This is a genomic window from Phyllobacterium sp. P30BS-XVII (genome assembly GCF_014138335.1).
GTDB lineage: Bacteria > Pseudomonadota > Alphaproteobacteria > Rhizobiales > Rhizobiaceae > Phyllobacterium > Phyllobacterium meliloti.
On record NZ_JACGXO010000002.1, the window covers coordinates 171,914 to 228,042 of the forward strand.

At 55.1% G+C, this 56,129-nt stretch carries 58 protein-coding genes and 1 tRNA gene (2 of these 59 running past the window's edge); 29 read left to right on the forward strand and 30 right to left on the reverse strand.

Annotated features, from left to right (window positions below; translation table 11 throughout):
* The 7 genes from eutB to FHW17_RS06790 all read right to left on the reverse strand — a co-directional run.
* Positions 1 to 9, reverse strand: partial view of a hydroxyectoine utilization dehydratase EutB gene (gene eutB, locus FHW17_RS06760; protein ID WP_182509486.1) — the 5' portion only. It extends 993 nt beyond the left edge of the window; only the first 9 of its 1,002 coding nucleotides appear in the window; the start codon lies at positions 7 to 9; its stop codon lies off the left edge, out of view.
* A 6-nt stretch (positions 10 to 15) separates the two neighbouring features.
* A complete protein-coding gene (eutA, locus tag FHW17_RS06765; protein ID WP_112525967.1) occupies positions 16 to 795 on the reverse strand; it encodes an ectoine utilization protein EutA in 780 nt (259 codons plus the stop codon).
* A gap of 1 nt (position 796) precedes the next feature.
* Complete coding sequence (gene ehuD, locus FHW17_RS06770; protein WP_112525965.1) at positions 797 to 1,459, reverse strand: ectoine/hydroxyectoine ABC transporter permease subunit EhuD; 663 nt, start codon at positions 1,457 to 1,459, stop codon at positions 797 to 799.
* A 1-nt stretch (position 1,460) separates the two neighbouring features.
* Positions 1,461 to 2,120, reverse strand: coding sequence for an ectoine/hydroxyectoine ABC transporter permease subunit EhuC (ehuC, locus tag FHW17_RS06775; RefSeq protein WP_112525963.1), 660 nt, complete (start codon positions 2,118 to 2,120; stop codon positions 1,461 to 1,463).
* A 78-nt stretch (positions 2,121 to 2,198) separates the two neighbouring features.
* Complete coding sequence (gene ehuB, locus FHW17_RS06780) at positions 2,199 to 3,044, reverse strand: ectoine/hydroxyectoine ABC transporter substrate-binding protein EhuB (RefSeq protein WP_112525961.1); 846 nt, start codon at positions 3,042 to 3,044, stop codon at positions 2,199 to 2,201.
* 50 nt (positions 3,045 to 3,094) lie between these two features.
* Entirely contained in the window at positions 3,095 to 3,916 is an 822-nt protein-coding gene (ehuA, locus tag FHW17_RS06785; RefSeq protein WP_112525959.1) for an ectoine/hydroxyectoine ABC transporter ATP-binding protein EhuA, read from the reverse strand.
* A gap of 124 nt (positions 3,917 to 4,040) precedes the next feature.
* On the reverse strand, positions 4,041 to 5,426 hold the full coding sequence (locus tag FHW17_RS06790; RefSeq protein WP_112525957.1) for a PLP-dependent aminotransferase family protein: 1,386 nt from the start codon (positions 5,424 to 5,426) through the stop codon (positions 4,041 to 4,043).
* A gap of 85 nt (positions 5,427 to 5,511) precedes the next feature.
* On the opposite strand from FHW17_RS06790, the gene FHW17_RS06795 reads away from it, so the two are divergent.
* The 4 genes from FHW17_RS06795 (at position 5,512) to FHW17_RS06810 (ending at position 10,123) form a co-directional block, all read left to right on the forward strand.
* Complete coding sequence (locus FHW17_RS06795; protein ID WP_113096899.1) at positions 5,512 to 6,003, forward strand: Lrp/AsnC family transcriptional regulator; 492 nt, start codon at positions 5,512 to 5,514, stop codon at positions 6,001 to 6,003.
* 127 nt (positions 6,004 to 6,130) lie between these two features.
* A complete protein-coding gene (locus tag FHW17_RS06800) occupies positions 6,131 to 7,624 on the forward strand; it encodes an NAD-dependent succinate-semialdehyde dehydrogenase (RefSeq protein WP_182509487.1) in 1,494 nt (497 codons plus the stop codon).
* A 23-nt stretch (positions 7,625 to 7,647) separates the two neighbouring features.
* On the forward strand, positions 7,648 to 9,027 hold the full coding sequence (locus FHW17_RS06805; RefSeq protein WP_182509488.1) for an aspartate aminotransferase family protein: 1,380 nt from the start codon (positions 7,648 to 7,650) through the stop codon (positions 9,025 to 9,027).
* 10 nt (positions 9,028 to 9,037) lie between these two features.
* Positions 9,038 to 10,123, forward strand: coding sequence for an alcohol dehydrogenase family protein (locus tag FHW17_RS06810; protein ID WP_182509489.1), 1,086 nt, complete (start codon positions 9,038 to 9,040; stop codon positions 10,121 to 10,123).
* A 51-nt stretch (positions 10,124 to 10,174) separates the two neighbouring features.
* Here FHW17_RS06810 and FHW17_RS25165 read toward each other — a convergent pair whose 3' ends face one another.
* Both FHW17_RS25165 and FHW17_RS06820 read right to left on the reverse strand, forming a co-directional pair.
* Positions 10,175 to 10,939: a hypothetical protein gene (locus FHW17_RS25165; protein WP_113096902.1), complete on the reverse strand. Its 765-nt coding sequence runs from the start codon at positions 10,937 to 10,939 to the stop codon at positions 10,175 to 10,177.
* A gap of 225 nt (positions 10,940 to 11,164) precedes the next feature.
* Entirely contained in the window at positions 11,165 to 11,929 is a 765-nt protein-coding gene (locus tag FHW17_RS06820) for a glycosyltransferase family 25 protein (protein WP_281410737.1), read from the reverse strand.
* 215 nt (positions 11,930 to 12,144) lie between these two features.
* Between FHW17_RS06820 and FHW17_RS06825 the strand changes: the two genes are divergently transcribed.
* Positions 12,145 to 12,636 (forward strand): GNAT family protein, encoded by a 492-nt coding sequence (locus FHW17_RS06825; protein ID WP_113096904.1) that lies wholly within the window; start codon positions 12,145 to 12,147, stop codon positions 12,634 to 12,636.
* Between the two features lie 92 nt (positions 12,637 to 12,728).
* Here the strand turns inward: FHW17_RS06825 and FHW17_RS06830 are convergent.
* Positions 12,729 to 12,805, reverse strand: a tRNA-Met gene (locus FHW17_RS06830).
* A gap of 187 nt (positions 12,806 to 12,992) precedes the next feature.
* Between FHW17_RS06830 and FHW17_RS06835 the strand changes: the two genes are divergently transcribed.
* The gene (locus tag FHW17_RS06835; RefSeq protein ID WP_091878530.1) at positions 12,993 to 13,955 is read left to right on the forward strand and encodes a Gfo/Idh/MocA family oxidoreductase; all 963 of its coding nucleotides are present in this window, start codon (positions 12,993 to 12,995) and stop codon (positions 13,953 to 13,955) included.
* Between the two features lie 358 nt (positions 13,956 to 14,313).
* Positions 14,314 to 15,441, forward strand: coding sequence for a DegT/DnrJ/EryC1/StrS aminotransferase family protein (locus FHW17_RS06840; RefSeq protein ID WP_182509664.1), 1,128 nt, complete (start codon positions 14,314 to 14,316; stop codon positions 15,439 to 15,441).
* A gap of 268 nt (positions 15,442 to 15,709) precedes the next feature.
* On the opposite strand, the gene mnmA is transcribed toward FHW17_RS06840, so the two are convergent.
* Positions 15,710 to 16,900, reverse strand: coding sequence for a tRNA 2-thiouridine(34) synthase MnmA (gene mnmA / locus FHW17_RS06845; protein WP_182509490.1), 1,191 nt, complete (start codon positions 16,898 to 16,900; stop codon positions 15,710 to 15,712).
* Positions 16,901 to 17,203: 303 nt separating this feature from the next.
* Between mnmA and FHW17_RS06850 the strand changes: the two genes are divergently transcribed.
* Positions 17,204 to 17,479: a DUF1153 domain-containing protein gene (locus FHW17_RS06850; RefSeq protein ID WP_091878079.1), complete on the forward strand. Its 276-nt coding sequence runs from the start codon at positions 17,204 to 17,206 to the stop codon at positions 17,477 to 17,479.
* Between the two features lie 64 nt (positions 17,480 to 17,543).
* Here the strand turns inward: FHW17_RS06850 and FHW17_RS06855 are convergent, their stop codons facing one another.
* Positions 17,544 to 18,014: a paraquat-inducible protein A gene (locus tag FHW17_RS06855; RefSeq protein WP_112525942.1), complete on the reverse strand. Its 471-nt coding sequence runs from the start codon at positions 18,012 to 18,014 to the stop codon at positions 17,544 to 17,546.
* Positions 18,015 to 18,094: 80 nt separating this feature from the next.
* Here FHW17_RS06855 and FHW17_RS06860 point away from each other — a divergent pair, with 80 nt between their 5' ends.
* Complete coding sequence (locus tag FHW17_RS06860; RefSeq protein WP_091878077.1) at positions 18,095 to 18,391, forward strand: GNAT family N-acetyltransferase; 297 nt, start codon at positions 18,095 to 18,097, stop codon at positions 18,389 to 18,391.
* A gap of 24 nt (positions 18,392 to 18,415) precedes the next feature.
* On the opposite strand, the gene FHW17_RS06865 is transcribed toward FHW17_RS06860, so the two are convergent.
* A complete protein-coding gene (locus FHW17_RS06865; RefSeq protein ID WP_091878076.1) occupies positions 18,416 to 18,802 on the reverse strand; it encodes a flagellar export protein FliJ in 387 nt (128 codons plus the stop codon).
* Between the two features lie 470 nt (positions 18,803 to 19,272).
* Here FHW17_RS06865 and ctrA point away from each other — a divergent pair, with 470 nt between their 5' ends.
* Positions 19,273 to 19,974, forward strand: coding sequence for a cell cycle two-component system response regulator CtrA (ctrA, locus tag FHW17_RS06870; protein ID WP_091878075.1), 702 nt, complete (start codon positions 19,273 to 19,275; stop codon positions 19,972 to 19,974).
* Between the two features lie 78 nt (positions 19,975 to 20,052).
* On the opposite strand, the gene FHW17_RS06875 is transcribed toward ctrA, so the two are convergent.
* The 3 genes from FHW17_RS06875 to FHW17_RS06885 form a co-directional block, all read right to left on the reverse strand.
* Entirely contained in the window at positions 20,053 to 20,631 is a 579-nt protein-coding gene (locus FHW17_RS06875) for a protein-tyrosine phosphatase family protein (RefSeq protein ID WP_112525940.1), read from the reverse strand.
* A 132-nt stretch (positions 20,632 to 20,763) separates the two neighbouring features.
* Positions 20,764 to 21,126: a VOC family protein gene (locus tag FHW17_RS06880; RefSeq protein WP_112525938.1), complete on the reverse strand. Its 363-nt coding sequence runs from the start codon at positions 21,124 to 21,126 to the stop codon at positions 20,764 to 20,766.
* A gap of 68 nt (positions 21,127 to 21,194) precedes the next feature.
* Entirely contained in the window at positions 21,195 to 22,160 is a 966-nt protein-coding gene (locus FHW17_RS06885) for a quinone oxidoreductase (protein ID WP_112526032.1), read from the reverse strand.
* Between the two features lie 92 nt (positions 22,161 to 22,252).
* Here FHW17_RS06885 and FHW17_RS06890 point away from each other — a divergent pair, with 92 nt between their 5' ends.
* Complete coding sequence (locus FHW17_RS06890) at positions 22,253 to 23,119, forward strand: LysR family transcriptional regulator (protein WP_112525936.1); 867 nt, start codon at positions 22,253 to 22,255, stop codon at positions 23,117 to 23,119.
* Here the strand turns inward: FHW17_RS06890 and FHW17_RS06895 are convergent.
* A complete protein-coding gene (locus FHW17_RS06895; protein WP_112525934.1) occupies positions 23,106 to 23,471 on the reverse strand; it encodes a response regulator in 366 nt (121 codons plus the stop codon). The two genes, FHW17_RS06890 and FHW17_RS06895, sit on opposite strands and share 14 nt — an antisense overlap.
* A 96-nt stretch (positions 23,472 to 23,567) precedes the next feature.
* Positions 23,568 to 24,197: a histidine phosphotransferase family protein gene (locus tag FHW17_RS06900; protein WP_105731971.1), complete on the reverse strand. Its 630-nt coding sequence runs from the start codon at positions 24,195 to 24,197 to the stop codon at positions 23,568 to 23,570.
* 372 nt (positions 24,198 to 24,569) lie between these two features.
* Between FHW17_RS06900 and FHW17_RS06905 the strand changes: the two genes are divergently transcribed.
* Positions 24,570 to 25,100 (forward strand): EipA family protein, encoded by a 531-nt coding sequence (locus FHW17_RS06905; protein ID WP_227988253.1) that lies wholly within the window; start codon positions 24,570 to 24,572, stop codon positions 25,098 to 25,100.
* 111 nt (positions 25,101 to 25,211) lie between these two features.
* Entirely contained in the window at positions 25,212 to 26,273 is a 1,062-nt protein-coding gene (locus tag FHW17_RS06910) for a hypothetical protein (RefSeq protein WP_112525930.1), read from the forward strand.
* On the opposite strand, the gene FHW17_RS06915 is transcribed toward FHW17_RS06910, so the two are convergent.
* From FHW17_RS06915 to FHW17_RS06925, 3 genes are all read right to left on the reverse strand, one after another.
* Positions 26,244 to 27,080, reverse strand: coding sequence for an RNA methyltransferase (locus FHW17_RS06915; protein WP_112525928.1), 837 nt, complete (start codon positions 27,078 to 27,080; stop codon positions 26,244 to 26,246). The two genes, FHW17_RS06910 and FHW17_RS06915, sit on opposite strands and share 30 nt — an antisense overlap.
* Before the next feature lie 3 nt (positions 27,081 to 27,083).
* Positions 27,084 to 27,863 (reverse strand): HugZ family protein, encoded by a 780-nt coding sequence (locus FHW17_RS06920; RefSeq protein ID WP_112525926.1) that lies wholly within the window; start codon positions 27,861 to 27,863, stop codon positions 27,084 to 27,086.
* A gap of 83 nt (positions 27,864 to 27,946) precedes the next feature.
* On the reverse strand, positions 27,947 to 28,138 hold the full coding sequence (locus tag FHW17_RS06925; RefSeq protein WP_112525924.1) for a hypothetical protein: 192 nt from the start codon (positions 28,136 to 28,138) through the stop codon (positions 27,947 to 27,949).
* 240 nt (positions 28,139 to 28,378) lie between these two features.
* Between FHW17_RS06925 and FHW17_RS06930 the strand changes: the two genes are divergently transcribed.
* Entirely contained in the window at positions 28,379 to 29,317 is a 939-nt protein-coding gene (locus FHW17_RS06930) for a cell wall hydrolase (protein WP_112525922.1), read from the forward strand.
* A 48-nt stretch (positions 29,318 to 29,365) separates the two neighbouring features.
* Here FHW17_RS06930 and FHW17_RS06935 read toward each other — a convergent pair whose 3' ends face one another.
* From FHW17_RS06935 to FHW17_RS06955, 5 genes are all read right to left on the reverse strand, one after another.
* Positions 29,366 to 29,755: a DUF930 domain-containing protein gene (locus FHW17_RS06935; protein WP_112525920.1), complete on the reverse strand. Its 390-nt coding sequence runs from the start codon at positions 29,753 to 29,755 to the stop codon at positions 29,366 to 29,368.
* 187 nt (positions 29,756 to 29,942) lie between these two features.
* Complete coding sequence (locus FHW17_RS06940; RefSeq protein ID WP_162700383.1) at positions 29,943 to 30,623, reverse strand: hypothetical protein; 681 nt, start codon at positions 30,621 to 30,623, stop codon at positions 29,943 to 29,945.
* Positions 30,624 to 30,679: 56 nt separating this feature from the next.
* Positions 30,680 to 31,270, reverse strand: coding sequence for a protein-S-isoprenylcysteine O-methyltransferase (locus tag FHW17_RS06945; RefSeq protein ID WP_112525916.1), 591 nt, complete (start codon positions 31,268 to 31,270; stop codon positions 30,680 to 30,682).
* Positions 31,267 to 32,460, reverse strand: coding sequence for a hypothetical protein (locus tag FHW17_RS06950; RefSeq protein WP_112525914.1), 1,194 nt, complete (start codon positions 32,458 to 32,460; stop codon positions 31,267 to 31,269). The genes FHW17_RS06945 and FHW17_RS06950 overlap by 4 nt, the downstream gene beginning before the upstream one ends.
* Positions 32,461 to 32,641: 181 nt before the next feature.
* On the reverse strand, positions 32,642 to 33,403 hold the full coding sequence (locus FHW17_RS06955) for a 3-hydroxyacyl-CoA dehydrogenase (RefSeq protein WP_112525912.1): 762 nt from the start codon (positions 33,401 to 33,403) through the stop codon (positions 32,642 to 32,644).
* Between the two features lie 333 nt (positions 33,404 to 33,736).
* On the opposite strand from FHW17_RS06955, the gene FHW17_RS06960 reads away from it, so the two are divergent.
* From FHW17_RS06960 to FHW17_RS06985, 6 genes are all read left to right on the forward strand, one after another.
* Positions 33,737 to 35,341, forward strand: a complete 1,605-nt coding sequence (locus FHW17_RS06960; RefSeq protein ID WP_112525909.1) for an ABC transporter substrate-binding protein — start codon at positions 33,737 to 33,739, stop codon at positions 35,339 to 35,341.
* 52 nt (positions 35,342 to 35,393) lie between these two features.
* Positions 35,394 to 36,401, forward strand: a complete 1,008-nt coding sequence (locus FHW17_RS06965) for an ABC transporter permease subunit (RefSeq protein ID WP_112525908.1) — start codon at positions 35,394 to 35,396, stop codon at positions 36,399 to 36,401.
* Between the two features lie 63 nt (positions 36,402 to 36,464).
* Positions 36,465 to 37,325 (forward strand): ABC transporter permease subunit, encoded by an 861-nt coding sequence (locus FHW17_RS06970; protein WP_112525907.1) that lies wholly within the window; start codon positions 36,465 to 36,467, stop codon positions 37,323 to 37,325.
* Positions 37,326 to 37,329: 4 nt separating this feature from the next.
* A complete protein-coding gene (locus tag FHW17_RS06975) occupies positions 37,330 to 38,184 on the forward strand; it encodes an ABC transporter ATP-binding protein (RefSeq protein WP_112525906.1) in 855 nt (284 codons plus the stop codon).
* Positions 38,181 to 39,014, forward strand: a complete 834-nt coding sequence (locus tag FHW17_RS06980; RefSeq protein ID WP_112525905.1) for a dipeptide ABC transporter ATP-binding protein — start codon at positions 38,181 to 38,183, stop codon at positions 39,012 to 39,014. Before FHW17_RS06975 ends, FHW17_RS06980 begins: the two co-directional genes overlap by 4 nt.
* A 240-nt stretch (positions 39,015 to 39,254) precedes the next feature.
* Positions 39,255 to 39,524: a hypothetical protein gene (locus tag FHW17_RS06985; protein ID WP_112525904.1), complete on the forward strand. Its 270-nt coding sequence runs from the start codon at positions 39,255 to 39,257 to the stop codon at positions 39,522 to 39,524.
* A gap of 21 nt (positions 39,525 to 39,545) precedes the next feature.
* On the opposite strand, the gene choV is transcribed toward FHW17_RS06985, so the two are convergent.
* The 3 genes from choV to FHW17_RS07000 all read right to left on the reverse strand — a co-directional run bounded on the left by choV (position 39,546) and on the right by FHW17_RS07000 (position 42,453).
* The gene (gene choV / locus FHW17_RS06990) at positions 39,546 to 40,592 is read right to left on the reverse strand and encodes a choline ABC transporter ATP-binding protein (protein WP_112525903.1); all 1,047 of its coding nucleotides are present in this window, start codon (positions 40,590 to 40,592) and stop codon (positions 39,546 to 39,548) included.
* Positions 40,589 to 41,431, reverse strand: coding sequence for a choline ABC transporter permease subunit (gene choW / locus FHW17_RS06995; RefSeq protein WP_112525902.1), 843 nt, complete (start codon positions 41,429 to 41,431; stop codon positions 40,589 to 40,591). The genes choV and choW overlap by 4 nt, the downstream gene beginning before the upstream one ends.
* Positions 41,432 to 41,511: 80 nt before the next feature.
* The gene (locus FHW17_RS07000; RefSeq protein ID WP_112525900.1) at positions 41,512 to 42,453 is read right to left on the reverse strand and encodes a choline ABC transporter substrate-binding protein; all 942 of its coding nucleotides are present in this window, start codon (positions 42,451 to 42,453) and stop codon (positions 41,512 to 41,514) included.
* A gap of 190 nt (positions 42,454 to 42,643) precedes the next feature.
* Here FHW17_RS07000 and FHW17_RS07005 point away from each other — a divergent pair, with 190 nt between their 5' ends.
* The 6 genes from FHW17_RS07005 to FHW17_RS07030 all read left to right on the forward strand — a co-directional run bounded on the left by FHW17_RS07005 (position 42,644) and on the right by FHW17_RS07030 (position 49,944).
* Positions 42,644 to 43,234: a thymidine kinase gene (locus FHW17_RS07005; protein WP_112525898.1), complete on the forward strand. Its 591-nt coding sequence runs from the start codon at positions 42,644 to 42,646 to the stop codon at positions 43,232 to 43,234.
* Between the two features lie 120 nt (positions 43,235 to 43,354).
* Positions 43,355 to 44,443, forward strand: coding sequence for a hypothetical protein (locus FHW17_RS07010; protein ID WP_112525896.1), 1,089 nt, complete (start codon positions 43,355 to 43,357; stop codon positions 44,441 to 44,443).
* 3 nt (positions 44,444 to 44,446) lie between these two features.
* Positions 44,447 to 45,598: a hypothetical protein gene (locus FHW17_RS07015; RefSeq protein WP_112525894.1), complete on the forward strand. Its 1,152-nt coding sequence runs from the start codon at positions 44,447 to 44,449 to the stop codon at positions 45,596 to 45,598.
* A gap of 12 nt (positions 45,599 to 45,610) precedes the next feature.
* The gene (locus FHW17_RS07020) at positions 45,611 to 47,521 is read left to right on the forward strand and encodes an ATP-binding protein (RefSeq protein ID WP_182509491.1); all 1,911 of its coding nucleotides are present in this window, start codon (positions 45,611 to 45,613) and stop codon (positions 47,519 to 47,521) included.
* Positions 47,521 to 48,807, forward strand: coding sequence for a DUF6638 family protein (locus FHW17_RS07025; protein WP_182509492.1), 1,287 nt, complete (start codon positions 47,521 to 47,523; stop codon positions 48,805 to 48,807). The genes FHW17_RS07020 and FHW17_RS07025 overlap by 1 nt, the downstream gene beginning before the upstream one ends.
* 12 nt (positions 48,808 to 48,819) lie before the next feature.
* Positions 48,820 to 49,944 carry a DUF2333 family protein gene (locus FHW17_RS07030; protein WP_112525888.1) on the forward strand — a complete coding sequence of 375 codons (1,125 nt, stop codon included), beginning with the start codon at positions 48,820 to 48,822 and terminating at the stop codon, positions 49,942 to 49,944.
* A gap of 413 nt (positions 49,945 to 50,357) precedes the next feature.
* Here FHW17_RS07030 and FHW17_RS07035 read toward each other — a convergent pair whose 3' ends face one another.
* Positions 50,358 to 50,819 (reverse strand): Lrp/AsnC ligand binding domain-containing protein, encoded by a 462-nt coding sequence (locus tag FHW17_RS07035; RefSeq protein WP_112525886.1) that lies wholly within the window; start codon positions 50,817 to 50,819, stop codon positions 50,358 to 50,360.
* Positions 50,820 to 50,929: 110 nt separating this feature from the next.
* On the opposite strand from FHW17_RS07035, the gene putA reads away from it, so the two are divergent.
* From putA to FHW17_RS07050, 3 genes are all read left to right on the forward strand, one after another.
* Complete coding sequence (gene putA, locus FHW17_RS07040) at positions 50,930 to 54,022, forward strand: bifunctional proline dehydrogenase/L-glutamate gamma-semialdehyde dehydrogenase PutA (RefSeq protein WP_182509493.1); 3,093 nt, start codon at positions 50,930 to 50,932, stop codon at positions 54,020 to 54,022.
* 109 nt (positions 54,023 to 54,131) lie between these two features.
* Positions 54,132 to 55,811 carry a formate--tetrahydrofolate ligase gene (locus FHW17_RS07045; protein WP_182509494.1) on the forward strand — a complete coding sequence of 560 codons (1,680 nt, stop codon included), beginning with the start codon at positions 54,132 to 54,134 and terminating at the stop codon, positions 55,809 to 55,811.
* Between the two features lie 239 nt (positions 55,812 to 56,050).
* Positions 56,051 to 56,129: the start of an anthranilate synthase gene (locus tag FHW17_RS07050; protein WP_162700384.1), read on the forward strand. Its footprint extends 2,105 nt past the window's final position; 79 of the gene's 2,184 nt are visible here — the first part of the coding sequence; it begins with the start codon at positions 56,051 to 56,053; the stop codon falls past the right edge of the window.

Here is a 56,129-nt window from a genome sequence, read left to right on the forward strand (position 1 = left end):
TCCGGCCATATTGTTCTACCAGGCGGCCATGGGACGGGTCATTAATTGCCCCAGTTCCGGTCGCGGCTGATCCTCGCCGCACAGACGCAACGTTGCCCATGCCGTGGCAAGATTGCTGGTGATGACGGGTTTGCCGATAGCTGCCTCGATCTGCGGTGCAGCGATTGCAGCGCGCAATGCGGTGCAGGATATGAACAGGGCATCGCAATCTGGGGCCATGGCTTCGCTCGCAGCCGCCACAAGCGATGCAGGTGTCACGCGTGCCATTTCGCGGTCGTCCTCAAGGCCGAAACAGGTGAAACGAACGATGTCGAAACCTTTGGCGGTGAAATAAGCGAGCATCGGTGTGCTGGTTTCGACGGTATAGGGTGTGAGAACGCTGACGCGCCGGGCACCAAAGGCATGCAGGCCGCGAACTGCCGCAAGTGGTGGTGTAATGACAGGCACACCGGGCTTGGCAGTCTTGATTGCCGCCTCAATTTCATCGTCGCCAATAACCACCGACGCGGATGTGCAGGAATAGCAGATCGCGTCGAGATCTTCGTCGGGCAGGATCAACCCGGCACCGCTGGTTAGCTCCGGCTGCATCAGGCGCAGATTTTCCGGCGTTGTCGGGTTGGCGTAGGGAATGCGGGCTGTGTAGAGACCGATGCTATCGCTGGCGACCATCCGCTGAAAATCCGGCTCCGTCGTGTGGTCGGTAGCGAGGATCACGAGACCAACGCGCTTGGCAATGGGGCGGTCATCAAAGCCAAGCGGTGTCATGGTTTGGGTGACCTTGATCGGAATACCCATTTTACCTCTCCTCAATCTTGCCATAACGGCGTTCGAGCCAGCGCAGGGCAATGACGGACACAAGACTGATCACCAGGAAGAAAGCGCCCACCAGAGTAATCGGTTCAATGTAGCGGTAGTTGTAATTGGCGATGCTGCGCGCCTGATTCATCAGCTCAAGCACGGTGATGGCTGACAGCAGCGGTGTTTCCTTGAACATGGCGATGAAGTAGTTGGCGAGCGCCGGGATCATTGGTGGTAATGCCTGCGGAAGAATGATCCGCGTCCAGGTCTGAAATACTGAGAGATTACAGGCACGGGCGGCTTCCCACTGGCCGCGCGCCACATTGTCAATGCCACCGCGATAGACCTCTGCCGTGTATGTGCCGTAGTGCAGACCAAGGCCGATCACACCGGCCACAAGCGGCGAAAGGGTGATGCCCGCATCGGGCAGGACATAGAAGATGAAATAAAGCTGCACCAGCAATGGTGTGCCGCGAATGAAGTCGGCAAGAAAGCCCACCGGCTTCGATACGAATGTATTCTTCGAACGGCGCAGGATCGCCAGCCCAAGGCCAAGGATCGCAGCAAGAACGGAACCCAGAAGGGTCGCCAGAATGGTGATCTTCACGCCCTCGATGAGGGTCGGAAGAATTTCAACAACAAAGGCCCAATCCCATTCCATTTTACGACCTCACACCATCAAGGCCGCGCGTCAGATAGCGTTCCAATCCACGGATTGAGTACGAAATGACCGATGACATGAGGAAATAGAGAACGAGAATGGTCAGGAACGGCATAAGCGTGCTGCCCGTCTGGGCGCGCACGACCTGCGCCTGAAAGGTCATATCCGAAAGGGAAATCAGCGAGACGACGGCGGAGGCTTTCAACAACTCTATCGCGTTGTTGCCGAAGGTTGGCAGCATCAGCACGAAAGCCTGCGGCAGGATGATATGGCGCAGGCTCTGCCACCGGTTGAAGTTCAGCGCGATGCAGGCCTCATACTGTTCCTTGCCGATGGATTTGATTGCCCCACGCACGACTTCGGCGCCATAGGCTCCCACATTGAGACCCAGCGCCAGAACGCCAGCCTGCAGGGGTGTCAACGAAAAGCCAAACAGCGGCAGCACGAAATAAGCCCAGAAGAGTTGGACGAAGATGGATGTGCCGCGAAAGAATTCAATATAGGCCGTGGCCAGCGCGCGAACGGCCCAAAATCGCGATATCCTGCCAAGGCCAGCGATAAAAGCCATGATCAGCGCAAGCACAGACCCCAGCAGGGTCAGCTTGATCGTCACAAGCGCCCCTTCCAGAATCAGCTGTAAATATCCGGCCCACTGGCCCATCGGTCATGCTCTCGTTCTTGGCGAAAATGATTGGTCACTCCTGTTTCAGGACAGGAGTGACCGTGACTGGGCTGTCTGTCAGCCAGCGCAAAGCTTGTCGCGCGTGGTCGACATGGCTGCCTTGGCCGAGAAGCCGTAAGGCTCGACGATCTTCGTAAATTCGCCTGAAGCCTTCATTTCGGCGAGCACCTTGTCGAATTCGTCGCGCAGGGCGGTCTGATCCTTGCGGAAGGCGGCGCCATCACAATAGACAGGCGCATTCACCACGGGCGCGAAAACTTCAACGCTCGGGTCGTTGGCCTTTTTGACCAGATCGTTGATCGAGAGAACCGGCAGGGAATAAACGTCAATACGTCCATCCTGCAGCATTTTGATGCCGCTCTGGCCATCGGGAACAACGATGACGCGGTCACGCGGCACACCGGCTTCCAGCGCCAGTCGCTCTTCCGTACCGCCACCGGGAGCGCCGATGGTTGCTTTTGCGTCAACCGCAATATCCTTGTAGCTTTTGAAGCCCTTGGGATTGCCCTTCTTCACCAGAAATGCTTCGGCATCGCACAGGATCGGCTCGGAATAGGCGACGGCGCGGCATCGCTCCGGCTTCATGAAAAGTCCTGCTGTCACCACATCATGCCGCCCGGCCTGAAGACCCGGAATCATTGCGCCATATTCGGAAATCGACGCGACGACATCAGCAACACCAAGCTTCTTGAAGACGGCGCGGGCAACATCCGGGCCCGCACCGGAAACACTGCCATCTGGTTTGACGGCAGTAAAAGGTGGTTCATTCGCGATGGCGATGCGGGCAAAGCCCTGCGCTTTCAGTTTATCGAGCGCTTCGTCGGCCTTGACCGGCGTGGAAAGCGCCAGCGCGGTGAGTGCCATCGCTCCAATCGATGCACTGATTGTTTTCAAATTCAACATGTTCCCAACTCCTCAGTTTTCTTGTGTTTTAAGGTGTGCAGGTGCTGCGATCAGACCCTGTGACCGGCAGCGATGATCTTTTTCAGGAATGTCTGCGTGCGTTCCTGTTTGGGATTGCGGAAGATTTCTTCGGGCTTGCCGTCCTCAACGATCTTGCCTCGATCAAAGAACAGGACCCGATCGGCAAACTCATGGGCAAAACCCATCTCGTGCGTGACGAGCAGCATGGTCATGTCAGTCTCTTCGGACAGGCGCCAAAGAACGTTGAGCACCTCTTCCACCAACTCCGGATCGAGCGCGGATGTTACCTCGTCAAAAAGCATGATCTTGGGTTGCAATGCCAAGGCTCGGGCAATGGCGACACGCTGCTTCTGGCCGCCAGATAATTGTGACGGCATAGACTTCGCCTTGTCAGCGAGGCCCACCATTTCAAGCAATTGCATGGCCTGCTCCTCGGCCTGCTTGCGCGGTGTATTCTTGGTGAGCATCGGCGCAAGCGTCACGTTGTCGAGAACGCATTTATGCGGAAACAGGTTGAACAGCTGAAACACCATGCCGATCTGCGCACGCATTTTGTGCAGATGGTTCTCGTCGGCCGGTCGAAGACCGCCATTCCCAGGCATTTGATAAAGGTGTTCGCCAGAAATCCGGATGTCGCCGCTATCAATGCCTTCCAGCGTCATGAGAATGCGCAGGATTGTGGTCTTGCCGGAGCCGGACGGACCAATGAGCGCGAGCTTTTCGCCCGGCGCGACATTGAATGACAACTGATCAAGAACTTTGAACGCGCCGAAGCTCTTGCTGATGCCGTCGATCTCGATGATCGGCGGCTGGCCCGTTGCTTTCGTTCTGGTCTCTTTGATTGGCGGCATACGTCTCTCCCTCTGGTTGAGACCGGCTATGCCCTAAACGATGAGAGACTTATCAAATCATGTCAATTGTAAAAATTAAATCATGACAATATAAGTTTTATTGCCATGAAATTGCGCGTTGTGGCTAAATCGCGAGCAGCAGGTGCTCGGGGTCGCCCTGCAGCAGACTTCCCACCACGGTCAGGCCGCGCAGCAATTCCGCTTCGGTGGTCGAACCGAGCGATATGCGCACGGCGGGCTTCCAGTCTTCCTGCGAAATGCGGAATGACGCGCCGGGAGCAATGGCGACATTCTGCAATCGTGCCTGGGCAACGAAGGTTTCTTCCGTTCGCCCGTCGGTCAATGGCAACCAGATATGCAGGCTTTGCGGGTGGGAGCGAAAGAATGTGCCCGCAAGCACCTGCGAGGCAATCTCGTGTCTACGCCGCAGCGCCTCCCGCTGCCACTGCACCAGTTCCATGGCCGTGCCATCTTCGACCCAGCGGGTGGCGATCTCCGCCACCATGGGCGTTGCCATCCAGTTGGAGACAAGATGCCGGTTGGCAACGGCGGCGACATAGCGGTCGGGCGCGGCGAGATAACCAATCCGCAAACCCGGTACGACTGTTTTGGTGAAGCTGGTGAAATAGAGGGTTCGTTCCGGTGCCAGCGCTGCAATGGGGGGCGGACGATCCTCGACGAGGGGCCCGAGAATGTCGCTTTCAACGATAGCGATATCGCGCTTGCGGGCGACCTCGACAATCTGTGCGCGGCGGATGGAGCCCATCACCGTTGCGCACGGGTTGATGGCAACAGGTTGCACGAACAGCGCGCGAATGCTGGATTCCCTGCACGCCGCATCAAGTGCTTCGGGGATAATCCCCTGATCATCAATGGCAATGCCTTTGAGGGTCAAGCCCAGATAGGAGGCGAGCGGGACAAGCGTGTGATGCCCGGTCGCCTCGGTTGCAATGGTAGAACCAACCGGCGCAACGCTCATGATGGCGACGGTCATCGCAGCCGTCGCGCCATTGGTCACGCTGATATTTGAAGCGGGAACATCAAGGCCGCACTCACGCAGCCATTTGACAGCCGTAGCGCGGTGACGGGGGAAGACTACGTTCGGACGGAAGGACAGGGCAGAACTTGCGGGCAACGTCTCGGAAAGCCAGCTGAGCGCTTTCTTTAGCCGCTCATGATGCATTTTCTCGCAGACCGGCTTGAGGATCGACAGATCGATCACTTCGCCAAGGCGCTCGGGCAGATAGGGCTGGTCGATCTCGCGCCGCTGCGCCTTGACGAAACTGCCGCGCCCGGTTTCGCCTGACAGCAAGCCCCGGCGGATAAGTTCCTCATAGGCCCGGCTGACAGTTTGCACCGACAGTTTCAGGTCTTCGGCCATCTTCCGGTGCGTCGGCAGGCGTGCGCCTGCTTCCAGCGTACCGTCACCCACAGCGCGAGCAATCTGGTCCGCCAGAGAAAGGTAGGCAGGGCGGATTAGTGAACTGATATCGGGTCGCCATAATGTCATGATTTGAGATTGATTGAAATCAGGTCAATTGACAATGAGAAAAACACAAGGCCATGATCTATCCACCCTTTGAACTGGAATGATGATGGGCTTACCTCGGCTTGACGCAATCGATATCCGTATTCTCGACGCCATCCAGCAGGATGGGCGGATCACCAAACTCGCGCTTGCCGAGCGGGCGGGTATCTCGCCGACGCCATGCTGGACGCGGCTTCGCAGGCTGGAAAAAGCGGGAATTATCACCGGTTATCATGCGCGTCTGGCCCTGCGGCTGGTGGCCCCGGTAGCCAGCATTCTCGTGGAGGTCACACTCGGATCGCACAAGCAGACGGATTTTGAGCGGTTCGAGCGAGCGATCAAGCTCTTGCCAGAGGTAACTTCCTGCTGGTCGGTTGGCGGCGGCGTTGATTACATCCTGAAAATCGTCGCGCGGGACATTGATGCCTATCAACGCCTGATTGACGATCTGTTGCAGCGCGAACTCGGCATTGACCGCTATTTTTCCTACATCATCACCAAGACGGTAAAAGAGGAAACGGCACTCCCCGTGCATGCATTGATCCAGTCGCAAGACTGAAACCCGTAGTCCATCTCTCCAAATCGGGACGGCAATTCGGACAATCTCTCTCTCCGGATCATAAAATACAGTCACTCTCTCCTGCCGGGATCAGCGAGCCTTACCGGGTATTTCAAGGGAGAGCCCGATGTCCGCCCATTTTGCACGACCCGAACGCCATGATGGACTTGACCGTCTGCAGGATCGCAGGATGTTGCGCGACCTTGCCTATGTGGATGGGCACTGGACTGCCGGTAGAGGCGGGCAAACATTCGAGGTGCGCGATCCGGCCTCGGGAATGCCGGTGGCCTGGGTCGCGACCCTCGGTGCGGAAGAGACGGCTCTGGCCATAGATGCCGCGTCGCGTGCATTCGGCCCATGGCGCTCGCTTCTGCCGCAACAGCGCGCCGCAATTTTGCGTAAATGGTACGAACTGATCCTTGCCGCCAAGGATGATCTGGCGCTGATTATGACGCTTGAGCAGGGCAAACCGCTGGATGAATCGCGCGGCGAGATCGACTATGCCGCGTCCTTCATCGAATTTTGTGCGGAGGAAGGCAAACGGCTCAACGCGGAGAGTGTTACCAGCCATTTGCCCGGTGCCCAAATGATGGTGAGCCGTGAAGCTGTCGGTGTTGTCGGCATCGTCACGCCATGGAACTTTCCATCGGCCATGCTGACGCGCAAAGCGGCTGCGGCACTTGCTGCGGGCTGCACGATTGTTGCGCACCCATCATCCGAGACGCCGCTTTCTGCCCTTGCGCTTGCGGAACTGGCAGAGCGGGCAGGGATACCATCAGGTGTTTTCAACATCATCACTGGCAAGGCAGCGCCTATCGTCGGGGCGCTCTGCGCTGATCCGCGTGTGCGGGCGCTGAGTTTTACCGGTTCAACAGAAATCGGACGCCTGCTTGCCGCCCAATGTGCGCCGACGATGAAAAACCTCATCATGGAACTGGGCGGCCATGCGCCCCTGATCATCTTTGCTGACAGTGACATTGAGCGTGCCGTGGATATTGCCATCGGCGCCAAATTCGCGACGTCAGGTCAGGATTGTCTGGCGGCCAATCGCATCTACGTGGAGCGGCCAATCTATGACGCTTTTGTCGAAGCCTTTGCTCGCAAGATTGCCGCGCTGAAAGTAGCATCCGGGCTGACGCAAGGCGCAGAAATCGGGCCATTGATGCATGAACGCGCCGTGCAGAAGGTTGAAGAGCAGGTGGAAGACGCACTCGGTCGCGGTGCGCGGTGCGTTGCGGGCGGCAAACGTCATGGGGCAGGGCCGTTGTTCTATCAGCCCACGCTGCTGGTTGGCGTGCCCGATGATGCGCTGATCATGCGGGAAGAGACCTTTGGACCCGTTGCCGCTGTTACCGTGTTTGATGACGAGGATGATGTCATCCGCCGGGCGAACGACACGGAATATGGCCTTGTCGCCTATGTCGTCACTCGTGATGGTCAGCGCATGCTGCGCATGGGCCGGGCGCTTGAATATGGCATGGTTGCGATAAACCGGGTGAAAATCACCGGTGCGCCCATCCCCTTTGGCGGCGTCAAGCAATCCGGCCTCGGGCGGGAGGGGTCGCGCCACGGCATCGAAGCTTTCACCGAACTTAAATATCTCTGCCTCGAAGCGGGCTGAAGCAAAACGCAGGAGCAATGGACATGTTGGACCGTTCAAACGAACTGAACGCCTGGGATCGCGATCACTTTTTCCATCCGTCGACCCATATGGGCACCCATGCGCGCGGCGAAAGCCCGACACGGGTGATCAAGGGCGGCGACGGCGTGCATATTTTCGATGTGAACGGCAAAAAGAGTCTCGACGCGTTTGCCGGGCTCTATTGCGTCAATGTCGGCTATGGGCGGCAGGAAATTGCCGAAGCGATTGCTGAGCAGGCCAAAGAGCTTGCTTATTATCATGCCTATGTCGGTCACGGCACAGAGGTTTCGATTACGCTGGCCAAGATGATCATCGACCGGGCACCTGAAGGAATGAGCCGCGTCTATTTCGGCCTTTCCGGGTCCGATGCCAACGAGACCAATATCAAGCTGATCTGGTACTACAACAATGTGCTCGGACGGCCGGAAAAGAAGAAGATCATTTCCCGCTGGCGCGGCTATCATGGCTCAGGTGTCATGACGGGAAGCCTGACCGGTCTCGACCTCTTCCACAATGCCTTCGATCTGCCGCGTGCGCCAATTCTCCATACGGAAGCACCGTATTATTTCCGCAGGGAAGACCGCTCCATGAGCGAAGAGCAGTTTTCCCAGCATTGCGCGGACAAGCTGGAAGAAATGATTCTTGCCGAAGGGCCGGAGACTGTGGCCGCCTTCATTGGCGAGCCGATCCTCGGTACCGGTGGTATCGTGCCGCCGCCCGCGGGTTATTGGGCGAAAATACAGGCCGTCCTCGATAAATATGATGTGCTGCTGGTGGCCGATGAAGTTGTGACTGGCTTTGGCCGTCTGGGCACGATGTTCGGCTCTGATCATTATCGCATCAAGCCGGATCTGATCACCATCGCCAAGGGGCTGACTTCCGCCTATGCGCCGCTGTCAGGCGTTATCGTCGGCGACAAAGTCTGGCAGGTCCTGGTAGAGGGCTCGGATAAGCTCGGTTCGCTCGGCCACGGCTGGACCTATTCGGCCCACCCGATCTGTGCTGCCGCGGGCGTTGCCAATCTGGAACTCATTGATAAGCTTGATCTCGTAACCAATGCGGGTGAGACCGGCGCCTATTTCCGCAAAGCGCTGGCGGATGCGCTGGGAAGCCATCCCATCGTCGGAGACGTGCGCGGTGATGGAATGCTGGCGGCGGTCGAATTCGTCAAGGATCGTGACGACCGGGTATTCTTCGATTCCTCGCAGAAGGTCGGTCCGCAAATATCGGCTGCGCTGGCGGAACGCGGCGTAATCGGCCGGGCGATGCCACAAGGTGATATTCTCGGCTTTGCACCGCCGCTGTGCCTGACAAAAGATGAGGCTGATATCATTGTGAAGGCAGCGGCTGCCGCCGTAGACGCCGTTGCAAAGACACTTTGAGTGCAGGAGCATGGATATGGTTTCTCGCACGATGTCAGCCGTCCTGCTGACAGGCCACGGTGATCTCGACAAGCTTGTTTACCGGACGGATGTGCCGGTTGCACAACCGGCAGCCGGGGAAGTCCTGATCGAAATTTCCGCCTGCGGGATGAACAATACGGATGTGTGGGTGCGCCAGGGCGCTTACGGCACAGAAGATGATGTGAATGCGGTTTCAACCTGGCGGCGACAGGAGCCGACGCTGACGTTTCCGCGTATTCAGGGAACGGATATTGTTGGCCATATCGCGGCAGTCGGGGCAGGCGTTTCTGACAGCCGTATCGGCGAACGGGTGATGGTGGATTTCTCCATCTACAATCGCGATGACGATAGCCTTGCCGATATCGACTACATCGGGCATGGCCGCGATGGCGGATATGCCGAATATGTAGCAGTGCCAGCCGAGAATGCCCATGTCGTGAACACGGCTATGAGCGATATCGAACTGGCAACGTTTTGCTGTGCCTATCTGACCGGTGAACAGATGCTTGAACGCGCCGGGCTGAAGTCCGGTGAACGAGTTCTGGTGACCGGCGCTTCGGGCGGCGTGGGTTCCGGCATAGTCCAGCTGGCACGGGCACGCGGGGCCATTCCCTATGCGATTGTCGGCGCTGGCAAGGAGCAGGCCTTACTCGATATCGGTGCCGAGGCCGTCATCACCCGCGGGGAAGTCGGTCTCATCAGCGCTGTGGAGCATGTTCTTGGCGGCAAACCCATTGATGTCGTTGCCGATCTTGTTGGCGGGCGGATGTTCAATGATCTTTTGCGAATCCTGCGCCCGGAAGGCCGCTACACAACCGCCGGTGCAATTGCCGGACCTGTGGTGCAGCTTGACCTTCGAACCATGTATCTGAAGCAATTGCAGCTGCACGGATCATCGCAGGGCACGCGCGGCGATTTTCGCCGTATCATCAGCTACATTGAGGATGGCAAGCTCAAACCGCTGGTTGGCGGCGTTTATCCACTCTCTGAATTCCACCGGGCCCAAAGCGACTTCATGGCAAAAGGTTTTGTCGGCAAGCTGGTCGTTGTTCCCGATGCAAAATACCGATGCTGAACCAACCCTGCGTGATTCCTGCGGCAATGCGGTCGCCGCAGGAGTTTGAAATCACTGCAAAGGCACCGTCTGTGTCGGCAACCCGACGCCACGGATCACATTGTTCCCATAGGAGATGACCGCGCCGCCATTGACAATACTGAGGCTGGTCGCATTTCCGGTTAATGTTGTTCCGTTCAAAATCAGCGAACTCGCACCGTCAACTTTCCCTGCAAACACATTATTGGATTCCACTGTACTGCGTTGCAGGATGACAACGTTATTGCCAGCCAGAGCCTTGATATTGATCCCTCCGGTATTCCCGAAAATCAACGTATTATCGATAACCACGCGTGTTGACGTGGCCGCTTGAACATCAACGCCGAAGCCGGTGCCACCGCGAAAATTCCTGATGGAAGAGTTGCGGATCAGCAATGTCCCCGCTCCGATCATCCGAACACCGTTCAGGCCCGAGCCAGCCCCTTCAATATCAAGTCCGTCCAGAACAACCCTGTCCGTCGCCGCTACATTGACAATAATGCCGTTTGTGCCAGCTGCCAGAATTCCGGCTGTCCCGCCTTCGCCGACGATGCTGATTGATTTGGTGATGGTGACTGCGCCAAAGCCACCCGGATCAATAATGTTGATTTCGCCGCTGATCGCAGTTTTCGAGATTGCTCCGGCAAACGTCTTGCAGGGCGCCGTCCGGCTGCAAGGATTGGCATCATCGCCAACGCCCGACACCCAGGTTCTTGTCGCCTGCGCATTTGATGCTGCTGTCAGAAAGAAAAACGCGATGATGGTAGCTGTGCAGATTTGTATAATTGCCCGTAACATCTTCAGTCCCCCCGTTTTCTGATTCTGATAATTCAGAAAAATCCGTTTACATGAGAAAACTCATCGGAGGCGGAAGTATATATAGTTGATCATTGGCGTAATATACGGAAAACGAAATAGATATTCCGTAAAACCAGATAGACAGTATTTATTCGTAGGGTTTGAATTGTTAAAACGCTGAATAATAAAGACTGTCAGGTCCCGTATAGCTGATTTACCGAATGATCAGGCGAATGGTATGCGGCTCCAGGATTGGGCATATCGAATTTTAATCCATGCTCGCCATACTTGTTCAGCTATCTGCCTGAATGGTCGCATCCCTTCGCGTATTATTCTTGCAAATGGTTTTGCCCGGGGTACCTCATATCGACCAATTGTAGATTGGATCATTGCCTGTTTGCACAGGGCGGGACTGATTTGGTAAATGGTCAGCTTGGCAAAAAGCTCATACTCAGGGTTGAAAAGCAGTTCATCAATCCCCGTGGTAACGTAAGCTGTCCCATGCCAGAGGCGCTTTGCACATTGTTTCGATACGATATATCCTGCTGTGCAGTTGTGGGTGCTCAAAAGACGAGCAATTTCACGGCCGTCTGATGAACGATGAATTGGCTTGTCAGTCAGAACCTTGCAGCCGGTTGTTTCCAGTTTGATGATATCCGCGTCTGTTGGAAGCCACGCTGAATTCTGGAGCCAATCTGCGATAGCAGGGGACAGTGTTGCATCGTCTTCGAAAATTGCGGCGTGGTCTGTCTCGCCTTCGGCTATCAACTCGAAGCATTTTCTGTGGCTGAGATAACATCCAACTTCTGAACGTGTCATGGCAGGTTCGTCTGGTCGCTGCCACACTAATTCGGCCATCTCAGAATCCGTGATCAAGCGACCGTCAACTGCTGCGACCCGCTCAAACGCTATTCCCAGTTCTGTAAATAGTTTTTCCATTCTCGCCAACCGTTCGGTTGAGCGATCCATATTGATCAAATAACATTTCATTCTCAGACCCGAAAACAGCTTAAAAAAATCAAATATGAATTGCAGCAAGCCAACGTCGGCAATGCTTGTTTAATGTTTGACTTGTGGAGATAATCAGAAGGGTTGTCCACCAACCACAAGTTTCAAATTTCGGGGTAAAGTGACTGCGCTAATGGGTTGGTTGCCAAACTCCCTGCGGTCATTGGTGTCGATGCGATTACTGGCGGATACAGAAGATGGCTGATATTCAAGTGGTTAGAGCGACCGAGTCGGATTTGCCTGTGATTTTGAGGACTGAACGTCTTGATGGATACGACACTGTCGTCGGCCGATGGGACGAAGAGCGGCATAGAGTTGCTCTTGCCGACGAAAAACACAGATATTTCATTGCCAAAGACGCGGACGAAATTATCGGATTTGCAATCGTGCGCGATTGGTCCTCACCGGATCGTGTGTCACTGGTAAAGCGCATCGCAATGCTAAAACCGGGACAAGGATATGGCCGAAGATTTCTGCAATCGGTTCTTGACCGTATTTTCATTGAAACCGATGCCCACCGCGTTTGGCTGGGAGTTTTCCCCGAAAACATGCGTGCGCGCCGTGCATATATGGCCGCAGGCTTCATACCCGAAGGGATTGCGCGGGGGAGTGCGTATTTTGGCGGAATCTACAGGGATGAGCTTGTAATGGCTATTCTTCGGACCGAGTGGGAGGCCGGGAAGACATAAGGCTGTAAAAAATGCTGCCAAAAATCAGAATCGCGATTTCAGCTACAATTTGCAACAATCTGATCTGAAAACCGCCTTCTTTGGGAAGGAAATGGTAGCGAAGGAGGGATTCGAACCCCCGACACAAGGATTATGATTCCTCTGCTCTAACCTACTGAGCTACTTCGCCCCATATGTCATGCGACCCGTGAACGGTTAGCCTGCAAATGAGGACCGGGGGACGCGCTGTCAATTGACAGGGACGGGGCGGATATATGTGGGGAGCAACGACCTGTCAAGCAATCTTCTCCTTATCCAAGACTTGTGTTCGTTTCTTCCTGCGGATATTGGATGCCGTGATGAAAAAGGCTGAAAAGATGGCTCCACGGATTGCAGTGCTGGGTTGCGGCTATTGGGGCAGCAATCATATCCGGACATTGAAGAGTCTCGGGGCGCTGTTTGCGGTCTCCGACCAGAACACTGATCGCGCCGCCGGCTTCGCCGCGGAGCAGAATGTTCTGCATATTGAAGTCGAGGATCTTTTTACCCATCCCGACGTTGACGCCATCGTTATGGCCCTGCCGCCGCAGTTCCATGCGGCTGCCGCGATTCGTGCCGTTACCAATGGCAAGGATGTGCTTGTCGAAAAGCCGATTGCTCTGACCGTTCCTGATGCAGTGGCTGCTGTGCAAGCCGCGCGTGATAATGGACGCATTTTCATGGTTGGCCATGTGCTGCGCTTTCACCCGGCGTTTGAAAAGCTTCTTGAACTGATCAAAGCCGGTGATCTCGGTGATGTGCGCTATATCCATTCCCATCGTCTGGGGCTTGGAAAGTTCCACACGGAAAATGATGCGCTGTGGGATCTTGCCCCGCATGACCTGTCGATGATTCTGGCGATTACCGGCACGGAGCCGCTGGAAGTGCGCGGCGAGGGTGCTGCGGTGCTCGATCACCTGAGCGATTTCGCACATCTGCATATGCGCTTTCCCAATAATATTCGCGGACACCTTTTTGCCTCGCGCCTCAATCCCTATCGCGAGCGCCGACTTACGGTTGTCGGAACCAAGGCCATGGCAGTCTTTGACGACATGGAGCAGTGGGACAAGAAGCTTGCGGTCTATAAGCACTCGATCTGGCAGGACAACGGCCAGTGGGCATCGACAACGGAAGAGCCCACTTATGTGAAGATTGCGCAAGGCATGCCGTTAACGCGCGAATGCCAGAATTTCATCGACAGTATCAACACACGCAGTGAGCCGCTGACGGATGGTGAAGAAGCGATTCGTGTCTTGCGGATTCTGACTGCCGGTACTGTTGCACACGGCAAGGTCGGTTGATTGCCTGCTGACGATATGTGGTAAGCAAAAGCGGTTCGTGGTTCGATATAACAACCATGAGCCCTTCGACAGGCTCAGGGTGAGGGGAGCTATATTCTGAAACGTTGGCGATTATCGTTGCATTCTCACTTTCCCTCATGGTGAGCTTGTCGAACCACGAACCACGAACCACGAACCACGAACCACGCCCATCACAGGTCCAAAAACCACCGCATCATTGCCCTAAGGCTCAAGCGTTGTTACAAGACCGGACAAACTTTGAACGACAACGTCTGGCAGACCTCCCACGGCCCCACTAAAGAGTTGTCTTGACCGTTTTCCGCGACGGATTCGCGGAGACATTTATATTGGAGCAATGATGCAGTTCATCGATCTCGGCGCACAGCGTGAACGGATTAGCGACAAGCTTGATGCGGCAATCGCCAAAGTGGTGCGTGAAGGCAAATATATTCTTGGACCTGAGGTTGCTGAGTTTGAAAAGCGCCTTGGTGAGTATCTTGGCGTCGAGCATGTGGTTGCCTGCGCCAATGGTACGGATGCACTGCAGATTCCATTGATGGCGCGCGGCATTGGCCCCGGCGACGCAGTGTTCTGCCCAAGCTTCACTTTTGCGGCCACGGCGGAAGTTGTGGCGCTTGTCGGTGCCGAGCCTGTATTCGTCGATGTGGATGCTGATACGTACAATATCAATGTCGAGCAGCTTGAAGCCGCCATCAAGGCCGTGCTTGCCGAAGGCCGCCTGCAGCCAAAGGCTATCATTCCTGTTGATCTGTTCGGTCTTGCCGCTAACTATACGTCAGTATCGGCGATTGCCGACAAATACGGTCTGTTTGTGATTGAAGATGCGGCGCAGTCCATCGGTGGCAAGCGCGACAATGCCATGTGCGGTGCATTCGGCCATGTCGGCGCGACGAGCTTCTATCCGGCCAAGCCTTTGGGTTGCTATGGTGATGGCGGTGCCATGTTCACCAATGATGGGGCACTGGCTGATCTGCTGCGTTCCATTCTGTTCCACGGCAAGGGCGAGACGCAGTATGACAATGTGCGTGTCGGCATGAATTCGCGCCTTGATACGATACAGGCGGCGATCCTCATCGAAAAGCTGGCCATTCTCGAAGACGAGATGGAAGCGCGGCAGGTTGTGGCCAAGCGCTATGCCAATGGTCTGAAGGATGTGGTCAAGGTTGCGTACATGCCTGAGGGTTCGCGCTCTGCCTGGGCGCAATATGCGATCGAGACTGCCAACCGTGATGCGCTAAAGGCCCATTTGCAGGCCAACGGCATTCCGTCAGTGATTTATTATGTGAAGCCGCTGCATTTGCAGGAGGCTTATTCACATTACATGCAAGCACCCGGTGGTTTGGCTGTGTCGGAAACCCTGCCGAAGAATATCCTTTGCCTGCCGATGCACGCTTATTTGAGTGAAGCGGATCAGGACCGGATTATCGGGACTATTCGTGAGTTCCAGCAGAAAAACGCTGCTTAAGCGTTTTTAAGCTCGATGGATTGTTGTTTGTGGTGCGTGGGTTCGTGGTTCGACAAGCTCACCATGAGGGGCTTGGGTGGATGCAACGCCAATTGCAAAGATTGCTGATCACAAATGCCGCTAATCGCAAGCGTTGCAGATCACTAAGGTTGCAGAACTTGCCCCCTCGCATCCATACTCTCCCTCATGGTGAGCTTGTCGAACCACGAACCACGAACCATAACCTCACACGCCACAAAATTGCAGCGCAAACCAAAATAGCTAGGGATCAGGCGACAGCCTGACCCTGCTGTGCCAAACGCTTGAGCATGGCTTCCGCCTGCGGCGCGCGTTCCGAGCGGCCGATGAAGCCGCCGCCGTAGACGCGGGCGGTGTTGCTGTCATCGGAATAGAGCACGCAGGCCTGACCGGGTGCGATGCCGCTTTCGCCGTCAATCAGTTCCACCCATGTTTCGCCATCGCGGTGATGCAGAACAGCCGGGCGTGGCGGACGGGTGGAGCGGACCTTGGCATAAACCTCAACGCCGCCTTCGGGAATGTTTGCAAGCGCGTCATCACCGAGCCAATTGACGTTGCGCAGGAAAACTTTGCGGGTTTCCAGCGCTTCGCGCGGGCCGACAACAACACGCGCATTGGCTGCATCAAGATGCACCACATAAAGCGGATCGCCTGTAGCTACGCCGATGCCGCGACGCTGACCGATCGTGTAGTGAACGATGCCTTCATGGCGGCCAAGGACGCGGCCATCGATGTGGACGATATCACCGGGATTGGCGGCTTCGGGCTTCAGCTTCGAAATAATGTCTGAATATTTGCCCTGCGGCACAAAGCAGATGTCCTGACTGTCCTGCTTGTTGGCGACTGTCAGGCCAAGTTCCTCGGCAATAGCGCGGGTTTCCGGCTTGGTCAGCCCGCCAAGCGGAAAGCGCAGATAGTCGATCTGTTCCTGCGTGGTGGCAAACAGGAAATAGCTCTGGTCCTTGTCCGAATCGACAGGGCGATACAGGGAGCGGTGCGCGCCATTGGCCTGACTGCGAATATAATGACCGGTGGCCAGCGCATCGGCGCCAAGATCGCGCGCTGTCTGCAACAGATCAGCAAATTTGACGGTCTGATTGCAGGATACACACGGAATCGGTGTTTCGCCGCTGACATAGCTGTTGGCAAAAGGATCGATCACGGCTTCGCGGAAACGCGCTTCGTAATCCAGAACATAATGCGGAATGCCAAGACGCTCGGACACGCGGCGTGCATCTTCAATGTCCTGCCCTGCACAGCACGAGCCAGCACGATGGGTCGATGCACCATGATCATAGAGCTGCAAGGTAACGCCAACGACATCATAACCCTGACGTTTCAGAATACCCGCCACAACAGAAGAATCCACGCCGCCAGACATGGCGACGACGATACGGGTGTCTTCCGGCTTGCCCGGCAGATCGAGATTATTCAGTGTCATAAGCAGATCCGGTTCTTGCAGCGGCATAACGGCGCAGGGATATTCAAGGCCCTATATAGGTCAATTGACTCGATCTTGCCAACAGGAAGTGGTGTGCGACGCATTTTTCTCACGCAAAGGTGAGGGACGTGTCGTGATGGCAACGGCGGATAGCAGCCTTGGGAGCCCGCAAAATCTGGGTTTTGAATAATCTTCAGGAATTTACAGAAGTTACCAGAGAATGACCGGAGGTTTAGGCAATTATTAAAGCCCTGCATGTAATGTCAGGTGCGATAGGTCTTGAAGTTTAGTGTAGAGAGTACAATGACCGATCTTGTTCGACCGAGAGTAAAATACGTAATCGGCCCGGATGGCAGCCCGCTGACCATCGCCGATCTTCCACCCGCAAACACGCGGCGTTGGGTTATTCGCCGCAAGGCTGAGGTGGTTGCCGCTGTGCGCGGTGGTCTTCTTAGTCTTGAGGAGGCTTGCCATCGCTATACTTTGACGGTGGAAGAGTTCCTGTCCTGGCAGTCCTCGATCTCTGATCATGGTCTGGCTGGATTAAGAACGACCCGGATACAGCAATATCGTCATTAGATGATGTCGCCTTTGAGTTAGGCTTAGGCTGGTCGTTGAGACCAGCCTTTTCCGTTTTTGGCCTTCACGATTGGGATTCTGCTTTTTCCTGCTGCACGATGAAATGCGTGGCAATGGCGGAAAGAATGGCTGAGGCTGCAAAAAACCAAAGGCCCGGCTGAGCAATTGCTGTCGCAAGTCCGCTGGTCTTGGCAGCAAAAATTACCAGTGCCACGAGCAATACATCCAGCATCGACCATTTTGACAGAATGCCGATCCAGCGATGCAGAAGACGCGCGGCGATGGGTTCGTGCGCAGCAGCCAATTGCGCGACTGCCAATTTGCCAATCGGCAGAATCACCGAAAAAAGCGAGACGATAACGGCCAGAAGCCAATCGCCGCCGGCCCACAAAGCCGCAATGAGCCCGACCAGAGACGGGTTCTCATCAAAGAAATAGAGCTTGCTGACATTCATCAGTGGCATGGTGAGACCCAAGGCCAGTGAGAAGGTTGCAATAAAAAGAAAGATGGGAATCAAAAATCTCGTCGCTGCCATGGTGTTCCGCTTAGCCTTAAAAGCTGATCTAACGGATCATGAATGACGGCAAGGCACTTTCGGCGTCAAGGAGAAGTTCAATGGCAAATGATATCACCATCACCAAGGAAGAAACGGCGAAAGGCGGGCGTTATGCGGCAGTCGTTTCGGGGCATGAGGCGGAAATGACGTTTTCGCGGGTGAATCCCGAGCTGATCATTGTCGATCATACGGGTGTGCCGGATGAACTGCGCGGACAGGGCGTAGGGCAGGCACTCGCGCTGCATGCGGTGGAAGACGCAAGGGCAGGGGGATGGAAGATCATTCCGCTATGCCCGTTCATGCGCGCCCAATCCCTTCGACATAAGGATTGGGCGGATGTGGTGCAGCAGAATTAAAGAGGTGGCTGCCTCTTTTTAAATTCAGCCAATCATGGCGCGTTTGTCGGCGACAGGCATTTCGTCCATGTCACGGACCTTGCCGTCGCGCTGTTCCAGCGCCTCGGCTTTTGCCAGTTCCGCTTCTGATTCGGAGAGCGCTGCCTCAGCATCGTCTTTCTGAGTCTTCAAATCACGGATCGAATCAAAAAGATTGTCACGGCGCTGGCGTGCAGCCTTGGCAAATGTCGGGTAGGCAAAATGCGACGTGTCGGTAATGCCCGCCTTCTTTTCCTCGGACATAATCTGCGCGTCCAATTCGGCAGCCATGCGTTCGAATTCACCCATCATGAGATCAAGCTGGCCGAGCTGACGGCGCTTTTCCTTGACCTGAAACAGTTTCAATCGAACCAAACCTTCATGCGACTTCATACTCTGTACCCCCACAAAGCCGGTACACAGACCCTCAAACAGGAGTCATCCGGCTGGCGTTTCACCCGAATCACTTCGGGAAAATGAAACAAAAACTTAAAGGTTGCCGCGTCTGGTAACCTTTCCTTTACGTTCAGCATTAATCATACGCCTTAAGACTTAAAGCTCGGTAAACCGATGTCAGTTGTGTCTGGCAAAAAATTTATTGAGTCGAATGAATCGCTTAGGCGCAGAACCTGAAGCTTTGGCTGATGGTTTTTGACCGGGTGACTCACCTTATGAATCAATGCGGTGTCCAAGATTTTTAACTTATGAGTCAAAGACACTTGCAAAGCGGAATTAGATTTTGTTAACCATTCGGTGGCAATCTTAACGTTATGGAAACGGCTTGTTTCGCGACCTGACTTCGGGATTGCCCTGATCGAGGTTTCTTGGGCAACCCATTTCAGCGGCGGGAAAAGGGGAATGATATGCGGGTTCTTTTAATCGAAGACGATAGTGCGACGGCCCAGAGCATCGAATTGATGCTCAAGTCGGAAAGCTTCAATGTTTATACGACGGATCTGGGCGAAGAGGGTGTCGATCTCGGCAAGCTCTACGACTATGATATCATCCTCCTCGACCTCAACCTGCCGGATATGTCCGGTTATGAAGTCCTGAGGACCCTGCGTCTCTCCAAGGTGAAGACGCCTATCCTCATCCTCTCCGGCATGGCCGGTATCGAGGACAAGGTGCGCGGCCTTGGTTTTGGCGCTGATGACTATATGACCAAGCCTTTCCATAAGGACGAACTGGTTGCACGCATTCATGCAATCGTTCGCCGCTCGAAGGGCCATGCACAGTCGGTTATCACAACTGGCGACCTGATCGTGAACCTCGATGCCAAGACTGTTGAAGTCACCGGTCAGCGCGTTCACCTGACAGGCAAGGAATACCAGATGCTGGAGCTGCTTTCGCTCCGCAAGGGTACGACGCTCACCAAGGAAATGTTCCTCAACCACCTTTATGGCGGTATGGATGAGCCGGAACTCAAGATCATCGACGTTTTCATCTGCAAACTGCGCAAGAAGCTCGACAATGCTTCCGGCGGTATCAATTATATCGAGACCGTCTGGGGTCGTGGCTATGTGCTGCGTGAGCCGGATGCGTCGGATATGCGCGAAATCGCCTGATCGGTATTTCAGGTGCTTAAATCAAAAGGCTCCGTCAGTGACGGAGCCTTTTGCATTCGGGCAGAAACTTGATTTGGGTCAGGCAGCCATTTCAATTTCGCGGCTGCGGCCAATGCGGGCCATCCATTCAAGATAGTTCGGCTCGCGCTTGATCTGCCAGCTGTAGTGGCGACGCAGCTCATCAACCAGCTTGCCTTTCCGGCCAAGAAGATCATCCGCATATTGTATCATCAGGGAATTCGGCCAGGCTTGCGGGCGAATCTCGCGCAGACGCTCGAACAGACGGGCTTCGGGCTCATCCGGATAGGTCTGGGCGAGCAGCGAGAGCATGGCGGCCGTCGAGCGGGATATGCCCATATGGCAATGAATCAGCAGGTGTCCTTCAGCGCCTTCAACCCTTGATTCGGCAAGGCTTTTGCCGAATTTCAGGATTTCAGACACATGTTGCGGTTCAGGCAATATTTTGCCTTCCTCCGCATTGATGATGTCGTGAAAATTCAACGTCGTGCGGTGATGGGTGCCGTATGCCTGAAATGCTTCCAGTTCCGGCCAGTTCGGATCGAGAATAGAGAGAACATGGGTGACGGTGCGGCTGCTTTGAGCGGGCAATTCGTCAATGCCGCAAATGGTCAGCGTCGAGATGGACAGAGGTTTCATGGGGAATCGATCATCCTGATGGGTTTGTGGGGCCAATTGCATTGTGGAAGCGTTTCGGGGCGATAGCAAAGATTATCGGGGATTTTCCGGCATATTTACGACGTTTGATCGTCAACGGCTGTTATCATTGGTTCACTTGAGCTGCATCAGTTCGATGCGATTGCCGAAAGGGTCATTGACGAAGCGCCTGTCGTATTTCTCAAGTGGCTGGTCTTCAGTGACGGCATAACCCGCCGCCTCCAGAGTGCGCACGAGTGCAAAGAGATCATCGGTCAAAAGGGCCGGATGGGCTTTCTTTGCGGGCGAAAAACTCTGTTCGACGCCCAGATGAATGCGGACGCTGCCAATTTCAAACCAGCATCCGCCTCTGCCCTTTAATATCGCTGGCTTGGCGACTTCAGGAATACCGAGAAGGCCGTCATAAAATTCGCGAGCGGCCTTTTCTCGGCCTTCCGGCATGGCCAGCTGAATGTGATCGATTCCGGTTATTGCCATTTTAGCCTGCTTTCGGATGGCCGCTGTCTCCGTGTCAGAGTAGCGGCCACCTCAGCAAGCAGCAACAGTCAGATGGTCAGAATGACACTTCCCGTTGTTTTGCCCGCTTCAAGGTCGGCTTGGGCTTTTGCCGCGTCGTGAAGTGCGTATTCGGTACCAATCGGACTCTGCAAACCATCCTGCAAGGCTGATATGAGGGCCCTTGAGCTGCGCTCGTAGAATTCCGGATTGTTGACTGAGGCAATGATACTTGGGCGCATCACGGCGATATTGCCCAAATCTTCGATACGTATGGGAGAAACAGGCCCTGCTGGCTGTCCGATGGAAGCGAGAATCCCGAATGGGCGGAGTGTCTTCAGTGTCTGCGTGAAGGTGGAACCACCGATACCATCAATGGCAAGGTGTACCCCCTTGCCGTCGGCAATCTGGCGAGCGCGCTCGGCCCAATCGGGTGATTTATGAAACAGGACTTCATCTGCCCCGGCTGCTTTTGCCATTACAGCCTTGCCTTCCGAGCCGACGGTGCCAATTACATGGGCGCCAAGGCGTTTTGCCCAGCGGGTGACCAGTTGGCCAACGCCGCCTGCGGCCGCATGGACCAGTATCCATTCGTCCCGTTTGATCGCACGGACTTCATGCAGGAGCATGTATGCCGTTAACCCGCGCAGGAATGTGCTTGCCGCGACGCGATTCGAAACGGCATCCGGCAGTTTGATCAGGCGTGATTGTGGAAGCAGCCGCACTTCCGCATAACCACCCAAAGGCATGCCGGTATAGCCGACGCGATCACCGGGTTTAAGGTTGGTAACATCGTCTCCCACAGCGTCAACCGTGCCTGCGCCTTCAAACCCAAGCACTGCGGGTAGGCTCGGTGGTGAATAGAGCCCGGTACGGAAGTAAATATCGACAAAATTGACACCAATGGCTGTCTGACGGATGCGAACCTCGTTTGGACCGGGATCAGCGACCTTGATATCGCGTGTGTGCAACACTTCAGGGCCGCCATGGCCGTTCATTTCCACAATCAATGACATGATGTTCTCCTTTGGAATGGAGGCATTGGACCACATCGCACTATGTGTGGAAATTCTGTGCTTTATCCCTTTATCTGTGCAATAATGCACCTATGTTTGATTGGCAGGATTTGCATTATTTTTCCGTTCTGGCGCGGACAGGTTCCTTGTCGGCTGCCGCGCGTGAACTTGGCGTTGATCATGCGACGGTCGGCCGCCGTGTGGCATCGCTGGAGCAATCGCTGTCGTTGCGTCTTGTGGATCGTCTGCCACGCCGCTCGCCGCTCACGGCGGAGGGAAGCGCGATTGCTGAGCTTGCAGAAGAAATGGCGCGCCTGTCCCAAGCCATCGACAGGCGTGCCCGTGGCCTGACCAATGCGGCGACGGCAACGGTGCGGATCAGCGCACCGCCCGCAGTTGCCGCAAGATTGATAGCGCCGCATGTGGTGGAATTTCATCGTGAACACCCTGATATAACCTTGGCGTTGGCGGGTGCGTCGCATAATGCTGCGCTTGATCGCAGCGAGGCCGATGTGGCCGTGCGTATGACGAGGCCAACGGAACAGGATTTGTTGATCCGGCGGATCGGCGCGATCCACTTCGCGCTCTATGCCACTCGCGAGCAGGCGGCCCTGCCACCCGAAACTCTGGCCTTCATCGCGTATGATTCAACACTTGATCACCTGACCCAGCAGGTGTGGTTGCGCGCAATTCTTGCAGGCCGTCCGATTATCTTTCAGGCCAGTGATCTCTTCGGCCAGCAGGAGGCGGCCCGGGCAGGATTGGGGGCGGCAGCACTTCCGTGTTTTATGGGCGACAATGATCCAATGCTGGTCAAACTGGATGTACAGGAACCGCCGCCTGTCCGCGATATATGGTTGACCGCCTATCCGGATGTCAGCCGTTCACTGGCCATGCGCACGGTTATGACGTTCCTCGCCGATATTATCGGCAGGGAATGCCCGATCAGAGCACCGTAGCCGACGGCAAAATGCCTGAAATGGATTCGCGGTTGAACGGCTTCAGAAGATAGCCCGCTGCGCCAGCCCGCTTTGCCCGCATGATTTTTGTGACATCGATTTCGGCAAGGCAGAGATAAATTCTGGTTGCTGTACCACCCGGAAGCGCGCGAATCTGGGTGATAATATCGACGGATGGCATATCCGGCAGCGCACAATCCAGAATGATAATATCGGGCATTTCCACGCTGCAGGCGGAAACCGTATGGAACCCGGTGTCAGCAGTGGTCACGACGACATTGTCGCTGGCGAGCAGGCGCGTTGCAACTTTGCGGACAACCGGTGCCCCATCAACAACCATGCAACGTAACAATGCGAACTCCCCCCGGAATTGCTGCGAAATTGCAGCCGCGTCAGGGGAGAGTAACAGGCACTCCGTGAAGAAATGCCCAAGGCGAATGGTAAATTTTTAAGCGGCTGAAAAGACGATCTCTTCCGGCGTGGCATGGATAGAGATTGTCATGCCCGCTTCCTGCGCCAATAGGAGGGTATAATAGGGCTGGACCGCATGGGCATCAATCGGTTCTTCCGGGGTCTTGCCGCTGTGCAGTTCGAGGAATTTTGGCGGAACACGCAGCATTGGACCACGCGAGGTCAGAACAAATCGCGGTTCGGTTTCCGGTGTTTCCAGTGCCACATTCAATGTGCCGCCACGCGGCAGGGCCGCATTGGCGATCAGCACGAGGTTGAGCAGCAGCTTGACCTTGTTCTTCGGCAGCAGGACGCGATTGCCCGTCCAGGTGAATTCCGCCTTCTCGCCCTTCATATATTCATTGGCAACGTTCTGGGCATCACCAGTGTCAATCTGAACGCCCGCGGAACCAGCCGCACCGAAAGCAATGCGGGCAAACTGAAGCCGGGCAGATGCGCTGCGTGCACTCGATTTGATGAGGTTCATCGCGTCTTCGTCAGCGCCGCCTTCTTCGAGAAGCTCGAGACCGTTGTTGATCGCACCAACAGGCGAAATGATGTCATGGCAAATACGACTGCTCAGCAGGGCTCCGAGGTCCGTTGCCGAAAGAATTACGGGCAATGTCATAAGAGAGTCTCCTGAAGATTGGCTAGCGGTTTGGTCTGCACATTGGGCTCAAGCCGAATCAGATGTTCATGCGAATCACTCTGATTGCTGCTGCATTTGGATACATAGCTCAGTCCGCATGGGCAAGAACGACGTCGAAAATGCCAGTAGCTGCTGAAATCGCTATCTTTTTCTCGTCCTAGGCAAGCCATTGAAATGCCAAGATCGATTCATAAACTTTTATACAAGGTTTAGACCTTTAAATGGTGCTTCAATTATAAAGCGAACACAAGATTCGCAACTGGCGTCGGACAAAGAAGCGAACAGCCAAAAGGAATTATGATGGCGTCTCTATTCTTGTCTATGAACCGTTTTTTTCTTCTGATCCTGACGATGGTGTCGCTGGTTGTCGCGCAGCCGCGATTGGCCAGTGCTGCTCAGGACCAGTACTCGATGAACGAGATCGTCAATTCGGGGCAGAGGTTCTTTGGATCGACCTCCGGGGGACTTGCGTCCGCTGTCGAGAAGATTTTCCAGAGCTATGGTTTGCCGAACGGATATATCCTCGGTGAAGAAGGATCGGGCGCTATCATTGGCGGCCTGACCTATGGCGAAGGCTCGCTCTACACAAAGAATGCGGGCGATCACAAAACATTCTGGCAGGGACCATCCATCGGATGGGATTTTGGTGGCCAAGGCTCCCGTGTCATGATGCTCGTCTATAATCTCGACGATGTGCAGAACCTCTATGGCCGTTTTGTCGGCGTGGCGGGTTCGGCCTATCTCTTCGCCGGTGTTGGCTTCAACGTGCTCAAGCGCAATCAGGTTCTGCTTGTACCGATACGCACAGGCGTTGGCGCACGGCTTGGTGTGAATGTGGGCTATCTCAAAATCACCCAGTCACCGACCTGGAATCCGTTTTGATCCCTTCATATTGCTAACCTATAGCAAAGACGCGGAAACCGTTCCCGCGTCTTTGCCGTTTGATGCCAGACTGTCATTGTGCCAGATTGAGCTACCAATAGGACCCTTATCGTGATCCAGACCGCGCTTTATTTTGCTCTTGGATTTTTGAGCGCCGTGCTGCTGGCGCTGATTTTTGCACCGCCTGTCTGGCGCCGCGCGATGCTGCTCACACGCAGGCGTGTCGAAGCTGAAACACCACTGACGCTCAATGAGATTCAGGCCCAGCGCGATGGTCTGCGTGCCGAACATGCGGTCAGTGAGCGCAAGCTCGAAATGACCCTTGCGGGTGTGAAAGAAAAATCTGCAAAGCAATTGGCTGAATTCAGTGACAAGGAACGGCAGATTCGCACACTGTCCAATGATGTTTCCGCGCGTGACACCACAATTGCCGAGTTGCAGGCTACGCTTGCCGAACGTGGGCAGACGCTGGAAAAAACAGGGAAAGACCTGAGCAATACAGCGCAGACCCTTGAACAGCGTTCTGCGGAGCTGGAGCTTTTAAACCGACGTCTGACCAGCACGGCAACGAAGGCAGACAGCTTGCAGATCGACGTTGCAGCGCAGGGCACGCGCATCGAGAATCTTTCCGATGAGTTGAAGGAAGCACGTCAGGGCCGACGCGATGCCGAAGAGCAGAAGCGCAAGCTGGAGACCGAGATCAAAGCCTTGCAGCATTCATTCGAACAGGAAAAAACGCGTGGCAGAGATACCCAGACACAAGCGACAACCCTTGTGACACAGCTTTCAGACAGCGAGGCCAAGCTTTTGCGGCGGGAAAAGGAAGTTGAACGGCTCAATGAGCGGTTGCGCAATGTGATTGCTGAAGGCCGTAAACAGGGCATTGCTGCGACGGAAACGCCTCGTGGCAAGCAGGCGCTGGTGCAGGCCGAGGAAAGCAAGCGGCTGCGTGAGGAAATGAACACACTTGCATCGCAGGTCGTCGCGATGGTTGCCCGGCTTGAGGGGCCAGCGTCCCCGGTGAACAAACTGCTTGATGGCACGGGCAAAGACGCGGCGGTGGCCTATGACGACAATGGCGAGGTCATTGTCAGTCTGGCCGATCGTATCCGCGCGCTGCAAAAGGCAGCATCGGCTCTGGAATCAGGCGGCGGAGAACCGGCTAAATCGTGACAGGGCAATGCCTGACGCTGTTGCGACGTTCAAACTGTCAAATTCCAGCGACATTGGGATTCTGACAGTCCGCAGCTTTTGCATCAACGCTTTTGGCAGACCTTCTCCCTCGGTTCCGAGCAATAGTGCGGTGCGTGTGCCGGGCTGCGCCGTATAGATGCTTTCGGTGCCCGAAGGGCTCAGTGCGTAGATATGAAAATTCGCCTGCTGCAGCTTGCCGACGAGTTCCTCGATGGAACCCTCGCGGGCGAATGGCACTTTGAGCGCTGCCCCCACGGAGACGCGGATTGCCTTGCGGTAGAGCGGGTCACAGCTGGTTTCATCCATCAGAATGCAGTCAGCTTCGAACGCTGCGGCATTGCGAAAGATTGAACCCATATTGTCGTGGTTGGATATGCCGCAAAGCACCACGGCAAGTGATTTTTCGGGGAGAGCATCAATCAATTGACTGGCAGAGTAGGGCGCACTGCGCCGTCCGACTGCGAGAATACCGCGATGCATGGGAAAACCGGCAATCGCATCCATGACACTGCGCGAAACGCAGTAGACAGGAACGTCATCCGGGCAGAGACGGATTTGCTCTGACAGTCCTGCGAGGCGGTTTTCCAGAACCAGAAGCGACTCTACAGCGAAAGCAGCGTTGGCAAGCAATACATTGAGTACAACCTTACCTTCCGCAATGAAGCGGCCTTCCCGGCCAACCAGATCGCGCTCGCGAACATCGCGATAGGGCACAAGCCGCGCATCTTCTGGATCATCTATGCGAATGGTGCGCTGCTCGAGCCAGATCTGGTCATCCGATGCCATGTTTCAGGCCGTTTCGCCAGTGGTGCCCAAGCCCGCCCGCGCTTCGCCAGCCATGCGCACGAGGCTCATATGCATATCCTTGGCTGAGCCGAGCGGCGTGGAAAACCAGATGCGCTGCACATCATCGCCATCGGCAATATCAAAACCCTCGGCGTCGATGCCGGTTATACGCCAGCTGCCATCGGGTGCCTTGGCGTAAAACCGTGCATAGAGCGCTATGGCCTCCGCGTGGTCATCATTCATATGTTCGACTGCATTTTTCTCTGCAGCCGCCAATTCGTCATTGACTGGATTGAGGCTGAGCAGATCGTCAGCAGTTAACTGGTAGGCCCTACCAAACCCGCCGTTGAGGCTTGCACCCGTCGGCTCAAGCCGGAAAAAGCGGAAGTCGCCAAGCCCGGCATAAAGCTTGGCCTTGGGCTGGTGTGCGAGATAGCGCCATTCGATACGGGTATGTTCAACGCCTTCACGGGTAATTTCCCGCGCTTTGGCAAATACGGTAATACGTGGATGGGCGAGTGGATCGCCCTTGCCGACTTCGCCGACCAGCAGCGAACAACGCGGGTCAGCGATCAGGGCAGGCGTGTGTGCGGAAAGGGCGGAGACAAGAATAACAGGTGTGCCGTCATGATCCGTGGAAAGGCCGACACGGGTGGCAATGGGACCGCCGGTCGCAGGATCAAGCGTCGCGATGACAGCGTAACGCGCCTTGCGGACCAGTGTCTTTGCCAATCGGACAGCGTCTGCGTCGGTCTCGCGTAATACATCCTTCTTGTCGGTCACGGCCTATCCCTCATTATGTTGAGCGAGAGATAGTTGCTCGGCCGGTGCAGGACAAGCGATTTCAGCGAAAGGGCGATAAGGTGTTAAGCCGCGATTGATCTGTTGTCGTTAATGCCGGCGTCATGCATGCAATCGGCAAGCAGATCGAGATCGACAGGGCCGATCGTACACAAAACCGGGGCAAATTCTTCAACAGGAATGTCGAGCGCCATCAGTTCGACGAGCGCTTCCATCAATGCTTCACGCGTGTCATATCTTGCGGAATAGCTTGGCATGATTCTGCCTCTCAAGCCGGATCAACTGCGCAAAATCATACTATAAATACGGTAAACAAATTCTTAATTTTGCCATTATTGGAAATTTTTTGCTTCTTTTGTGAATAAAATAACGCCATGATTTCAAATAGATGATAGAAAGTGATTACACGTTAACTCTCTTTGCCATTGTTTGGCCCTAAATCACATCAATCTGTGACCAACTTCACCAGCAGGAAAAACAGCGATGAGAATTGCTTCGTGATCGGCGCAAGGAAGTGGAAAACCCCCTCGATTGTGGGTGTTATAGCCGCCATTGGCCTCGTAAGTGGGTGCTCTACGCAGACTGCCCAGCACGCCGGTAAGGTGAAGGCAAATCTGGCAAGCAACAATACAACTGTTTCCAAAAGCTACGCCTATACCCCGAAGGACAAGGAATGTCTTGAGCGGGCGATGTTCTTTGAGTCCAACCGCTCGAGCCAGGATGGTTTGCTCGCGGTGGGGACTGTGGTTATGAATCGTCTCGATTCCGGCAAATATGCGAATACGATTTGCGGTGTCGTTGGTGAAAAGGGACAGTTTGCTCCCGGCGTTCTTTCCCGGCCAATGCAGTCGGCAGCGCTTCCTGATGTACAGCAGGCAGCGGACGCGGTGCTTAAGGGCCAGCGTCATCCCAAGGTCAAGGAAGCCATGTTCTTCCATACGGCTGGACTGCGCTTTCCTTACCGGAACATGCACTACACGGTTGTTGCCGGTGGTAATGCCTTTTACGAGAAGCGGGACCGCTACAATACGCCTGACTTGGGTAACAAGGTTGCAAGCGTTGCCATTGCCAACGCCTATATTGCCAGCATGAGAAATACCAACCCGGCTTCGGTCAACAACATCATGGTTGCGAGTGTGCAGCCGACAATGACGACCACAACGTCGGGGCGCGTGACAAATCAGCCTTTCGCAGTTGCTCAGGCCCAGACTGCACCTACGGCTGCGCCGCAGCAGCTTGCATTTGCCAATGTTGCTGTACCGGTTGATCCGCCAGCACCGGCTATGGTTTTCACTGCACCAGCTTCGGCCAAGCCAACGGCCATGCCACAGGCTGCAGAACCGGCTGTGCTTGCTTTCGAAGCTCCCAAGAGCAAATCGGTTGATGCTATCGGCCAGATGCTGCTCGCTCAGGACCGTCCGGCTCCGGCCAATTAAGGCTATGAACGATCTGGCGCCGCGAAAGCGGCGCACATTGGCATGTGGTTATGGTACGAGGAAGTGCTGTGACCACTCGTCGTGTGGAACCATCTGTCCGATTGCATATTGAAACGTCAGGATGGTCATGTGATCCGGTGACGTCGTGCATGTGTAGGAGAGGTGATACCATTCGCCCTTGCTGCGAAACGCAGCGCCGGTGGACTGGATTTTGTCACCGGTCACTTTGGGTTCCTTGAAGGCGTAGGCGACGAGTTCATCGGGCACGAGCTTGACCGGATCGTGGTGAATACGCTCCATCGCCTCAAGATCACACCGCTGCTCCAGCCGCGTTTCCGGGCTCAATCCTTCCAGTTCTTCCGCTTCCTTTGAATCCATGGCCTTGGATGAACCGGTCATTGCGATCGTCAACAAAAGCATGGCTATAAGTGATTTCATTTACGCCGGGCTCTCTGAAATTTGGGCAGAAGGATCATACAATGTGTCTGGACCAATGGACGGCTTCCTAGTCCACGCGGGCCGTTTGCACCATAGGCCAAAACGCGGTCAGATGTCTCCCGGATTGGGACCAAATTATGGAAGCCGGCTGGATAATCCACAGCGGTAAAGTGGTTGTGATGCCAGGTCACACCGGCTTTTTCGCCGGTGGTTTCTTGTCGCCGTTCACTTCGATGTAAGCGTAGATATAGGCAAATGACGGCAGGGCACGGTTGGAGGGTTCGACAAGACCAGCAACAGTGCCCAAAGAGGCGGCGTAGTTGTTGCAGTTGAAACCGAACATGGTCCACAGCGGCGGGTTGGCCAGATTGGCGCGTACCTTGCTGAGAAGACGCTGGTACTGGGCCTCCGTCAGGGAAACGCGATAGGCGGCCCCGGTGGTGAAATTGCAATCAGAATAGCTTGGTTTGAGTTCTGCGGGCATGGGAATGATCGCGCCGCCATAAAGGCCAAGCAAGCTGCCTTTGGGAAAGAGGCCATTATATTGGCGGGTTACGGGATTGCCTTTGTCATCAAGCCTTCCGAAAACCACGTACATGTGGCCGCTTGGAATGCCCGGCGACAGACGCTGACGGAATTCCATATAGGCCGGATCACCCGGTCTGGTGCGGTTGGCTGTCAATTTCGCCGCGGCGCCTTTGACGCTGCCGTGGGCGGCGCAGGTCAATTCAGGTATTTCGGCCGTGTAAGCAGACGGGCTAACGGAAACCTCGGATGATGGGGCGGACTGACAGGCAGCGAGGGATGTCGCAAAGACTGATGCAAGCAGCACCTTGAACGGCGCGGAAGCGGTTGAGGCAATGTTCACCAAGGCGATTCTCTTTTCAATCCTGTGATGACCAGACCATCGACATGGTCCGGCTTTCAATAGACGAATGGCAACACGCGCCAGGTTCTGGCACGGTACTGACGATATTCTTCCCCGAAGGCTTCCTCCATCATTCGCTCCTCCGCTCCTATTCTCAGGAAGAACAGGAAGCCGAACCCTGCGAGACCGGAAAGACCGGCAATATAATTGGGCAAAAGCAGGGCCTGGGTCAATGCCATCAGCCAGAAGGCCGAATACATCGGGTGCCGCAAACGTTTGTAGATGCCTGTGGTGATGAGCTTGTGGTGCTGTTTCAATTGCAGCGATACGGACCACATCTGACCGAGTGCCTTATGCGTCAGGCGAAACAGGATCAGAGCGGCGATACCGGCCAGAATGCCAAGGGCTATAAGTACAGGATTTGGGGCGTAAGACGCAAATCTTGGCTGTCCTGTCGCGACATAGAGTGCAGGTATGATGCCAAGGCCAAAGAGAGACACGGCCAACCGAACAGTATCTGCACCCTTTCTGCGATCAACCGTCAGTTTGGCCCGTTGCGCGCGCCGGTCAAACGGGCGGCGCAGCAGATACCAGCTCACTATAAAGATGACCCACAGGGCCTTTCCGGCAACGACAAGCGAAATCATACGGTGGCAGTTTCAGGTATTTTGATGGATGAGGCGACGTGTGCAGTACACCCGCCTGCCAGACCGCCGCTTGTTGCGATATCCGAAAAGCACTCAGGTCCACACAATATTGCATGCCACGAATAGGCCGAGCGTTTCTCAACGCCGTAGACAAACTGCCGGTGGACACGGAAAAAATTATGTTTGATGGCTTTATAGGTTTCATCGCAAAGTTGATTGCGGAAGCGGACTCTTACCAGAACGGGCGATTCCGCATCCGATATATTCAGGTCTCGTACCGGATTCGATTTATAGAAATTCATAGGGTCTGTCAGTGACTGCGCATCAACCCAAAGTGTGCGGCTGCGGGCGACCTTCTCAACACTGGAGCGCAAAGCCTCTGCTGCCGGGTGCAAGGCGATCTTGAGAAGGCTTGAACCAACCGTGAGCAAGCCATAACGCCGTGAACTATTCTTTTGCAGGGCTTTATCAAGAATCTGCAAGGCACAGATAGCGCCCATACTATGCGCAGCGACCACGACTTCGGTTGTGGCAGGTGCGCGGCTGATACGGTTTGCCGCGTCGGCGATCACATATCGCAGCTTCGCCGTAATGTCCGGTCGCCGGTCCCGCGCCATATCGCGCGCAAATGTCCAGTCATCCATGAGTAGCAGAAAATGCATTCTCCGGGCTGCAAGCACCAACAGCGCCAGTGCCACGATCACCGAAATTGCCAGAGGTGCCATCGCCTCCCGGGAAAACTGCCAGACAATGCCCCCGGCACCGAAAGCAAGGCCAAGGATGGCACCCATGATGACGAGTGGATAGAGAAAGAACAGCGCGTACCGCCAACTCGTTGCGATGAAGCGGAAGAATGTGCCTGTGATAATGAAATCGATCAGCGCAATGATCCCGCTTAATATCCGGGCAATGGGATTTCTGGATGCATAGAAAAGATTGATGTCACCCAGCCCATAAAGCACGAAATCGGTCTGTGCAGACCAGTTGGGACCCGTTGTCTGCAACCGAAATTCACCCACGCTGACAGTGTCTTCCGCGGACGAAATTTTCAGCGCACCATCTTCGCGCAGCGCCATATCATAAACAGGCGCTGTCTTGGCTGCTTCCCGCAGGAAGCGCCGATGATGGGCCTCTACCGGCATATGTTCAAAGCCCGGCAACAAAACGACCAGACGATTGATAACGGACATCTGCCACCTTTCCAGGTTCTGATTGCGATGTTGTCAGCGCCCTCAGCATTAGCTCGCTAAAAAGGAATTTAGATGACCGACGTTAATAGAACGTGGCCAATACCAAAGGGTTGCAAGGACTTTTGGTCGCATCACAACCCCGAGGTGTATCCGCTTTTTGCGTGAACCTGCTCAATCCAACCTATTTAGGCGCCATACGGATGGCGCCGTCAAGGCGAATCGTTTCGCCGTTAAGCATGGGGTTTTCAATGATATGCAGTGCCAGTGCTGCATATTCCTCGGGTTTACCAAGGCGGGAGGGGAAGGGAATGGCGGCTGCCAGCGAATCCTGAACGTCCTGTGGCATGGCCAAAAGCATAGGCGTTCCAAAGATTCCGGGGGCGATCGACATGACCCGTATACCGAAGCGGGCGAGTTCGCGCGCTGCCGGCAATGTCAGGCCTGCAATACCGGCTTTCGACGAAGCATAAGCCGCCTGACCGATCTGGCCGTCAAAGGCGGCAACCGATGCTGTTGAAATAATGACACCCCGTTCACCCGTTTCAAGCGCGTCGAGTTTGGAAGCTGCATCGCTGACGAGCCGAAGCATGTTGAACGAGCCAATGAGATTGACTTCGATGACACGGCGGTAAAGCTCAAGATCGTGCGGACCATCACGGCCAACAATCCGTCCGGCATTGGCGATCCCCGCACAATTAACGAGGATTCGCGTCGTGCCGAGCTTGTCTGCGACATGGGCGACAGCTTGCTGCGCGTCGTCGGCGCTGGAGACGTTGCAGGAAACAGCCAGGCCGCCAATTTCGCTGGCCACTTTTTGTGCCGCATCAAGATTGATATCAAAAAGTGCAACTTTCGCGCCTTTTTCCGCCAGCGCGCGCGCCGTGGCTGCTCCCAGACCGGATCCGCCGCCCGTTACAATCGCTGTTTGGCCCTGAATGTTCACAATGCGTCTCCTCGCTGGTTTTCAAGTCTTCTGGCACGAGTTTGGGACTTGATCCAGCCGATATTTGCGCGCGAAGTGGAGGAAGAGCACCCCCGATGCAAGAATATGTTGATTTATAAACAATGCATAACAAAAGTTCAGGTCGCCACATTTAGTGAATTTCGCTATTTTTGTGGCTTTGTTGAAAAATTTCCCCAGAATCTTCAATTCTTCTCCCGCTGGAAGGTTGACTGCGAATAAATCTGCTTGCATTGCGACATTGCAAAGGCTTCCATGCAACCTCGGTTGCGGGCAAGGGGGCCGGCAACACAAAAAACCTCTGAAGGTGGAAAAATGAAGACCTACAAGAAATTCCTTGCGGCGACAGCGCTTGCAATGTTGGCGGGTGGGCTGATGGCAGGTGGAGCCTCGGCGAAAAATCTCGTGTTCTGCTCTGAAGCTGCTCCGGGCGGTTTCGATCCAGCACTTTATACCGGCGGTGAAACGCTTGATGCGACCGGACAGGCTGTCTTCAACAAGCTCGTTGAATTCAAGCTGGGTACATCCGAAGTCGAGCCAAGCCTGGCAGCAAGCTGGACAATTTCCGATGATGGTCTTGAATACACGTTCAAACTTCGTCCGGGCGTCAAGTTCCAGACAACCAGCTTTTTCACGCCAACCCGCGATATGAATGCTGATGACGTCGTTTTCTCGTTCGAGCGTCAGAAGGAAGGCAGCAAGTGGGCCAAATATGTTGATGGCGCCACCTACGAATATTTTGAAAGCATGGACTTCCCCAAGCTGATCAAGGAAGTCAAGAAGGTCGATGATCTGACTGTCAAGATTTCGCTGAATAAGCCAAGCGCCCCTATGCTTGCAGGTCTTGCGATGGATTTCTCGTCGATCGTATCGAAGGAATATGCCGACAAGCTCGAGGCCGATGGCACATTGCAGAAGTTCAATGAACAGCCTGTTGGTACGGGACCTTACCAGTTTGTTGATTATCAGCTCAACACTGCCATCCGCTATGAAGCCAACCCAAGCTATTTTAAGGGCAAGGTAAAGATCGACAACCTGATTTTCGCCGTAACCACGGATGCTGCCGTGCGCGTGCAGAAGATCAAGGCTGGTGAATGCAATATCACGATCTATCCTGATCCGGCTGACGTGGCAGGCCTCAAGGCTGATCCCAATCTGAAGGTTATTCAGAAGCCGGGCCTGAATGTTGCCTATCTTGGTTACAACACGACTCAGGCACCCTTCGACAAGCCGGAAGTGCGCAAGGCGCTCAACATGGCCATCGACAAGAAGGCCATTGTAGACGCTGTCTATCTCGGTCAGGGCACACCGGCTGTTAATCCGATCCCGCCGACAATGTGGTCCTATGACAAGGCCATCAAGGATGACGAATACAATCCTGAAGCAGCCAAGAAGGCTCTCGAAAAGGCTGGCGTCAAGAATCTCTCGATGAAGATCTGGGCAATGCCGGTTGTGCGTCCTTACATGCCAAATGGCCGTCGTACCGCAGAACTTCTGCAGTCCGATTTTGCCAAGGTTGGTGTGAAGGTCGAAATCGTCAGCTACGATTGGCAGGAATACCTGAAGCGCGCATCCGATCCTAAGCATGATGGTGCCGTTATTCTCGGCTGGACCGGTGACAATGGTGATCCGGACAACTTCCTGGCCGTACTGCTTTCGTGCCAGGCTGTTGGCCAGGCCAACCGTACCGCATGGTGCAACAAGGAGTTCACCGCGCTCATCGACAAGGCTGCCGTGACTGCCGATCAGGCGGAACGCACCAAGCTTTACGAGCAGGCTCAGGTTATCTTCAAGCGTGAAGCTCCATGGGCTACCTTGGCGCACTCGTTGGTAACCGATGTTACGACGAAGAATGTGACCGGTTACGTGCAAAGCGCGTTCGGCATTCACAACTTCGCCGATGTTGACATCACCGAGTAACTCACTCCTCGCGGTACCGGCTTTGGTCGGTACCGCTTTTTATTAGGTTACCATGTTCCGATATATCGCTTCACGAGTGCTGCTGCTGGTCCCGACATTTATTGGTATCAGCTTTGTGGCCTTTATCTTCATCCGCCTGCTTCCCGGCGATCCCATCATTGCGCTTGCAGGCGAACGCGGCATGACGCCAGAGCGCCACCAGCTGCTGATGGAGCAGTTTGGCTTCAACAGACCGATCTGGGAGCAATATTTCTCGTTTCTGTGGAATATCTTTCACGGGGACTTCGGCACGTCAATCGCCAGCAAACGCGCGGTTCTAGCCGACTTTCTATCGCTTTTTCCGGCAACACTTGAACTGAGCATCTGTGCCATGCTGTTTGCCGTCATCATCGGCATTCCCGCTGGCATCTTTGCAGCCGTCAAGCGTGGCTCGATCTTTGACCAGCTCAGCATGGGCATTGCACTGGTCGGTTATTCCATGCCGATTTTCTGGTGGGGTATCCTGCTTATTATCCTGTTCGCCGGTATCCTCCACTGGACACCGGTGTCGGGCCGGATGGATTTGGTCTATTTCTTCAAGCCGACGACTGGCTTTATGCTGATAGACAGCCTGATTTCGGGGCCGAAGGGCGCATTCAAGTCGGCATTCTCGCACCTTATCCTGCCGACGATTGTGCTTGGGACGATTCCGCTTGCGGTTATCGCCCGCCAGACACGCTCGGCCATGCTGGAAGTGCTGGGGGAAGATTATGTGCGCACGGCGCGCGCCAAAGGTTTGGCACCCAAGCGCGTTATTGGCATTCATGCGCTGCGCAATGCCATGATCCCCGTCATCACGACAATCGGCCTGCAAATGGGTCTGCTCATGGCCGGTGCCATCCTGACTGAGACGATCTTCTCCTGGCCAGGCATCGGCAAATGGATGATCGATGCGATCGCAAAGCGCGATTACGTCGTCGTTCAGGGCGGCCTTATGCTGGTCGCGCTGATCGTCATGACCGTCAATTTGATTGTCGATCTGCTCTATGCGGTCGTCAACCCGCGTATCCGCGTAAAGTGAGGAACCGTGACTAACGAAGTTTCCCCTCCCGTACCGCTAACAGCTGCCCCTTCATCGGGCCCTATGAGCCGGTTTTCGGAATTCTGGTTCTATTTCAGCGTCAACAAGGGCGCTGTCATAGGGCTTGCCACCCTGATTTTTCTGGTACTCGTTGCAGTCTTCGGACCATTCATCGCTCCGCATGCGCCATACGAACAGTTTCGCGAATCGCTGCTGACCCCACCCGCATGGCAGGAAGGCGGTAATTCGACATTTCTGCTGGGTACAGACGCTGTTGGTCGTGATTTGCTCTCGCGCCTGATTTATGGCGCACGCTTCTCGCTGTTCATCGGTCTGATTGTCGTGACGCTTTCCATGGTCACGGGCGTTATCCTTGGTGTTCTAGCCGGCTACTTCCGCGGCTGGGTCGATGCGCTAATCATGCGCATTATGGATATCATTCTCGCTTTCCCGCCGTTGCTGCTGGCGCTGGTGCTGGTGGCAATTCTCGGACCGGGGTTGTTTAACGCGATGATTGCCATTGCGCTGGTTCTGCAACCACACTTTGCGCGCCTTACGCGTGCCGCTGTGATGAGCGAAAAGAACCGCGAATATGTGGTCGCCGCAAAGCTTGCCGGTGCTGGCCATATACGTCTGATGTTCAAGACGATCCTGCCAAACTGTCTGGCGCCGTTGATCGTGCAGGGAACGCTCTCGTTTTCGAATGCCATTCTTGAAGCGGCAGCGCTTGGCTTCCTTGGCATGGGCGCACAACCGCCCACACCAGAATGGGGTACGATGTTGGCGGAAGCCCGCGAATTCATCCTGCGTGCCTGGTGGGTTGTTACATTCCCCGGTCTTGCAATCCTGATTACTGTGCTTGCAATCAACCTCGTTGGTGACGGCTTGCGCGACGCCCTCGATCCCAAACTGAAGAGGAGCTGAGATCATGGCTCTGCTTGAAATCAAGAATCTTTCGGTTGGGTTCGACACGAGTTCCGGCCAGTTCATGGCGGTGCAGGGGATCGACCTCCATGTTGAAGCCCGCGAAGTTCTGGCCATCGTCGGCGAGTCCGGTTCCGGTAAATCCGTGGCCATGCTCGCCGTCATGGGACTGTTGCCGAAGACCGCAACTGTGACCGCTGACAAAATGGTTTTCAATGGTCATGACATGCTGACCATGAGCACCAAACAACGCCGGGAAATCGTTGGCCGCGACGTGGCGATGATTTTTCAGGAGCCCATGGCCAGCCTCAATCCGTGCTTTACAGTTGGTTTCCAGCTGGAAGAAGTTTTGCGCTTTCACATGAAAATGGATGCCAAGGCACGGCGCAAGCGGGCCATCGAACTGCTTCAGCAGGTGGGTATTCCCACGCCGGAAGAACGGCTGAATTCGTTCCCGCACCAGATGTCTGGTGGTCAATGCCAGCGCGTCATGATTGCCATCGCGATTGCGTGCAATCCAAAGTTGCTGATTGCCGACGAGCCGACGACAGCGCTTGACGTGACGATCCAGAAGCAGATTCTCGACCTGCTGGTCAGCCTGCAAGCCAAGCATGGCATGGGCCTGATCATGATCACCCACGACATGGGCGTTGTTGCTGAAACGGCTGATCGCGTGATTGTTCAGTACAAGGGGCGCAAAATGGAGGAAGCCGACGTGCTTTCGCTGTTTGAAGCACCCAAAAGCCCATATACGCGTGCCCTTCTGTCTGCCTTGCCGGAAAATGCGACGGGCGACCGCCTGTCAACCGTTGCAGACTTCATGAAGAACGAAGCCGCCAATGCAGGAGCAGCATCATGAGCGAGATCGTTCTTGAAGGACGCAATATCGTCCGTGACTATCACGTTGGTGGCGGCCTCTTTGGCAAGCCCAAGACAGTGCGTGCAGTCAAGGGCGTCAGTTTTACACTGGAAAAGGGCAAGACCCTTGCCATTGTCGGCGAGAGCGGTTGCGGTAAGTCGACACTTGGCCGCATCCTGACGCTGATTGATCCGCAGTCCGAAGGCGAATTGCTGATCGATGGCAAGCCCATCAACATCGCCAAGGACCGGGTAACACCGGAAATGCGCCGCAAGGTGCAGATCATTTTCCAGAATCCCTATGGATCGCTGAACCCGCGCCAGAAGATCGGTGAAGTCCTGGGTGAGCCATTGTTGCTCAACACCAACAAGACCGCAGCAGAACGGCGCGAGCTTGCCATGCAGATGCTGGTCAAGGTCGGGCTTGGTCCTGAGCATTACAACCGCTATCCGCATATGTTCTCCGGTGGTCAGCGTCAGCGTATTGCCATTGCGAGGGCCTTGATGATGAGCCCGAGCCTGCTGGTGCTGGACGAGCCGGTTTCGGCGCTCGATCTTTCGGTGCAGGCACAGGTGCTCAACCTGCTGGCGGATCTGCAGGACGAGTTCAACCTGACCTATGTGTTCATCAGCCATGACCTGTCGGTGGTGCGCTACATCGCCGATGAGGTGATGGTGATGTATTATGGCGAAGTGGTTGAGTATGGCACACGCGAGGAAGTCTTCTCGAACCCGCAGCACAGCTATACCAAGACGCTGTTTGCTGCGACGCCAAAGTCTGATGTTGCCAGTATCCGGGCGCGGTTGGAGAAGAAAAAAGCTGCTGCCTGATTTCGCGGGTGGCTGAATTGTGCGTTGCGTGTTGTAGTTGCTGGTCCGTGGTCCGTGGTCCGTGGTTCGTGGTTCGACAAGCTCACCATGAGGGGGGAGTGAGGATGCAACGCTAATCGCCAACGTTTCAGAATATAGCTCCCCTCATCCTGAGCCTGTCGAAGGGCTCATGGTGAGCTTGTCGAACCACGAACCACGAACCACGGACCACGCACAACAGATTTGCAGGGAGGAAGTGTCATGAGCGGACGTCAGCCAATCGCAACTGCCCCGAAAGACGGCAGCAAGGTTCAGGTCTTCTGGAAAGACGAGGACGGACAGGAAAACGAATCCCTGGCGCAGTACCGTTCGCTTGATCGCCTGAAGGCGACCGGCGGTCAGTGGGACGAGACCGATGCCGGCTGGTGGATATTCACCGATTCAAACACGCAGAAGAAGGTGACACCGCACGCATGGCAACCGGCCAACAAGGCCGGGGATGATGAGAATGAAGAGGACGACGATAAATAACAGGCGTGTCGTGGCGTCGGCCTAATTTCTCTGATGCTTTAGTAGGCCTCGGACAATATCGTCTGCGGATATCATGCCGAGGATGGCACCATTTTCGACAATGCCAACATCGCCGCCATTCTTTGATACCGCCTGCATGACCTGACGCACCGGGGTATCGCGCCGGGCGGTTGCGGCGAAGGGGCGGTTGGCGGCTGATCTGGTGCGGTCGAGCGGCACCATGATATCGCCAGCGGTGAGCACGCCAAGGGGATTCATGTTGGCAACGAAATCAGCCACATAGTCATTGGCGGGATTGAGCAGGATGTCCTGCGCCGTACCGCACTGGATGATGCGGCCGCCTTCCATGATGGCGATGCGGTTGCCGATTTTCATGGCTTCATCGAGATCGTGACTGACGAAGACGATGGTCTTCTTCAGCCGTTCCTGCAGGCTGAGCAATTCATCCTGCAGGCGGGTGCGAATGAGCGGATCAAGCGCCGAGAATGGCTCGTCCATGAGCAGGATCGGTGCGCCTGTCGCGAAGGCGCGGGCGAGGCCAACGCGCTGCTGCATACCGCCGGAGAGTTCACCGACCTTGCGTTTGGCCCAGTCCTTCAGATTGACCAGAGCCAGCTGCTGCTCAACAGCTTCTGCACGATCTTCCTTGGAAACCCCTGAGAGTTCGAGGCCGAACCCGACATTCTCTTCCACCGTGCGCCAAGGCAACAGACCGAACTGCTGGAACACCATGGAGACAAGGTGTTTGCGCAGATCGCGCAGGGTGTTCTTGTCGGCTTTGCCGACATCAACAGAGCGTCCGCCGTGATGCACGACAACCGATCCGCGCGAAATCGGGTTAAGGCGATTGATCGCGCGCAGAAGCGTGGATTTACCCGAGCCTGACAGGCCCATCAGCACAAGGATTTCACCTTCGGCAATGGTGATCGAGCAATTGTGGACGCCGAGCACATGGCCGGTTTCCGCCTGAATATCCGAGCGGCTTTTGCCCTGATCGGCCAGTGACAGCGCGCCCTCGGTCTTTTTGCCGAATATGATGCAAACGTTTTCGAGTGTAATCGCGGTCATTCACCTGGCTCCTTGCCGGGACGGAAGATACGGTCGAGAACAATGGCAACGACCACGATGACAAGGCCTGCTTCGAAACCAAGCGCCGTATTAACGGAATTGAGCGCGCGGACGACGGGAACGCCGAGGCCGTCGGCCCCAACCAGTGCCGCAATAACCACCATGGAAAGCGACAGCATGATGGTCTGGGTCAGGCCAGCCAGAATCTGTGGCATGGCATAGGGAAGCTCGATTTTCCACAGGAGCTGGCGCGAGGATGCGCCGAAGGCCTCGCCTGCTTCGACCAGATGTTGAGGTGTCGAGGAAACGCCAAGATGCGTCAGCCGGATCGGAGCGGGAAGCACAAAGATTGCGGTGGCGATGAGGCCGGGAACCATGCCGATGCCGAAGAAAACAATGGCCGGGATCAGATAGACGAAGGTTGGCAGCGTCTGCATGAGATCAAGCACGGGGCGGATGGCCGAATAGAATTTTGGCCTGTGGGCGGCGATAATGCCGATGGGTACGCCAATGCCCATGCACAGGATGCAGGAGGAGAGCACCAGCGTTAGTGTCTCCATCGTTTCCTTCCAATAGCCCTGATTGAGAATGAACAGGAATCCGAGGAGCGTCAGCAGCGTGACGGCGATTGACCGGCGCAACGCATAGGCTATCGCTGAAAAGACGACGACCATGATCAGCGGGTGGGGATATTTCAGGATAAACATCAGTCCGTCGATGAACGACTGCATGATGTAGGCGAGGCCATCGAAAAACCCGGCGAAATTGTTCGTGAGCCAGTCGACGACGGCTTTTGCCGTCTTGCCTACCGGAATCTTGTCTTGTGTTAGCCAGTCCAAGCGAAAATTCCTCTGTCGGTTGCAGTATCAAACGAAAGGGCCGCCCGGCTATGGCGCCGGGCGGTATTATCGAATGGTCTTTAAAGACCGAGAGACTTCTTGACCGCTGGCAGGCCTTCCTTGCCATCCACTGTCGTCACACCGGCGAGCCAGGTGTCGAGAATGGCCGGATTGGCTTTCAGCCATTCGGTCGCAGCTTTCTGTGCATCTTCGCCATCGTCGAGAATCTTGCCCATGATCTCGTTTTCCATCTTCAGATTGAACTTCAGATTGGCGAGCAGCTTGCCGATATTCGGGCATTCGGTCGTGTAGCCAGTGCGCACATTGGTGTGGATGATTGCGCCGCCGAAATCCTTGCCGAATACATCGTCACCGCCCGAGAGATAGGCGAGCTTGAAGTTGGCGTTCATGGGGTGCGGTTCCCAACCGAGGAAAACGATTGGTTTCTTGCCCTTCGAGTCTTTGGCGACCTGTGCCAGCATACCCTGTTCGGAGGATTCGGCGAGCTGGAAGCCCTTCAAGCCAAACTGGTCCTTTTCGATCATGCCGAGAATAAGACGGTTGCCGTCATTACCCGGTTCGATGCCATAAATTTTGCCACCCAGTTCGTCCTTGAACTTGGCAATGTCCTTGAAGTCCTTCAGGCCCTTATCATAAAGGTACTGCGGAACAGCCAGCGTATATTTCGCGCCCGTCAGGTTCGGACCGAGATCTTCCACGGTCTTGTTCTCAAGATAAGGCGTGATATCGGCCTGCTGGGTCGGCATCCAGTTGCCGAGGAAAACGTCGATATCCTTCTTGCCAAGCGAGGCGTAGGTCACCGGCACGGACAGGACCTTGATGTCGGTGGTGTAGCCGAGCGCTTTCAGCACTTCGGTCGTGGCTGCAGTGGTCGATGTGACGTCGGTCCAGCCGACATCGGCGAATCGAACGGACTTGCAACTCTCGGGCTCGGCGGCAAAAGCAGTGCCCGCAGCGAGTGTGAGAGCCAGTGAAACAGTGAGTTTAGCCAACATTTTCATCGATTGTTCTCCCTCTCCGGTTTTCTACCGGCTGTTAAGAGCATGAACCAATCACCAATTTCAAAGGGGTTCAAGCATAGCCGCGCATAAATCCGGTCAATTCGCGACAGTTGTTGATATTCCGGTAAAAGTTGCACCTACATCGGGCGAGAGGCTTCAAGCGCAGCCTCAAGTCTGATTAAACCCGGATATGGCAAAACTCTATTTCAGCTACTCGACGATGAATGCCGGCAAGTCCACCATGCTCCTGCAGGCATCTTACAATTATCAGGAACGCGGCATGCGAACGATGATGTTCACCGCGGGCCATTACGCCGAAAACGGCGTTGGCGTGATTTCTTCCCGCCTTGGCGTGACCGCTGCCGCCGAACTTTATCGCGATGAAGACAATCTGTTTGAACGGATTGCCGTGGCACATGGCGAAAATGCGCTGAGCTGTGTTTTCGTCGATGAAGCGCAGTTCCTGACCAAGGAACAGGTATGGCAGTTGGCGCGCGTGGCTGACAGGCTGCATCTGCCCGTCATGTGCTTTGGATTGCGCACCGATTTTCAGGGCAAGCTGTTTCCGGGTTCAGCCGAGCTTCTGGCGATTGCCGATACATTGCGTGAAATCAGGACCATCTGTCATTGCGGCTCGAAAGCCACCATGGTGGTCCGGCACGATTCGGCAGGGAAGGCTATTGTCGAGGGCGATCAGGTTTCGATCGAGAAATCGGTGTATGTCTCGCTTTGCCGCAAGCATTGGGAAGAAGAAACCGGGCGGATCGCTTCGGATCACTAGCCTCATTTCAATCTAATATTGCCTGTCATTTTTCTACAGGCTTTTTTTCGTTAAATGCCGTGTCTATATTCAGACGGCAGATAACACATAAATTATTCTGGGCATTCAGGGGAGACACGAATGGCGAGTTTGCAGAGCTTTGATACCGAGATCGAAAAGACCCGCAATATGGTCAATGAGATGCGGACGAAAATTGACCAATCCAGTGTCGTTCTCGACAAATTCGCCAAGGCGGATGCCAAGATTGGCAATCCCGATTTCGATATCGAAAATGCCCGGATTGACGATGTTCTGCGTCAGCAGAAGGTGATGGAAGGCAATATTGCCGACCTGATCATCGGCCTTGAAGACGCGACAAACGTATTCGGTTCCGAATTTGAAAGCATGAAAAGCTATTCCGGCTGGGAAAAACTGGTGGGCGTTTTCTCCAAGGACAAGATGCAGCGCCTGCGCACCGACCGCGTGCGCAACATGTCGCTGGCTGGCAATTTGCAGGAACTGCTTTCCAAGTCCGACCGCATTGTTGGCATCCTTAAAGAACAGAAGACCGTTCTCGATGCGCGCTACAAAACATCGGAAGCCAGCCTGGCCAATGTAATTGAACGGCGCAAAACGACAGTCGCATCGCTCGAAGCCACGCAAAAGCGCATCGAGGAATTGAACCCGTTGCTGCTCGACATCGAAAACCGCATTGCCGCTTCAACCGATCAGGGCACCCGCGCCACGCTGGAAGGTGAGCGCTCGAAACTCGCAACCGAGTATAATGAGCGTCAGGCGAAGGAGCAGGAGCTGTTGGCCGAAAGCCAGACGCTGGAGCGCTACACATCCATGTTCCAGACCTTTGTTGACTCGCTCAACAACCAGATTGCCGCGCAAAGTACATTGATCAACAAGCTCTCCATCGATACGGAACAGCGCATTGTGCTCTACAAGGCACTGGAAGACTCGTTGAAAACCGCTGCCCAACAGGATGTCGCGCACAAGATCAACACGCTGGGCAGCCGGGTCGATACGGCGGCTGAGGAGACCATGGCCGGTGTTGGTGCTGCTGCACAGAAGCACATTGGCGATCTTCTCGAAATGCATGAGAAGAACATGGTCAGCACGCAGGATATCCAGCGCCGCAAGAAGCTGGCTGATGATGCGTTCTCGCGCCGGTTCTCCGAAGTCTTGAAGAAGCATAACGCTGCTGATTACGTACAGAGCTAATGCATGACCGACAATGCTGACCTGACAGCCGCCGAACGCTATTTCGGTGCGATACGTGCTGCACTTGATGGGCTGGATATATTTCTGAATAACCAGCAGTCGCCGCTCTATAAGCACGATCTTGTTGCACAGACCGTATCGGAATATTTGCGGCGGCTGGAGGCTTCTTTCGAATGCTGGCGCAACCGGATCGGCTTTACCGACCGGTTTCAGATTTCGCGTGCGGAAAGCGGCTTTCCGGTTTTCCAGAACGTGCTGGAGCTGGAAAACGACAAGAAGGACACGAAAGCCCGGCTTGCTGCTATTCCGCCTGCGGCGGCTTTGCGCAGCGAGATGGCGGATTTCATTCTGCGGCATCGTGAATTTCCGCGTGACCTGCAAAAATCCATGGCTGAACGGATTTATCTGGAAACCGTTGAGCAGGGCGAGGTGTTTTCTCCCTTCATCCTTCCGGTGACCATTCGTGTTTCGGTTAATCCGAAAACCATGCGACCGCTCTATGTGGTGCATTGGGGGGCGTTTGACGGCGCTTCAAATCTGCCGCTGATTTATATGGCCATTATCGAGGACTCGTCTGATGATCTCGTGAAGACTCTCGTTGGCGCGGATGGAAAGCTCAATCCAAAGGTCAGGATTCCATTGCCTGTTGGCGGGCTGCTCAATCCGGAGCTTGCGCGTCGATTCGATGATTTCGCGGCAAAGAATTCGGCCTATTCTCTGTCGCCAATAACCATCGCGACAAGTCTCGATACTGATTTTCCTGAACTTCACCCCAAGCAATTGCGGCGTGTGGTGCTCGGCCCGTTCTACACAACAGGCATCACTGAGCATAATCAGAAGGTGGCAGACGTGCTTGAACGCGTGCGTAAGCCTGAAGATGCCTGGCTTCTGACCTGGACCATGCAGGAAGTTTTCTCCAAGGCGGAGCGACCGGGAAAGCGTGGCCTCTGGTCCTCAGAGCCTTCGCGTGAGGAATTCTATATCAATACGGATGACCTCGAAGCGGCGCGGCAAGGGGTCAGCAGTTATGAGCAGCACGCGCTTGTGCCGCATGAAGCCTATCAGGCGCTCTATGCTTCGGGTGAGGCGACCCGTATTTTCAGTGGTTTCAAAACCCATATCCTGTCCAATGGGCAGGTCATCAGCGACATTTAGGGGAGCAAGATCATGGATGTCGGTTTGACCACCATTGACGAGAAGGACATCACCAAGCATCTGCCCGTGGCGCAGGCCATGGTGACACGCTTTGTCGTGCTTGAAACGGGCGATGCAAAATCCGGGACGGAAATTGCCGGCACGGGCCGCCGGTTTGTGTCGACGGTTTCAACGGGAGGTTTGCGTTCCACGCGCGAAGTGGATCTGACCAAGACGATTCAGGCCGTGCGCCCGGATGATCAGATGCTGTCCATTGCCCAGCATACACTGCTCTTTCGCGCCCGTCGCGGTGTTGCTGTTGCACTTGCGGTGGCCGATGTGTTTGCTCGTCAGAGCGACCTCGAGAACCTGATGGCACGCAATGCCTCAGCGCCTTTGCAAGGTGAAGAGGCTGCGCATTTCAAAAAGCTGCTGTCAGCTGCCGCTTATGTCTCGGCCTTTGCACTTGCCGCCTATCTGTCACAGCTCATTGAAGCAGATACGCAAGCCACCAATGATATCAAAGCGCCGGAGTTTAATTTCGATACGGCACAGGATGCGCTGAAATCCGTCATTGGCGGGCTTGATCGATCCATTGCCGGGGCAGCTGATGAACAGACCATGCTGGCACGGGCAAAGGCCTATGCCGCTGCAGCCATTGAGGGACTGCTACAACGCAAGGGCCGTTTTGATGGTCTGGGCAGTTTTGAAGACACACATCTGCGTCTCGATAGCGATGATTTCACGCTTGATGGTTTTGACGTGGCGCCGGGCAAAAAGCGCACGCCACTTGTTATGACCTTCCGGAAACCCGAAGAAGTCGTTGGCAATCACATTGCCAAATATCAGGCCCTGAAACTGTCCAAAATGTTGATGGCCTATGATTTTGATCGGCAGCTCAATCCCTTTGTCGAACTGGGCGGCTTTCTGTTCACGTTCATCGGCGATGGCGCGCCCGGTACAGGCAAGACGACACTGATCCAGATGATAGCCGGTCTCGTCAATGATTATTGCCAGGTGGCAGGCTATGCCTTCCACTACGAGAATTTCGGTGTCGACCAGATTTCATCCTATCAGGGCAAATCGGGACAGAACTGCCGTCAGTTCGTCAATAATGTGCTTAATCCGCGTATCATCGGTTTTGGAACCATTGATGATATCGATCAGGTTGCGGCGCGGCGATCCGACGACCGCGCCTCCGCTGGACAGCAGGAAATCACCGGCGTGCTGATGGAAGCTTTTGCCGGGGCTTCGACCGTGGTGCGCGGCAATTGTTCTTTCGGTATGTTCTCCAACTATCCTGAGAATGTCGATGATGCGCTGCGCCAGCGCGCCGGTGCCCGCTGGCTGGTGGATGGCCCACAAACGCGCAATGATTATATCGATATTTTCGCGCTGCTTGCGGGCAAGAACCACAAGATTCCGCTTGGCGACCACAAGCTGTTCGAGGATCAGCAGATCGAACGGGCCGTTGAAACAGCCTATGATCAACTGTCGAAGCCGCAGGAAGACGGGCTGAAGCTTGTCTATGAGCGGTTCATCTCGGACAATGGCGAGCCGGAGACGCTCACCGATATCGGCACCTATCTGCACATGATCAAGGAGCGGGAACCTCGCTTTACCGGACGCGCGATCAAGAACGTTACCGATGCGATCAAGATGCGCGCGATGGATATCGAGCTACCGGATGAATGGTTCGAAAAGCCCGAGAGCTTCATGCATAAGCCCTATGATGAGAAAAAGGCGATGGTTGAGAAACTGCGCAAGCCTTTCACCATGGAAATGGTTTTGCAGGAAACCAATCGCTATGCGGATTCGGAATTCCGCTATGCAGATAAATCCGATGACGCCGCCGTTGAGAAGATCGTCCGCGATGCGCGTCTGCGCGAACGGGCAATCAAGCAAGTGGAAGACTTGAAAGCCAAAGGGCAGTGGGACGCCTGATGGACCTTCTCTACGAAAACGAGCTGATTTACGGGCGTCTTCTGACTGTTGATCAGTCGCATTTGATCGAGCGTTATAACCGCGCACTGACGGCGTTCGGCTTCAAGGCAACCAAACTGAAGACCTTCGAGATCGACCGGACAGGCTTTTCCCCGGAGATTGCCGCCGAGCTGAAGGATGCGTCTTATCTCGATCCCAATGGCGTCAACAGGCGCTTTATCATTCTCACGCCTGATCAGGCCACCTTGCCGGTGGTTCACACACAATTCTCCAATACATCGCAGTTGATGTACGAATTTTTCAACAGCAATGCGCGAGCAATCAACGCCTTGACGATCAAGGACGTTATCTATGGCGAGATCGAAGATAGCGTTTCTGTTGTCAATGATATTGAAGACCTGCTGTCGATCAATCAGGTCGAATTCCGCGTGCTTTCGGCTGAGAATGTCATGGGGCAGGCGGCGGAATTGCGCTTGCTGGTAGACCGGCTTCAGAACGAACCGAACACATGGCGCGATAATGATGTGCTGAACCGTATGGTGGAGCTTGCCAAGGTCACGGGTGATATCCGCGAGAACTCGCTGGTGCCTGATAAGGTTGTCTTTCGCCACAAGGCCTTCTGGACCAGTCATTTCGGCGGCATCTACATCTTTGTCGATGACAATACGACCACGGTCATCGGTGATCCAGCCGCGCCGGGCTTTCGGCGTTCACGCCCTTGGCAGGTCAATTATATTTCCATCAAGGACGCCGATCAGGTCTTCCAGTTTCTATCCTCGACGGGCCGTATCGAGTTGCCTCGCGCGTCGTGGGTTGAACAGTCAGGCTACCTTGAAAACCGGGGCGAGATGATCATCCGCCATCTCATCCAGACGCTTGAGCGGGAGCGTAATCTGACCGGCATCGACCGCATCTGGTTGCAGACGTGGATTCACGCCAATGCCAGCCTTATCAATCATGACGGGACGTGGCCGTTCCTGAATGCCGTCAAGCGCGAGATTGCCCAGACCGGACAAATCAATCTGTCCGAGATTGATCCGGTGCGCCGCTTTCTGGTTGTGCGGGCATTGCCGCGCCACCCGGATGCCTGGCTTGTCAATCAGTTGATCAGCGATTTTGTGCCATGGGATTTTCTCTCGCGCTATGTCTTCAACAAGCAGGGGTTTTATGCCGATTACACCAAATGGAGCCCCACCTATCAGGAACACGTTGTCGATATACTCAAAACAACCTATTTGAAGGACAAGGAAGGGCTGCGCAAACGGCTCTACGGTCTCACCTCCTAACAAGGATGCACAATGCTCGACCCCGTCATTAATTTCTTCAGCCGGATTTTTTATCTGATCGGACGCGGCATTGGTTATGCGGTCGGTATCGTCCTATGGCCGTTCATGTGGGCAGGCAGTTGGTATAGCCGGCGGGGCTGGATATTGAAGACGGTCGTCGGAGCGTTCGTGGTCCTCTGGATCGGGCTTTACGGTTATTTCTTCTGGGTTACGCAGGTCTGGACCAACTTTAACCCGGATTACGTCGCGGCCTATAATTTTGAAAAGCGCGAAGTGGCGGCAGGTGAACCGGTTCCCGCGCAGGCGGCTGAAACGGCACCCAAAAGTTGCGCCCGGTCTGCTGTTGTCGAGGTGACAGCTGATCTTACCGACTTCAACGTGAACCAGAATGCCTGGATATCGTCCATGCTGCTCTTCAAGATGGGTTTCTTCGGTATGTCGTGGGATGATACACCATTCCTCGATAATAAGGCGGCCTTCCAGCGCGGTATCAATTCCGCCGTCCGGCGTACGGCTGTCGAACTCGTAGACACGCTTGGCCGTGTCCGTGGTACATCGCAGATCGATGGCGATCTACAGAAGGCGCGCGGCAATCTGCAATTCACCGAGGATTCCTGGTATTTTGGATTCAGCCCGTTTGGGCCGAAGACGCCGACACCAAGCTATTATCGTGCGGCGGTCAAAGATCTCAGGACGTTCAACTCCAAACTTGAAACCTGCAACGCCATTTTTGATGCGCGTGCCGACAATCTTATCCAGTTCATTGACCGTATCGCCAATGATATTGGTGCGACTTCGGCCATCCTGAAGGACCGCTCGGAAAACAACAATTATGGCTGGTTCGATACCCGTGCGGACGACCGGTTCTGGTTCGCTTACGGTCAGCTTTATGCCTATTACGGTCTGATGAATGCGGCGCAGGTCGACTTCAAGCAGGTCCTGCAGGAAAAGCACCTGACACCGCTCTGGGATGGCATGGACGGGCAGTTACGTTCAGCGCTGAACATCCGGCCGTGGATTATCGCCAATGGCAGTGAGGGCGGTTGGTTGTTGCCAAACCACCTTACAACCATGGGTTTTTATATTTTACGCGTGCGTTCCAACCTGATCGATATCAAGCAGGTGCTGCAACAATAGTGAACTTGATTGGATAAAATGCTATATTCTTGCTCGGAGTGAGGGCGAGCTTTCGCCCACCCTCTTTCCTGGTTATCTGAATCGGATCCGGATCGTCAATTGCCAGTGACTCCGGATCTTTTTCATTTCCAGGGTGATGCTGAATGGTTTCAACCACATCGCGTCACCTTCAAGGTTAACAGCCAGGTTGTTACCGCCAGGAACAATTCAAAAAATCGCTTTGATTTTTCAAATTGTTCTGATCAGAGCAGCCAATCTTCTCCGATACACCGCTGGCCCGGTGTCGCTGCTTTAGCTCTTAACGCTTCCATTGATGATATGTGCGATGCGGTTCTGCAACGAATTGGAGGTTGCATAAGAGCACGTAGAAAGTTGCGGATCGCTCAGGGCAAGCCTGACCGCTTGCCTCCGGATCAGACGGGCAGATGCGTTGTTTCCTTGACTTCTTCCATCACCGCATAGGTGTGTGTTTCCCGCACGCCGGGGAGCGAGAGCAGAGCATCGGAGAGAAAGCGTCTGTAGTGCTCCATGTCGGCCACCCGCGCCTTGATCAGATAGTCAAATCCACCGGCGACCATATGACATTCCAGAACATCAGGGTTGCGCCGCGTTGCTGCAGCAAACGTGGCAAACACATCCGGTGTGGTGCGATCCAGTTTGATTTCCACGAAGACCAGCATTGCGCGGTCGAGCTTTTTCGGCGACAGTCTGGCAGTATAACCAAGGATATAGCCATCCCTTGTCAGGCGCTTGACCCGTTCGGTCGTCGCCGTTTGGGAAAGGCTGATACGCTCGGATAATTCGGTGTTGGAGAGCCGTCCGTCCTTCTGCAGCTCGCGCAAAATGCGCCGGTCAAGGCTGTCCAAATTTTTCATCTCTAAAACACCCCATATTTTTAGTTTTTTACGCTGATTTGTCAGCTTTCATTGGTGAGAAGAACCAAGTGGAATAGATTATATGGGAAAAATCAATAAGGGGAAGCCTGATGACCAGACCATTGCCGTCTTCAAACGATTTTACTGCGCCATATGCTGTCGATGATCAGCAATTGGTTGCATCTTTGCTGAAAACCATCGCGCTTCCGGAAGATGTCAACCGCCGTATTGATGCGCGTGCCAGCAAATATATCGCCACGATTCGCAAGGAAGCCAGTGGCATCGGTGGCGTTGAGGATTTCCTGCGCGAATATGGTCTTTCCACCCGCGAAGGTCTGGCGCTCATGGTGCTTGCCGAAGCGCTGTTGCGCGTGCCGGATGCGGCAACGCAGGACAAGCTGATTGAGGATAAACTCAAGCAAGGTAAGTGGTCGGAACACGAGCCGAGCGGCGATACATGGTTTGTATCGGCATCCGCCTGGGCGCTGGGCCTGTCCGCCAAGGTTATCAAGCCGGGCGAGACGCCTGAGGGTGTTATCTCCTCACTGGTCAAGCGTATCGGCCTTCCCACGGTACGCACGGCCACCAAGCAGGCCATGCGTTATCTCGGGCACCACTTCGTTCTGGGCGAAACCATCAAGGATGCTCTGAAGCGCGCCGCGTCGAACGAAGCCAAAGGCTATCGCCATTCCTTCGATATGCTGGGCGAGGGCGCCCGCACGCGCAAGGATGCGCGTGGGTACTTCAAGTCCTATTCCGATGCTATCGATGCGATTGGCCGCGCTACGGGCAACAAGAAGCTGCCGGATCGTATGGGTATTTCGGTCAAGCTTTCGGCCCTGCACCCGCGCTATCTCGCCACCCATCATGATCAGGTCATGGCGGAACTCGTGCCTGATCTTCTGGCGTTGGCGCAGAAGGCGAAATCCTACGATCTCAACTTCACGGTTGATGCCGAAGAAGCGGATCGTCTGGAATTGTCGCTCGATGTGATCGACCGGGTTTTCGCCGATCCGTCGCTTGACGGCTGGGACGGTTTCGGTCTTGCCATTCAGGCCTATCAGAAACGCGCGCTTGACGTGATCGAGCATATCGACCGGCTGGCCGCGCGCCATAACCGCAAGATGATGGTGCGGCTGGTCAAGGGTGCTTACTGGGATACGGAAGTAAAGCGTACGCAGGAACGTGGCCTGCCGGATTATCCGGTTTTCACCCGCAAGCCTGCGACCGATGCCTCTTACATGGCTTGCGCCAAGCGTATGCTTGATGCACGCCCGCGCATATTCCCGCAATTCGCCACGCATAATGCGCTGACGGTGGCGATGATTCTGGAAATGGCCGGTGGCGACAAAACCGGTTTTGAATTCCAGCGCCTGCATGGCATGGGTGAGAGCCTCTACAAGCAGATTACGGAAAAGGATGAGAAAATCGCCTGCCGTATCTATGCGCCGGTTGGTGGTTATCGCGATCTTCTGGCCTATCTCGTGCGCCGCCTGCTTGAGAACGGTGCCAATTCGTCTTTCGTTTCAGTGGTTGGCGACAGCAATGTGCCGATTGCAGATTTGCTGGTACGCCCGGCGGAAAAGCTCAATGATGGCAAGGGTTATCGCCATCCGCACATCCCGTTGCCTGCCAAGATCTACGGCAAGCGCACCAACTCGGCAGGTGTTGAACTCGGTGATCGCAAGGAATTGGCGGCACTTCTCAGTGGTATCGCCAAGGCGTCCCGCACCGTTAATGCTGTTCCACTGATCGATGGCGTGAAAGCGTTGGGGAAAGCCCAGAATGTGACTTCTCCGGTGAATGGCTCAACCGTGGGCACAGTGGTTTTTGCTACAGCCGATGAAGCCGCAAAAGCTGTTGGCATTGCCAAGAAGGGTTTTACCACATGGTCGCGTGTCCCGGTTGAAACCCGCGCCAAGGCATTGGAAAAGGCAGGGGACCTTCTGGAAAGCAATCGCGACTTGCTGATGGACCTTCTTTCCCGTGAAGCAGGCAAGACGCTGGATGATGGTATCGCGGAAATCCGCGAAGCTGTTGATTTCTGCCGCTACTACGCCGCCGAAGCGCGCCGTCAGTTTGCCACGGACAAGGTGATGCCGGGGCCGACAGGCGAAGACAACAAGCTGCGCCATCGCGGACGCGGCGCATTTGTCTGCATCAGCCCATGGAATTTCCCACTGGCGATTTTCCTCGGGCAGGTAACGGCGGCGCTTGCCGCTGGCAACACGGTGGTGGCCAAACCCGCTGAACAGACACCGCTGATTGCCTATGAAGCAATCCGGCTTCTGCATGAAGCCGGTGTGCCAAAGGATGCCGTGCTGTATGTTCCGGGTGATGGTTCAGTCGGCGCGGCGCTCACCTCGCATACGGATATTGCAGGCGTTGCCTTTACGGGCTCGACCGATACGGCCTGGGCTATCAACCGCACCCTTGCAGCGAAAAAGGGCCCGATCGTTCCGCTGATCGCCGAAACCGGTGGCCTTAACGGCATGATCGTTGATGCAACGGCCCTGTCGGAACAGGTTGCCGATGATGTGGTCATGTCCGCCTTCCGTTCGGCTGGGCAGCGTTGCTCGGCACTGCGTATTCTCTATCTGCAGGAGGATATCGCCGACAATATGCTTGAGATGATCGAGGGTGCGGCGCGCGAGTTGACGCTTGGTGATCCGTCATTGGCATCCACTGATATCGGCCCGATCATCGATCAGGCACAGCGCGATATGCTCGCGGCGCATATCACTGCAATGCGCAAGAGCCAGAAGGTGCGTTATGCCGGTGCTGCGCCGGATGAAGGCCTGTTCTTCGCCCCGCATATTGTTGAGCTGAACCATGCGGAAGCACTGGAAAAGGAAGTGTTTGGTCCGGTTCTGCATGTGGTGCGCTGGAAGGCCAAGGATCTCGACAAGGTGCTCGATCAGATTGCCTCGACAGGTTATGGCCTGACTTTTGGTCTGCATACGCGCATCGAAGCGACGGTGGCAAAGGTTATCGACCGGCTCGATATCGGGAATGTCTATGTCAATCGCAATACGATTGGTGCTGTTGTCGGCACGCAGCCGTTTGGCGGGTCCGGTCTTTCGGGTACAGGCCCCAAGGCGGGCGGACCGTCTTACCTCACGCGTTTTGCGCTGGAACAGGTGGTCTCGGTCAACACTGCCGCTGCCGGTGGCAATGCCAGCCTCATCGCCATGGGCGAATAAGCGGCAAAACCGCAAAAATAAGCCTGCAATTGGGGATAGTGAGCTGCTCACTATCCCCATTTCGTTTCTGCGATGCTATTTGGCGTATTCAAAACAGGGAGCAATGCCGATGGCCATCGTTAAATCAGATATTGAGATCGCCCGCGCCGCAAACAAAAAGCCGGTTTTCGAAATCGGCGCGAAGATCGGCATTACTCCTGAACACCTTGTTCCCTATGGCCACGACAAGGCAAAGCTCTCGGCGGAGTTCATTCGTTCGAAGCAGGATGCCAAAAACGGCAAGCTTGTTCTGGTGACGGCTGTCAGCCCGACGCCCGCAGGCGAAGGCAAGACGACAACCACGGTGGGCCTTGGCGATGGTCTGAACCGCATCGGCAAGAAGGCGATTGTCTGTATTCGCGAGGCTTCGCTCGGTCCTTGTTTCGGCATTAAGGGCGGCGCTGCTGGCGGCGGCTATGCGCAGGTTATCCCGATGGAAGACATCAACCTGCATTTTACCGGTGATTTTCACGCCATCACCTCTGCCCATAATCTTCTCGCGGCCATGATCGACAATCATGTCTATTGGGGCAACGAGCACAATCTTGATACGCGCCGTGTGACGTGGCGGCGGGTGATGGACATGAATGACCGCGCGCTGCGCGACATTGCCTCGTCACTTGGGGGCGTGGCCAACGGTTTCCCGCGCGAGTCTGGTTTTGACATCACCGTGGCTTCGGAAGTCATGGCGATCCTTTGCCTTGCGACTGATCTGCACGATCTGGAGCAGCGGCTGGGTAACATCATTATCGGTTATCGTTTCGACAAAACCGCCGTCTATGCACGGGACCTGAAAGCTGACAAGGCGATGGCGGTTCTCCTGAAAGATGCCATGCAGCCCAATCTGGTGCAGACACTGGAAAACAATCCCGCCTTTGTCCATGGCGGGCCCTTCGCCAATATTGCCCATGGTTGCAATTCCGTGGTCGCGACTACTACCGCGCTGAAGCTTGCGGATTATGTGGTGACGGAAGCGGGTTTTGGTGCAGACCTTGGCGCGGAGAAATTCTTCAATATCAAATGCCGCAAAGCCGGATTGAAACCGGCTGCTGCCGTTATCGTTGCCACGGTTCGCGCCATGAAAATGCATGGTGGTGTCGCCAAGGATGATCTCGGTCTTGAGAACACCGCAGCTGTAAAGGCCGGATGTGCCAATCTTGGACGCCATATGGAAAATGTCCGGCAGTTCGGTGTGCCGGTTGTTGTCGCAATCAATCATTTCAGTGCCGATACGGATGCCGAGATCGAAACGATCAAAAGTTTCGTCGCGGCCCACGGTGCGGAAGCCATTTTATGCAAGCACTGGGCGCAGGGGTCGGCGGGTATTGAAGAGCTCGCACATAAGGTGGTGTCGCTGGCTGAAAGCGGTTCGGCGCAGTTTTCACCACTTTACGAAGATGAACTCTCGCTGTTCGACAAGATCGAAACGGTGGTCAAGCGCATTTATCGCGGCGCCGAAGCGGATGCTGATGCGAGTGTGCGCGAACAGCTCCGGCAATGGGAAGCGGCGGGCTATGGTCATCTGCCTGTCTGCATGGCGAAAACGCAATATTCGTTCTCGACCGATCCGCATTTGCGCGGCGCACCTGTCAATCATGTGGTGCATGTGCGCGAGGTGAGACTGTCGGCGGGTGCCGGTTTTGTCGTTGCGATCTGCGGTGAGATCATGACCATGCCCGGCCTGCCGAAGTCACCATCGGCCGAGCGCATTCACCTCAACGATGAGGGTTTGATTGAAGGACTGTTCTGAACGATTTTCGTGGCCGCGATTTTTGCTGTTGCAAGCGCCGCCGCGTGACGCTAACAATCACCGCCATGAACACGTGCGTTATTATTTCAAATGGTTGGTGGTGGGCTCGCTGAAAGCGGCCACACAAGCCTTTTGCACGCACGTAAAGGGATCAGGGCCGCAACGGGTTTTCCGGGCGGCCTTTTTGTTTGACCGCCTGCAAAACCCCCAAGGCCAAATGCAACGGAGTGGAAATGATGATGCATAGAATTGAGGGCGATGTGGAAATATTCGACACCGCAGGTGGTGTTACGATTTCCCGGTCACGCATTGCGACCG

Bases quoted from the DNA above. Each gene is read 5' to 3' on its own strand.
- eutA (WP_112525967.1), bottom strand. From the start codon at position 795: ATGGGTATTCCGATCAAGGTCACCCAAACCATGACACCGCTTGGCTTT.
- ehuD (WP_112525965.1), bottom strand. From the start codon at position 1,459: ATGGAATGGGATTGGGCCTTTGTTGTTGAAATTCTTCCGACCCTCATC.
- ehuC (WP_112525963.1), bottom strand. From the start codon at position 2,120: ATGGGCCAGTGGGCCGGATATTTACAGCTGATTCTGGAAGGGGCGCTT.
- ehuB (WP_112525961.1), bottom strand. From the start codon at position 3,044: ATGTTGAATTTGAAAACAATCAGTGCATCGATTGGAGCGATGGCACTC.
- ehuA (WP_112525959.1), bottom strand. From the start codon at position 3,916: ATGCCGCCAATCAAAGAGACCAGAACGAAAGCAACGGGCCAGCCGCCG.
- FHW17_RS06790 (WP_112525957.1), bottom strand. From the start codon at position 5,426: ATGACATTATGGCGACCCGATATCAGTTCACTAATCCGCCCTGCCTAC.
- FHW17_RS06795 (WP_113096899.1), top strand. From the start codon at position 5,512: ATGGGCTTACCTCGGCTTGACGCAATCGATATCCGTATTCTCGACGCC.
- FHW17_RS06800 (WP_182509487.1), top strand. From the start codon at position 6,131: ATGTCCGCCCATTTTGCACGACCCGAACGCCATGATGGACTTGACCGT.
- FHW17_RS06805 (WP_182509488.1), top strand. From the start codon at position 7,648: ATGTTGGACCGTTCAAACGAACTGAACGCCTGGGATCGCGATCACTTT.
- FHW17_RS06810 (WP_182509489.1), top strand. From the start codon at position 9,038: ATGGATATGGTTTCTCGCACGATGTCAGCCGTCCTGCTGACAGGCCAC.
- FHW17_RS25165 (WP_113096902.1), bottom strand. From the start codon at position 10,939: ATGTTACGGGCAATTATACAAATCTGCACAGCTACCATCATCGCGTTT.
- FHW17_RS06820 (WP_281410737.1), bottom strand. From the start codon at position 11,929: ATGAAATGTTATTTGATCAATATGGATCGCTCAACCGAACGGTTGGCG.
- FHW17_RS06825 (WP_113096904.1), top strand. From the start codon at position 12,145: ATGGCTGATATTCAAGTGGTTAGAGCGACCGAGTCGGATTTGCCTGTG.
- FHW17_RS06835 (WP_091878530.1), top strand. From the start codon at position 12,993: ATGGCTCCACGGATTGCAGTGCTGGGTTGCGGCTATTGGGGCAGCAAT.
- FHW17_RS06840 (WP_182509664.1), top strand. From the start codon at position 14,314: ATGCAGTTCATCGATCTCGGCGCACAGCGTGAACGGATTAGCGACAAG.
- mnmA (WP_182509490.1), bottom strand. From the start codon at position 16,900: ATGACACTGAATAATCTCGATCTGCCGGGCAAGCCGGAAGACACCCGT.
- FHW17_RS06850 (WP_091878079.1), top strand. From the start codon at position 17,204: ATGACCGATCTTGTTCGACCGAGAGTAAAATACGTAATCGGCCCGGAT.
- FHW17_RS06855 (WP_112525942.1), bottom strand. From the start codon at position 18,014: ATGGCAGCGACGAGATTTTTGATTCCCATCTTTCTTTTTATTGCAACC.
- FHW17_RS06860 (WP_091878077.1), top strand. From the start codon at position 18,095: ATGGCAAATGATATCACCATCACCAAGGAAGAAACGGCGAAAGGCGGG.
- FHW17_RS06865 (WP_091878076.1), bottom strand. From the start codon at position 18,802: ATGAAGTCGCATGAAGGTTTGGTTCGATTGAAACTGTTTCAGGTCAAG.
- ctrA (WP_091878075.1), top strand. From the start codon at position 19,273: ATGCGGGTTCTTTTAATCGAAGACGATAGTGCGACGGCCCAGAGCATC.
- FHW17_RS06875 (WP_112525940.1), bottom strand. From the start codon at position 20,631: ATGAAACCTCTGTCCATCTCGACGCTGACCATTTGCGGCATTGACGAA.
- FHW17_RS06880 (WP_112525938.1), bottom strand. From the start codon at position 21,126: ATGGCAATAACCGGAATCGATCACATTCAGCTGGCCATGCCGGAAGGC.
- FHW17_RS06885 (WP_112526032.1), bottom strand. From the start codon at position 22,160: ATGTCATTGATTGTGGAAATGAACGGCCATGGCGGCCCTGAAGTGTTG.
- FHW17_RS06890 (WP_112525936.1), top strand. From the start codon at position 22,253: ATGTTTGATTGGCAGGATTTGCATTATTTTTCCGTTCTGGCGCGGACA.
- FHW17_RS06900 (WP_105731971.1), bottom strand. From the start codon at position 24,197: ATGACATTGCCCGTAATTCTTTCGGCAACGGACCTCGGAGCCCTGCTG.
- FHW17_RS06905 (WP_227988253.1), top strand. From the start codon at position 24,570: ATGGTGTCGCTGGTTGTCGCGCAGCCGCGATTGGCCAGTGCTGCTCAG.
- FHW17_RS06915 (WP_112525928.1), bottom strand. From the start codon at position 27,080: ATGGCATCGGATGACCAGATCTGGCTCGAGCAGCGCACCATTCGCATA.
- FHW17_RS06925 (WP_112525924.1), bottom strand. From the start codon at position 28,138: ATGCCAAGCTATTCCGCAAGATATGACACGCGTGAAGCATTGATGGAA.
- FHW17_RS06935 (WP_112525920.1), bottom strand. From the start codon at position 29,755: ATGAAATCACTTATAGCCATGCTTTTGTTGACGATCGCAATGACCGGT.
- FHW17_RS06945 (WP_112525916.1), bottom strand. From the start codon at position 31,270: ATGATTTCGCTTGTCGTTGCCGGAAAGGCCCTGTGGGTCATCTTTATA.
- FHW17_RS06950 (WP_112525914.1), bottom strand. From the start codon at position 32,460: ATGTCCGTTATCAATCGTCTGGTCGTTTTGTTGCCGGGCTTTGAACAT.
- FHW17_RS06960 (WP_112525909.1), top strand. From the start codon at position 33,737: ATGAAGACCTACAAGAAATTCCTTGCGGCGACAGCGCTTGCAATGTTG.
- FHW17_RS06965 (WP_112525908.1), top strand. From the start codon at position 35,394: ATGTTCCGATATATCGCTTCACGAGTGCTGCTGCTGGTCCCGACATTT.
- FHW17_RS06970 (WP_112525907.1), top strand. From the start codon at position 36,465: ATGAGCCGGTTTTCGGAATTCTGGTTCTATTTCAGCGTCAACAAGGGC.
- FHW17_RS06975 (WP_112525906.1), top strand. From the start codon at position 37,330: ATGGCTCTGCTTGAAATCAAGAATCTTTCGGTTGGGTTCGACACGAGT.
- FHW17_RS06980 (WP_112525905.1), top strand. From the start codon at position 38,181: ATGAGCGAGATCGTTCTTGAAGGACGCAATATCGTCCGTGACTATCAC.
- FHW17_RS06985 (WP_112525904.1), top strand. From the start codon at position 39,255: ATGAGCGGACGTCAGCCAATCGCAACTGCCCCGAAAGACGGCAGCAAG.
- choV (WP_112525903.1), bottom strand. From the start codon at position 40,592: ATGACCGCGATTACACTCGAAAACGTTTGCATCATATTCGGCAAAAAG.
- FHW17_RS07000 (WP_112525900.1), bottom strand. From the start codon at position 42,453: ATGAAAATGTTGGCTAAACTCACTGTTTCACTGGCTCTCACACTCGCT.
- FHW17_RS07005 (WP_112525898.1), top strand. From the start codon at position 42,644: ATGGCAAAACTCTATTTCAGCTACTCGACGATGAATGCCGGCAAGTCC.
- FHW17_RS07010 (WP_112525896.1), top strand. From the start codon at position 43,355: ATGGCGAGTTTGCAGAGCTTTGATACCGAGATCGAAAAGACCCGCAAT.
- FHW17_RS07015 (WP_112525894.1), top strand. From the start codon at position 44,447: ATGACCGACAATGCTGACCTGACAGCCGCCGAACGCTATTTCGGTGCG.
- FHW17_RS07020 (WP_182509491.1), top strand. From the start codon at position 45,611: ATGGATGTCGGTTTGACCACCATTGACGAGAAGGACATCACCAAGCAT.
- FHW17_RS07025 (WP_182509492.1), top strand. From the start codon at position 47,521: ATGGACCTTCTCTACGAAAACGAGCTGATTTACGGGCGTCTTCTGACT.
- FHW17_RS07030 (WP_112525888.1), top strand. From the start codon at position 48,820: ATGCTCGACCCCGTCATTAATTTCTTCAGCCGGATTTTTTATCTGATC.
- FHW17_RS07035 (WP_112525886.1), bottom strand. From the start codon at position 50,819: ATGAAAAATTTGGACAGCCTTGACCGGCGCATTTTGCGCGAGCTGCAG.
- putA (WP_182509493.1), top strand. From the start codon at position 50,930: ATGACCAGACCATTGCCGTCTTCAAACGATTTTACTGCGCCATATGCT.
- FHW17_RS07045 (WP_182509494.1), top strand. From the start codon at position 54,132: ATGGCCATCGTTAAATCAGATATTGAGATCGCCCGCGCCGCAAACAAA.